Genomic DNA, 57671 nt, shown 5'->3' with positions numbered 1-57671 from the left:
TTGATCCTGTGGTGAATCTCTTTCTTGCGGATGCCTTCCATCTGCAGCAGGGCTTCTTCAGCTTTTTTGTGCTCGGTGATGTCCAGGATAATTCCCTGAAGGTGGATCTCGCCTTTTTCGTCCCTCTGGATAAAAGTCCTCTCATCCACCCAGCGGACATCTCCGGATTTGGTAAATATCCGGTATTCCGAATTATAGGCATCACAGCCTACGTCCACATTTCTAGAAAGTTCATTCTCCACTTTTTCGAGGTCATCCGGATAGACAATGTCTGCATAGAGAATACTTTTTGAGATAAAATCCTCTACTTCATATCCAAGCCTTGAAACATTTTCCGAGACAAATTCTATTGGCCAGCCTTCCTCATACTTCCACAAAAAGACAATCACAGGGCTGTTGTTAATTATTCGTTCCATTTCTTCTTTTAACCTGTTCGAGTGCTCAAGCTTTCTCGCATACTCAATTAAGGATTTTTCCGCCTCTCTGCGCTGGGTTGTAGCCCTGTAAAGGACCAGGCGGGTCTCTTCAATTCCATCGGTCAGGAGTTTGAAGTCTCCCTGTCCCTGTATCCGGATAGAGCGCTTGAAATTATTGTGCTGAAAAGCTGTTAGCACGGCGGTCGAGTCGTCAATAATCATATTAAGGGTCTCGGAAAACTTATCCAGCGTATCCTCAAGTTCCAGAAACTCCCCCTGCACATCCACATTGACCCTTTCCTTCAACTTTCCCTGTGCAAGAGCATTGGTTACCCTCATGGTTTCCCGGATAGGGATAACAACAGCATTGAGGATTTCATTCAGGCCTCTGGGAATTTCCCTAAAATCGATTTCCACATCTGTTTCAGCCCTTACCCCGAGTTCTCCTTTAACCGCGTCTTCAGCAATGCTCTTGAAGTTATCAACAATTCTGTTAATTGGTTTTGTTACGGACCTCGCAATCATATAAGCCAGAGCCGCCATGAACAGGATTGAGATTGCAGAAATAATAAGAAGCCTGTTTCTCAGATCGGTAACTCCGGCAAGCATTTCTTCTTTCGGGACGACCAGTACGAAAGCAGAGTCTCCGGTCTCAACAGGTTCGTAAAACATAATAACGGTTTTTCCGGTTGTCGGATCCGTTGTCTCAAAGTGTCCACTAACACCTTTTTTTATATTTAATGAGGCTTTTTTGAGTTCTTCCCCTTCAAAATCAGAAAGGTTCTTTTTTCCGATCCAGTCCTTATGGGTCGGATGGGACAGAAGAACTCCCGCGTTGCTAACCATAAAAGCGTATCCTGTATCAAAAGTCCGGACCTCACTTACCACTTCATCCACATATTCAAGGGGAACGTCCACTCCCCCAATCCCTGCAAATTCCCCATCTTTAATGATAGGAGAAACGTAACTCACCATGAAGACTCCTTCATAAAAATAGGGTTCAGTGAGCAAATCTTTTTTCGTATTTTTTGGAAGCTGGTAATAATCCGAATGGTCATAATGAAGGAGAGGTGCAACTGCAACAGTCCCATTAATTTTATTCCAGTAAGGGACAAACCTGCCAGTTTCATCATGGACAGGAGCATTTACGTATTCTGCATCTTTCCCATCAAAGGCATTGGGCTCAAAAGCTACATAGGTCCCGAGGAGAAGAGGATTATCAAGGAGCAGGTTTTCCAGAATCAGAAGAGCTTCGTCCCGGTCTCCAGTTTTGTAACTTGCCATGGTAGTGGAAATCGTCCTTGCAATGGCAAGGTTGGCTTTCATGTCCGCATCAAACTGGTTTGCATAATTGGAAGCCATTTCAACTGACTGCTGGTAAGCCAGCTTTTCTTCCTGCGTTGTAACCGTGGAAATAATCACAGCTGTGGAAGCCGTAAGGATTAGAAAAACCCCGAGCACGGTATAGAGGATCATCTTTGTTTTCAACGGGGTATCACTGAGCATTATTAACCCTCACTATTGGTATCTTTCGTTTTTAGCTGCCGAACAGGTGAAAAGGAAGCAACTTTCCACAATTTAGATTCGGATAAAAAACCAGTCCCCAATTCTATTATTTTGCAGGAGAATTCATTCAGGAAGGGAACTTTCAATTTCTGAATGTTTATCCTGAAACATTCTTTTTAGTCAGAAGAATTTATGAACCTGAGGAAAAAATCAGGCACAATCGGGTTTTTAACGATTTAATTTTATGGGCACTTAAAATATTTAAAAACTCCTAAAAAACACCTCTAAGAAACCCTAAAAATGGGAATCTCTATTAGAGTGGAGAAGTTCTATTTCATATTCATAAAACCTCAGCAGGAAACCTGATAAAAAGAATGGATACGGAAAAAAGAAGGAGTGCAGGATATGTTTCTGCATTCCCATTTAATATTTATGTCGTGGTTTCACCCAGTACATGGGTTTCTTTTTCCACCCTTATCGGGTTCTCGTTCTGGGAATAGAACCAGAGCGGGACATAAAGGGCAAGCACCACAAAACCGACTATGGTGGAAGTCCAGCCCACCTCAAGGCTATTGAGATAAATAACCCCTATCAGACAGAGAGGCAGGTTAAAGAGCCCGAAAATCATAGCAACGTACTTCCAGCCTCCCGGGGCTTTGAAAGGTCTCTCAAGACTTGAGAATCGGGGGTCGATTTTTGCCTTCACATACGCAAAGAGACTGATTCCGTTAGCACAGACGTATCCGATTGCAGATGCCGCCAGGATGGCTGCAGGAGTCCCAAGGCAAATGAAACCCATGTTGAAGAGAGCGATGACGATCATCGCATTAACAGGAGTTCCGTGAGTATTCATCTTTCCGAAGAACTTTGGAAGATTTCCTTCATCAGCCATGGAATACATTGCCCTTGAAGCTCCAAGGAAGGCAGTCTGGATGATCATTACCATTGCCGCTATCAGCATGAGGATGGTAAGAGATCCACCTACGGGCCCAAGAGTCATCTGAGCCATCGGGAGCATTGGCGAGAAAGGTTCTGCCAGAATTCCTGCTATTCCCAGGGTTCCGGTACAGGCTGCCTGAACAAGGATAAAGGTCACCAGACAGATTGCGCCGCAGATAAAGAGGGCTTTGGGAACGTCGGACTTCGGGTTTTTGTACTCAGGTCCGTAGATGGCTGCAGTTTCCCAGGCACAGGCGCTCCACTGAGCCATTGCAAAAAGCCCGAGCAAGATCAGGATGTGCGGTATATCCCAGCTCCAGTCTGTGGGAAGCCAGGCACCGGTGATGTTGCTCATTTCAAATTGCCCGGTTACGAAAGGTGCAAGGGAAATGATGATAAGCGGGGCAAGAGAAAGCACGGCAAGAATGTACCCGAGGGTTGCTCCGCCGGCAAGCCCGCGATAATTGACTATCATAAGGAATACATACACAACTGCCCCTGAGGCAAGGTAGAGGGCAAGGTCAGGAACGCCGGCAAAGGCAGGGACCAGGCCTTTAAGGTAGCTTCCGATAAGGATTGCAAAGATAGCAAGCACGGGGTTCCAGGCAAACCAGTAGCTCCAGGCACTGAACCCTCCCAGAAGTTTACCCTGGTCGTACTTCTTGTTTCCCTTATTCGTACCAAACACACTCTGGGCGTATCCCGGAAGCCCTGAAGCTTTAGGGAACATTGTTGCAAGTTCTCCGTAGGCAAAGTTCTGCATGAACCCCTGGAAAACGGAAAGAACCCAGATGACGATTGCAAAAGCCCAGACATAGCTTGCAAAGTAGCCGATAGACGGAAGGATCAGCACAGGAACCCCAAGGGCGATTGCAAGCCCTTGCTTCCAGTCTATTGTCCGCTGAAGCCCCCCTGATTCACTTTTTTCGTCACTCATTTTTCAACACACACTCCATTAATTATTTATTGGCATAACCTGAAGATTCGCACAGCTCTTGCAGCATAAATAAGCCTGCAGAACCTGCAAGCAGAAGAAGCGGGAAGATATTCAGGAACCAGGCCGGGTGGGTGCACCTGCGTTTTTCCGCCTGTAGCAGCAACCCGTAAAAAGTTTCGCCATGTTTCCTGAATTATTCCAGAGGAATATGGTTCCTGTCCAGAGGAATATGGTTCCTTAACCCCGCTATTCGTGTTTATTGCAATCTTTTGTACAAATTCGGTTACTATTCGGTATGTTTATCTGATCTGTCTTCTGAAGAGATCGCAGGAGTTGATCTTGACATCGAGCAGCTTCTCGATATTCATTTTTGCAGCAATTCCCTTTGCAGCACCTGGAACTGAGGTGATGACGCCAATATCGAGTTCTTCACGGAGTTCTCTCATGACATGTTCGTCTGAGAGGTCCATTGTTTCAACATTAAGCTTCTTTGCCACGTACTCTTTTGCTTCTTTTATCCTCATGTTCTTTGAGAACTGCATCCTTGCAACGAGGTCTCCGGCTGCTCTTATCCCGGTCATCCCCGATGCCATTATGTGGGAAATCGGCATACCCATTGGGTCGCCGACCCCGATCTATATGCCGTCGACGCCGGCAATCTCGACCATTGCCTTGCTTGCCCTTGTAACGGCATCGATTGGAGGAGTCTCAAGCATAGGGATTCCACCTACACCCATACCCATGTTCACGTGACATGGAATTGAGGTTGCGCCTACTGCAGCCTTTATAAATGTGACAGCCCGTGCCAGATTCCAGGCTGAGGTCTTGCTGGTGTTGGTGTTGCACACCGGACCGAAGACGTTTGCGCCTGCCTTTTCGATAAGAGGAGCCTGCTGGTGTGGCCAGAGCCCGGCAAGGGTTACGCCGTCATACTGCAGGTTACCGTGCATCCCTAGAACCATTTCTCCTGCCATCCCGGCTTCGATATACATGTTCGGGAATTCTTTTCTGAGAGCCTCGATGGCGTGGAGGGTTCCGTACATGTCTGCATCCCCGGCTGCAGCGGTTGTGTCAAAGTTGATCCCGTCTGCCCCGGAAGCAAAGAGTTTCTGCATAACCCATACGGTGTCTCTGGTGAGATGTTCTGCGGCATGTTCCATGGAGTCCCAGGCTTCCTGAATCTTGAAAGCCTTCATAAGGTCTCCCGGGTTTTCGAAGGGTCCGTCGGGGGTGTAGTACAGCCCCATGTTCGGCATTGCGCCATAAAAGAGCGGGATGATCATGTTCTGCTGGCAGGTTTCCATGGTCTGACACTCGTTTGAGATTACAGGCTTGACAGGCTTGTAACTGTAGTCGATGTGCCCGAGTTCCATGGTGTCAGCGCCAAATGCCCTCTCGTGCATCATGCAGCCAACAAGGCGGCTGGAAGGAATCCCAACACCACTGTTGCCCTGATCCCCATCAAGCCTGAGAGTCCCTATATCGTGTGTAACCGGGACTTCCATACCCTGCTCGACACTGACTGCCTTTCCGGGCATCATCAGGATTTCTGCAAGTTTCTCGATCTCGTTTCCGTCCAGGACAGGGATTTCACCAAGGTCTGCCGCATTTGCGGTTCCGGCTTCGATCTCGCTTAGAATCTTTTCTTTGGTAAGGAAGACACGTTTCCCGTCTCCCATCCTCAAAGCATATTCAGTTGCCATTTTTATACTCTCCATTGATAAATGATATTGACTGAACTTCGATGACTAAACTCAAAATGAGAACCGGAATTCAGAGCAGCAGTTCCTTTGCCTTTGAAACAGCTTCGCTTGCGTTTTCAGCGTAGCAGTCCGCCCCGATCTTTTCTGCCCAGGCCTGGGTTGCAGGGGCTCCTCCTACCATTACCTTAACACGGCTGCGCATCCCTTCCTCTTTCAGGAGTTCAATAACCCCCCTCTGTCCGGGAAGTGTTGTGGTCATCAGAGCAGAAAGCCCTATCATATTTGCATTGACTTCTTTTGCCTTCTCGACAAAGTTCTTGATTGGGACATCCCTGCCTATGTCGTGGACTTCAAAACCAGCGGATTGAAGCATGGTTGAAACGATCGACTTGCCAATGTCGTGAACATCGCCTTCAACGGTCCCGTTTACAATTACTCCAAGCTTTTTGCTCTCGCTCCCTGCAGGGAGATCAGCTTCAAGGAATTTGACTCCTGCTGTCATTGCATCAGCAGCCATCATTACATGGGGCAGGAAGAGTTTCCCTCTCTCAAAAAGAATTCCTACCTGATTCATGCCAGCAGAAAGCCCTTTATCAATGATTTCTGCGGGTTCCATGACCTGCTTTGCTTTTTCTACAGCAGCCAGTACTGCATCCCTTTTACAGGAGATTACCGCATCCGAAAGCTCCTGAATAAGTTCTTCTTTAGTTGCCATTTTTAAACCTCCGATTTTCGTCAGAAACTCTCTTCAGCATCCGAAGCATCGCGACTGAAGCTTGATTCCTGATTGTAGCTACAATTATATGTGTAAAATTATATAGCCCAGCCTATGGTGTTTTTTCTTAATGGTATGGAATTGGAACTTCCGGGAAGCGTTGTGAAGGACAGGAAGCAAAGGACAGGCCCTCCGGTTCAGGCTCAAGCAATGAGGCTTTTTAACGGCGTTGAAATTTTCACTCTAAATAAAAGCAGGGGCGAAAACAAGGGGGGTCCCGTATTAATCGGTTAATATTATCCGGATATACGAACTGGGATCTTTTGTTTTTTGTTCTGCTTCTTGCAGGCTTAACCTGTCCGTATGCAACGCAAAAAAGTAACAGGTAAACCAACCGTCTCTGAAATAAACTGAATTCAGCACCGTATTTCCTGTCCGAAGATTTTTATCCCTCCTGATGGATAAAAAATCTCCTGACCCCATGAGCCTTATTAAAATTCACGGATAAATATAAGCGCCTCCGTCAGCTTGTCTGGCGGCCCTGCAAAAAAGGCAAAAAAGGCAAAGTTAGTTCCTTGAAAGGTTACCAGTATTTGTTATTTGCTGGCTTTTTTCCCTTCTTTTTTCTTTTTTTTATCTGAAAGCCGCTCTCCTTCGTCGAGCGTGACAAAAACGACACGGTAAAGCGAATGACGTTGTACGGATCATAAATATTTAAGTAGTCCTCTTGAGCGCAGCGAAAAGGACCGCGTACTCCCGAGGCGCAATTCGGGTGGGACAGGAACGGCTTGATACAGTGAATAAGGTTGGGCCCAATCTAGAGGATATGGTTGTACGGATCAAAATCCAGAAGTTTGAGTTAGACGTTGTTTTATCAAAAATATCAACCATGTAAAAATGGACATCTAAAACAAGGATTGAGTTCCGAAATTCGAAAGTGAATTCGAGTTATCAGGAATCTATTCCTTAAAAATCTGTGCCTTATTCATAAAACCTCAGCATAAAACCCCTGAATCTTTAGTTCAGGAGTAGTTGACTTGTTACTTTGAATGCATATCCCGGTTATCCAGTACACAGACCCTGATTGTTCCGGCACTAGTCCGGAAATTCGTACAGATATTCAGAGGAGGCTGGGTGCTTTCAAAAACTTCAAACTTTTCTTTTGGCTGACAGAAGTACTCGCCCTCAAGCCGGAACTTTTTAAAAAGTTCACATGTTTCACAGAGACAGCCCTCTTTTTTTCCCTCGACCTCGCTATTGCCTCTGGCACAGAATATCCCTGCACCTCCCGGATAAGATGGACAGGTTTTACAGACACAGGCTTTCAGGTGGTGGTATGAACTGCAGATCCCGAAATACCTCCCGTATGTTTCCCTGGATTTCAGGGATATAGCAGGTATTTCCCGTGAGAACGCTTCTGCTTCTGCTGCTTCGGTATTCCCTCTGTTTTCTGTAAAGGCCTCAGAGTCCAGAACATTTCCCCCTATGTAAAAAAAGGACATTCATTTATAAGATGTCAAAATATATTATATATTGCTTGAGATTTTTATAAATACGTTTTTACCTGTGGTCATGTGGACCCTGGAATTAAAAAGGATTTGGAGGATAGGGATAATATGGGATTCAATCAGGTAAATGAAAACGACGAACTGATTCTTGATGAAGCACTCGAAAGGCAACGAATTTTGGAAAACGTGATTGATAACAGCCCTGTAATGGCTTTTCTCTGGACCTCGGAAAAGAACTGGCCTGCGAAATATGTCTCGGAAAACGTGAACCAGCTGGGGTACAGTGCAGAGGACTTCCTTACGGGCAGGATATTATATGCAAACATAGTTCATTCCGAGGATGTAGACAGGGTAAGAAAAGAACTCACCAGATGCTGTGAAATCGGAAAAGACGATTTTGTCACTAGATACAGGATCCTTACAGGCGAGGGGGAGATCCGATGGGTGGAAGAAAAGACCTTTATCCAGCGCGATGAAAGAGGAAATGTAGCCAATTTCCAGGGGATCGTAAGGGACGTTACCTCTGAAATAAAAAACGATAAGGCACTTCTGGAAGCCCTTGAGAGCCAGAAAGCCCTTATGGAAAAACAAAAAGCTCTGCTTGATCGACAGAAAGTGCTGGAGACGGTAATAAACAACAGCCCTGTGGTAGTTTTTCTCTGGAAAGCAGAAAAATACTGGCCTACGCTCTACGTATCAGAAAATGTCCGGCGTTTTGGGTACGCTCCTGAAGATTTCGTTTCAGGAAGAGTCCTCTACGGAAAGATCATCCATCCTGAAGACCTTCTCCTTGTGGAACTCGAACTTGAGGAAAACTGTGACGAAGGTGGAAAAGAGTTTAACCGGCAGTACCGCATCCTGACACAGACCGGAGAGGTACGCTGGGTAGAAGAAAAAACCTTTATCCAGCGCAACCAGGAAGGGAAAGTGACTCATTTTCAGGGGATAATCGAAGATATAACTGAAAAGGTTAAAAAACCCTGAAAATTCCAGGGAGATCAGGGATCCCGGAAGAGTAAAAATCAGAGGAAGGGAATGAGCCTGGGGATCTGCGAACAATAGTTCAAGGGAGAAAACAGGAAGTCCCTTTCTTGCCTTCATCAGAAAGCGGGTGGAAGCAGTTCACAGGAATATTAAAGATGAGGCAAATATTAAAGGCAAGGCAAATATTAAAGGCAAGGCAAATATTGAAGGCAAGGCAAATATTAAAGGCGAGGCAATCGCCTCAAAACTTATAGCTTTGCAAAACTGCAACCACTGATTAAAGAGGCACGGTTTCCCCCAGACCGGGGAAATAGTTCTGGACGAGGAAACGGAACTTTCCTATTTTTTAAGCTCTGCCCTTTTTGAAGTTCTGCCGGAAGAAACTTTTCCCTCTGGCTTAAAAAAATACAGGTATTTGCACCCTGAGGGTTTTTTCTGTCGCTTTCAATTTCACTTTTTCTTTTTCACTCCTTAAGAAAAAAGGCACTTATAAAGAACCATATCTATAATATACAAGAAAATATATATATTATTGATAATACAGATAATTTATTAATAATACAGATATTATAAAAATATATATGTGTGCTGTATAATAGGCAGAACAGAATTTGATATAGTACACCTAGACAGAGTGCTATAGACATATATAGATCTGGGTATAGGCCAGAGGTCTGATGATCATACTTTCAGTTGAAATACACTGTAAAAATACAGGCCAAAGACTGCATGTGTTCGGTTCAGGTGCATAATATGGAAAACTCTCTACTCGACCTGATTTTCCTCTCAGAAAAAAGAAAGCGTATACTTCTCTTCCTGCTTGAGGAGCCCAATGATATCGAAACGATTAAAAAAAAACTTAAAGCAAGTGCAACTTCAGTCCAGCCCCAGGTAAAAATGCTCAGGGAAAAACACCTTGTAGTCCAGGACAAAGATCTCTACAGGCTTAGCGAGATAGGGAAAATCATAGCCGAGAAGATGAAACCACTGCTGGATACTCTTTCTGTGCTGGAAGAAAATGCAGATTACTGGACTGAAAGGGATATTAGTAAAATTCCGCCTTTTCTCCTGAGTCGCGTAGGCGAACTTGGGCACTGCATTACAATTGAACCCCAGATCGAACATCTGTTTGAAATGATTCCCGAGTATGTAAAAAATGCTGAAGAGGCAAAGACGTTCAAGGCACTCTTTTCTTATTTCCAACCTATTTTTCCTTCCTTTTATCTTGAGCTTGCAAAAAAGGGTACATCGGTGTCACTGATACTTCCCGAATCAATCCTTAGAAGGTGGGTTGAGGACGATTACAGGGAACAAACCAGGCAGTTTCTTAAAATGAAGAATACTGAACTCCTGGTCTGCAAAGACTGTGAAAAGATTCCTAATATTGTGGCGGCAGACAATTTTATGGGAATATCTCTTTTCCCGAAGGATGCTTCCTTTGACCGAAAATACTTGATAAGCTTTGAGCCCGGAGCTCTTGCCTGGGGCAAAGAACTCTATGACTACTACGAACAAATCTCGAAACAAATCCAGAATATCGACAGCTACGCCAGCAATACGCCCTGAAAATAAATCAAAGTCAGCTAAAAAGCTCCAGGGTATGACCTCACAGGGTGAGCTCCTCACATGTGACATGCAGGAAGCCCTGTTGCTTTAGCGCAGGGAGGAATGCCGTCAACTTTCTGGCATTCCGTTCCACGTTTGGATTTCTCCACTCTGCTTTGGAAACGAGTTTCCTCCGCAGGTAACGTACTTTCGTATCTCCTCTCGCCAATGTTGGATATGCTTGTTATGTGTAACACACCGCCCCTACCTCTCAGGACTTTTAATGCTACACGATAGAGCTACAAACTGAGGAAGCATTCGCAGGTATCATGACATTTCCAACGTAGTCAATTAAGACTCAGGCTGGTCAACCAGGGCTCTTGCAAGCCACACTGCTTTAGCATGGGGTAGTTGACAACATATATGAGAGATATTCAGATATGTTCATCAAACATTTAGATATATTCCTCAAACCCTGTCTCGCCTTTTGCATATGCTTCATGCCACCCCCGGGATACAGGCAATTTTTCATAAAGAATTTTTCTTTGCGCCTCAAGCAGTTCAGGCTTCTTTCCCATGAACTCTGCGGCACACAGGACTGTGTTTTCAACCTTTCCTGCCAGTTTTTTTAACCACCTGTAGCCTTTAAGAGACCTCAGAAGGTGGTGATCCAGGATCAGAGTATCAACATTTTGGGCAAGAAGAAGAGCGTTTTCAAAAGCCTCTTTTGAAGCTTCAGGGATCTGGTGAGATAGATAGAGCGGGGGACCGGAGGCAAAAACGATTGTAGGTTTCCAGGCAAGTACCTCAAGCACAGCTTTCCTATCCAGAAGCTGGATATCCGAACTGTGGACAAAGACATCATTTCCTTCACAGATCCGGGTCATCATTACCGTGCCAAAACCCTTATGTCTGGTCCCATGCGGAACGGGAGAAGAAAAACTTATGCCATCGAAACTAATGCCTTCAGAAGCGGGAAGGGAAGAGCCCAGAAAATGAGATAGCTCTTTTCTCCTGCGTGCAGACAGCCCTGAAATATTTGTTGGACCTTTGCACCAGAACCTGACCCCTTCCAGAGGAGGAAGGGCTTCTACTGGCAGTTGATAAGGGTCTTCGGCTTTCATGGGCATATGGTCCCCATGGTAGTGGCTGATTACTATGTCCGTTACACCTTCAAGTGCAGCAAGGACTTTTTTCCTGATCCTGAGGGCAGCTGCAACCTCTACAGGATGGGGAGGCAAACCGTAACGCAGGCGCGCGAGGGCAACTCCCGGATCGATCAGAATTTTTTTCTCCCCGGTTTTGACAGCACAGGCGAGAGACCTTGCTCCGAAGGACTCACACCCGAGGATTTCAATCTGCATATTGTTTTATTTGTTTACATGAATAAAAATCTTTTTCAGGAGAAACATTTATAGAAGAATTTATAGAAAAATTTATAGAAGAGATCTTTCTCTTACATCAAAAAACAGATTACAAAAATTAAAATTTTTTATTTTCATGCCCTGTCCGAAAGATACTCCTCTGAAAACATTTCCACGGTCAGGATGAAATAGGACAGGAGCAGAGGCCCTATAACGATTCCTATAAGCCCGAAAAGGGATATTCCGATAATGATTCCCAGCAGGGACTGGAAAGGATGAATTGCTCCCACTTTATTCTGAATAGCGGGTCGGAGGAAGTTGTCCACCGTACTTATGACAAGCCCTGCGATAAAAATGCCAATCCCTGCAGTATAGTCCTGCTGAAGCAGCTGGATAATGAAGGCAGGCACCCAGACAAAAGGCGCCCCGACCACGGGCAGAAAAGACAGGATTGCTGCAATGGAGCCCCAGAGAAAAGCTCCTTGAATTCCGAAGAACAAAAAAACGATGGTAAGGATCCCACCCTGGACAAGGGCGATGGCTCCGGTGGCAATAAGGGTTGTGCGGACAATGGTTTTGAACTCCTGCAGGAGTCTGGCGGTGTTCTCTTCATTGAAAGGAATTGCTACAGAGATTTTCTGCATGAAGGAAGAGTTCTCCCCTGTAAAAAGATAGTAAAGCAGAAAGTACATGATCGTGAGGCCCACGAATTGCTGACTGAGGCTCTGGATTGAGCCCAGGATGAATCTGCTTGTGAAACTGACAGTATCCGAGACGAAACCCATCACTTTTTCCTCGATTTTCGTTTGCAGGGACTCCTGAGGAATGTTCAGGTGGGAGAGAAAACTTGTTAACAGCTGGCCTCCGGTTTTTATGGATGCGATTATGGACTCCTGGTCTGTTAAAAGCTGCTGGGTTTCACTGACAATGACGCTGAGGAGAAAGTAAAGGGGGATTAATACGACAAAGATGGAAATTACTATAACGAAGATTGAGGCAAGAGACCGGCCAATACGGGCTCTTTTCCGGAGGAAATGATAAAGAGGCCTGAAGATGACAAAAAGGATGAAGGCGCTGAAAAAGTAATTTTTGAACGGCAGCACGGCATAGGCTATGACTGCAGTAAGGATTAGGATGAGGATCAGGGCCAGCACCATTTTGGCAGATCTTTCCATCGGATCTAAATTAGAGTTTATGCTATAAAATGCTATACTGCACAGGATATGGAAATTTAGTAATAAAATCTAAGAATGAGAAGTTGAGAATGAGAAGTTGAGAATGAGAATTTAAGGATGAGAATCTAAGGATGAGAATTTAAGGATGAGAATCTAAGGATGAGAATCTAAGGATGAGAATCTAAGGATGAGAATCTAAGGATGAGAATCTAAGGATGAGAATCTAAGGATGAGAATCTAAGGATGAGAATTTAAGGATGAGAATCTAAGGATGAGAATCTATTGACCAAATATGACAAAAAGGCACATCGACCTGTTTAGCAAAATTTGAGAACCGTTTTTCTGCCCATGAATTCCAGTGAACTACCCATACGACCCAAAATTAAGGAAAATCCGTAATTAGAGTCTGCCTTTCATCCCTTTCCCTCAATTTTGTGACCCCTACACCTACAAGCCTGAATTTCCTCCTGCCCATGAATTCCGATAAAAGCTGAATGGCTGTCCTTTTGATAACGAAGATATCCGAAGTCCAGATAGAGAGAGTCCTTGAGCGTGTATAAGTGGAAAAGTCCTCAAAGCGCACTATAAGGGTTACGGTTTTGAAAAGAAAATGGTGTTTCAGGAGAGACCCGTGCACGCTCTCTGCAAGAATATCCAGGGATCCGGAGATTTTCACAGGGTCATTCGTATCCTCTGCAAAGGTCCCGTGCCTGCTGATTGACTTCACGCCTTCCTTTTCAATAACCTCTTCAAAGTCGAGTCCGTTTGCCAGCTGCTTCATCCTGAGCCCCATTTTCCCAAACTTCTCCGAAAGCAGCTGGACATCACAGTTTGCAAGCTCTTCTACCCTGCTTATTCCCATTCCTTTAAGGGTTTCCGTAGTCTTTTCCCCTATTCCGGGAATTTTAAAAACCGGCAGTGGAAAGAGAAAATCCCGAACATCTTCCGGCCTGACAACCGTAAGCCCGTCAGGCTTTTGAAAACCCGAAGCAACTTTTGAAATAAGCTTGTTAGGCCCAATCCCCACAGAACAGGTGATTCCTTGCTGCCTCTGCACCTCGTCTTTTATCCTGAGAGCATAGAGAGCAGCCTCTTCAAAATTCCTGACCTCAGGCCCCGGTATAATGTAGGCTTCATCCACACTGACCTGCTGGAACTTTTCTGAAAAACCCCTCAAAAGCTCCATTACCCCTGCCGAGACCCCTGCATAGAGCTTCATGTTCACAGGTAAAAATACGGCACCCGGGCAGAGCCTGTAAGCCTGTGAAATCGGCATTGCCGAGTGGATTCCATACTTTCTTGCCTCGTAAGAACATGTACTTACAACTCCCCTTCCAGATCCGCCTTTAGGGTCAGAACCTACAACTACGGGCAGCCCTTTTAGTTCTGGTCTTTCCCTGACCTCTACAGATGCATAGAAGCTGTCCATATCTACATGGAAGGTTATTCGCTTTTCGGAAATGTTCGTTTTAGGATTGGGGGTAGGCATCACATAGGATTAGAATAAAACATATAAAAAAGGCTTGAGGAAGTAGGGTGAAAGTATTAATCTGCTGTTCTAACCTGCTGTTCAAAAAATAACCGTACCGAAAGAATCTGTTCTGGGTTTCTTTTTCTATGCCTGGCTTCTTTTCCTGTTTAGGTTTCCTGTACATCATTGTTGTCCCTGTACATTGTCGCTTTCGATAAGAAGCAAATTCCTATAGCCGGCATGCAGATGTCCCAGTAAAAAATCAGGGGCAAAAGAACCTCATCAATGCTCGATACTTTTGAAAGTTCGTTGAGGGCGAGAAAAAGAAAAAACATAGAAAAAATACTAACTGCAAACGAAACTACAACGTAGACGTTTATTGAACCACCTTCTCCATTTGAGGATAAAAAAAGGAGTGTAGAGCAGGGGGACAGTAACGCCAGTATAATGAGCCAGAGCGTTTCCACTGTGTTTACCGGGGTACCAAGAAAGGATTTTTCACTGGAATATACCAGAAAATTCGTTATAACGAATAAAGACAGAGAAATACAAAGGGGGACTGCCAGATACCATCGAGATAGTGTTTTTTTGGCTTCCAGTAAGAAAAGTACAGAACCGAAAAGAGAGGTAATGATCAATAGTTCGATGATGGTGATGAAAAGCAAATCGGATGCTACAACCTCCGGTGTTGTAACAAACATGGAGTGGAATATTAGGGATACAAAGCCTGTAAACCACGTCATCATAAAGACAACTGATGTCAATGCCAGCGCAATGTTTATCCTCATAAACTCATCACCGCAAAATGTAAAGTCAGGTGAGTATGAAACGGGCTGTCATAATATAATAATGAGACACTAACAACCGATTCTTGCCGGCTCCAATGTGACTGACCCTTCATACAGGGTGCTGCAACTCCATCTCCATTGTATGAAATGGACACCCTAACCTTAGATACAAATATTAAATATATCTTACTATAAGAGTCCTTCCTGTGAATATATATACTGCAGGCTTACCTGATACATTAAAACCCATCTCTCTATGACAGATAAACTTCAATATTTGAACCCTGTAGCCTGAACTGCGGCTTGAAAAAACATATCTATAAAGCCGATAAATATATAATTGTAATATTTTTGATCTTTATTATTGATCTTTATTTTTGGTCTTTATTTTTTGATCTTTATTATTGATCTTTATTTAACTTAAATCCGGGGGGATTTCATTAAAGCAGAGCAGAACAGTTCAAAAATTGAATATGAGGTCATCGGACAACCTTTCCCAGAAATCATATCAAAATCACTTGCAGGCAAAGTTGTGACCCTTCCGGAATCGGTGAAGGGAAAGGTAGCACTCGTCTGTATTGCTTTTGTACGAAGCTCACAGAGTATGATCGATTCCTGGGCTCAACCTTTTGAACAGGAGTTTGGAAAAGACAGCATGTTTGCGGTCTACGAAGTCCCTATGATAAACAAAGGCTGGAAGGTCCTTTCCTGGATGATTGATTCCGGAATGAGGGGAGGGATACCGGTAGAGAAACATGATAACGTGATCACCTTTTATGGGGACTATTCCGGCTACCAGGAAACCCTTGGAATGGAAAATACAAACCTTGCCTACGTTTTTTTACTGGATCCCGAAGGCATTGTCCGCTGGAAAGGGCAGGGATACTCCAGCCCTGAAACCGAAAAAGAACTTCTCAAAACTGCAATGACTCTCAAATGATGGTGAATTTCAAGTGAAATAGTGGAGGAAATGGAGGGGAAATGAGAGGAATGAAGATAATACTTGGATTTTTTGCTCTTGTTGTCCTTATTTTTGCAGCTTATGCCATCCTGAGAACCGTGCCGATTGATAACTGTGGAGAAAACGGGTCAGGATTTGCCTGTATTGAGCTCCCACCCGGTTTTTCCATTGATTATTATGCCGAGAATGTTGAAGGGGCGAGGTCTATGACCCTCAGCCCGAACGGGACGCTTTTTTTCGGAAGCTGGGGTACGGGGAAGGTCTATGCAGTTCCTGACAGGAACGGGGACAATAAAGCTGATGATGTTATTGTGCTTGCTGAGGGTCTGGATATGCCAAATGGGGTGGCATTCATGAACGGTTCCCTGTATGTAGCCGAAGTTTCGAGGGTGGTCCGTTATGACGACATTGAAGCAAGGCTTGAAAACCCGCCCGAGCCGATCGTGGTCAATGCTAATTTTCCATCCGACCGCTCACATGGCTGGAAATACCTCAAATTCGGGCCTGATGGAAAACTGTACGTGCCTGTAGGGGCGCCGTGTAATATCTGCAACCTTGAAGAGGAAGATGAGCGTTATGGAACGATCATGCGAATGGAGCCTGACGGGAGCCAGCTCGAAATCTTTGCAAGAGGAATAAGGAATACGGTTGGTTTTGCCTGGGACCCTGAAACCGGAGAACTGTGGTTTACCGACAACGGCAGGGATTGGCTTGGGGATGATTTACCTCCGGATGAACTCAACAGAGCGCCCGAACCAGGGATGCACTTTGGCTTTCCCTATTGTCATGCAGGCGACATCCCTGACCCGGAATTTGGAGGACTCAGGAACTGCTCCGAGTTCACGCCGCCTGAGAAAAAACTGGGCCCTCATGTGGCTGCCCTTGGGATGACCTTTTACACAGGCACAATGTTCCCTGAAGAATACAGGAACCAGGTCTTTATTGCCGAGCACGGCTCCTGGAACAGGAAAATTCCCATTGGCTACCGGATTACCCTTGTCAGGCTGGAAAACGGAACCCCGGTAAGTTATGAGCCTTTTGCCGACGGCTGGCTCCAGGGATTTGCAGCCTGGGGAAGGCCTGTGGATGTCCTTGTAATGCCTGATGGAGCTTTGCTTGTGTCGGATGATAAAAATAATGCAATCTACAGGATCAGTTACAGTTGATTCGAATACCCTTGCAAACGCGTCAGAGGAACTAAACAATCATCATGCTAAAAAAATGTATAATGGTTGTAAAAATACTTATGATTATACATCATATACAGCAAATAGGGGTGAATAAATTGTTATCTAAAATTCCTGTAGATCTTAAGAATGTATCTGAAGACGATATCGACAAGGAAATCCTCAGAGCCGGAATTATTGCCGAGCTTGATGCCGTAAACCTTTACGAGCAGATGGCTGCACTTACCAAAAATGAGAATGTAAGAGAAGTCCTGCTGGATATAGCAAAGGAAGAAAAAACACACGTTGGGGAGTTTCAGGCGCTTTTACTCCGGTTCGATGCCCAGCAAAAAGAGGAACTCGAAGCCGGAGCCGAAGAAGTAGAGGAAGAGTTGTCCAAATAAACAGTCAGAGGAAGAGTTGTCCAAATAAGCAGTCGGATAAATTCCCTGATGTTTAAGCTTTGAACTTTCTCTGGATGATTAAAAGATTCCAGGGAAAGTCCTTATCTAACGATTTTAACTTTTATTGAGAATTGTTTTGCTTTTACTTCCGAATCAATTTCCTTTAATTCGGATATCTATTTTATGTTTTCTACGTTAAGTTTTTTTCAATATTGATTCTCTGCAATAAACTCCTCAATCATACGATATGCCTCATCATCCGGATACTGCTTTGGAGGGTGTTTCATGAAATATGCAGATGGTTGATAAAGAATTCCGCCTTTTCCCCTATCAAGTGCCAGTTTGCAGCATCTGATAGCGTCAATTACAACCCCGGCAGAATTCGGAGAGTCTTCTACCGAAAGCCGAAGTTCGAGATTCATGGGTACATCCCCAAAGATTTTTCCTTCCAGACGCAAGAAGCATATTTTGTTGTCTTTCTGCCAGGGAACATAGTCGCTAGGACCCACATGGATATTTCCGTTTTCAAGCCGCTCGGCAAGCACGGACTGAACGGCTTCGGTTTTCGAAGTCTTTTTGGATGCAAGCCGGTTCCGGTTTAGCATATTAAGGAAATCAGTATTTCCACCTGTGTTAAGCTGGTATGTCCTTTCCAGCTTTACTCCCCGTTTCCTGAATAGGTCAGCAAGAGTCCTGTGAACTATGGTCGCACCGAGCTGGGACTTGATGTCATCTCCTATGATAGGAAGCTTCTTTTCTTCAAAGCGTTTTGCCCATTCAGGGTCGCTAGCAATAAAAACAGGCATGTTATTGATAAAGGCGCAGCCGGCTTCAAGGGCACATTTGGCATAGAAACGGGCAGCAAGTTCGGAACCAACAGGCATGTAATTGAGGAGGATCTCGGCTCCTGAGGCCTGCAGGGTGTGCACAATGTCTTCTCTTGTTGCGCCTTCTCCCTCTACAAGCAGGAACCTGCACTCTTCAGGATAATCTGCAAGGTGCTCGGAAAAACCGTCCAAAACCCTTCCAACTTTCACTTTAACGCCTGTTTCCGGAACTTCTGGACAAAAAGCGGTGGTGCAGTTTGGAAGAGAAAAAATTGCTTCCGACACGTCCTTTCCCACCTTTCTCCTGTCTATATCAAAAGCTGCTGCCACCTCAATATCATAAGGAAAGTAACCTCCAAGATCCCGGTGCATAAGGCCGATAGCATCTGTGCTCCCCTGTTTTCTGTAATACTCAATCCCCTGCAGAAGAGAACTTGCACAGTTCCCAACCCCTGCAATGGCAATTTTGATTCTGTCTTTACCTGCCATTGAAACCCCCCCAAATAAGCTCAAAATAGTATCAGATATATTTATTCCCGGTTGTCTTTATTCACTGGCCCCAGGTCATCTTTATTCCCAGGTTGTCTTTATTCACTGGTTCCAGGTCATCATTATTCCCAGGTTGTCTTTATTTCCCGGTTATCTTAATTCCTCAGTCCCCCATTTATCTGCAGTTCCCAAAGCCAATTGCCAGAGTGTACCCCCATACAGGACAAGGAATGAAAACTGTGATACCTCTTATCTTATGAAGAAAATACTATAAAAAACATTTTACAAAAAAAAGAATTAATGTGACATTGTAGGTTATCATAAATGATCAAAATGTAATCAAGTATCTTCAAAAGATGTTATCAAACATCTCTTTGGGTGTAACCCTACACCCTCCACTCCGTCTGCGAATGCTTTTGGAGTTGCTTTCCTGATTATATTCAGAGCTCCGTTGACATCGGCATTGATAATTATCCCAGTTGCGGATTTGAATAGACCTCGTTTGATCCTTCTGCCTACGTATTTAGCTCTGTGTTCTACAGGTTCGTTATCAAGGAAACTACATTTTGATGTATGACTCTCTTCTTGAAGTATAACTTCTATGTTGACTTCCTGAGCTTTGTACTGGATCATTTCAATCAATTTAGCCAGTGGGAGCTGAACGAACTTCTGGTTGGTTTTTCGTCCCATGTTAACGTCTTGCTTCCAGTTTTCGTTTTTGCCAATTATGATTGATTTAACATTGTTTTTGATTGCGTAATTAACTATTCTACGGCTAAGTTTGTGGAAATAATCCTTTATCATGTTATTTCGTTTGAAGTCGAGTTTTGCAAGTTTATTTCCATATTTAATTTTAGCCAGATCGTATATGTGCTGAATCATGGCTTTTTTCATGTTATAGAACTGATTAATGTTGTTTGCAGTATTACCCTTAACAACAATTGGGTTTGCACCAAAGTTATTTGCGATAGTTGCAATGTTGCGAACACCAAGATCAATTCCTAAAACTCGGCTTGAGTTAATTTCATTCTCAGAAACTGTTTTGTCGTACACGATTTCACACGTATACTTATTTGCGTTTGGGATTACCCGTACTTCTCTGAGGTCCACATCAACTAATCTGGTTTTCAATTCCAGGTTTACCACTTTTGGGAAGTTGAGTATACCATTAACGATTTTACACTGCTGGTTTGTGAATACCAGGATGTGTTCCCCATCTTTATGTTTGTATTTGGGTGGTTTAGGTCGTCCCAGAAATAATTCAGGAGATTTTGCGTATACTTTTAATGCTTTGAAGAACGATTTCCAGCTTTTATCCAGTAGTTTAAGTACCTGTTGAGCTGTTTGTGCTGGCAATGCTCGGTACTGCTCTGTGTTTTTTAGCATTGAGTAAAGCTGTTTATACCAGATACCTTCACCCTTTTCACCAGTTTCCTGGTAAAGCTTATCATTTTCAAAGAATCTTTGTCGTATTATGTAGTTTGCACTATTAAACAGGTTTTTGGATGCGTGAGCTAGACCTGAGATTGTTTCAGATTTAAATTGGATTTGTTCAGTTCTAGTCACAAGTGCCATGTTATTCCACTTCTATTTCTAATGATTTGTTGTTTTTTCGTTTGCTGTAGTGTTTAATGCTGTAGCAATGCAGTAAGGAAATTATCTCCTCAAAAATTTCTTCTGAATCAAGTTTCTTGTTTCCTGCTTCTGAAACCACTATTATTTTTGTCCCGAATTTTGCAAACAAGTTTGAAAATAATTCAAATCCAATTCTGCTTAAACGGTCTTTGTATGCAACTATTACAGTTTCAACCCTGAAAGCAAGTATTTCATCAAGCATCTCAAAGAATTCTTTCCTTTTCTCAAATGAAATGCCCGAAGCAATATCTTTATACACTGCATCTATTTTTATTCCAGAATTGAAAGACCAGCTTTTAAGGAATTCAACCTGGTTGTTTAGATCAATTTTCTGCTTTGCAGTTGAAACCCTGCAATAAATTACATGTTTGCGTTTCACATCTTTGTTAAGAAATGCGTAAACGGATTCATCGTCATAATTGTATTTCCCACTCGGAAGTTTAAGTCTTTTTATGTAACCGTTGTCAGCATATCTGTATAATGTAGGTCTTGAGATGTGCAAGACTCTTAAGACATCTCCAGCTTTCACAATATATGATTGGTATTGATTTTATTTGTACTTCTCTGTTTGATAATATCATATGATTACTTTAGTTACTATTGTTACTGATTTTCATTCCCATATGCGGTTTCAGCTATTCCATGGTGTTTACAGCTCTTATACCTTTTATAATCAATTTGTGCTCTTCACAGGAGACTTTAACAAAATTCAGGTATAAGAAGCGTTACAGGCTGCTGTAGACTTACAGATTTATCCAGAGTACCAGAAGAAGGTGAATTCCAATAAAAGCCGGCACAGAGTACCTGAAAAGGGGCTTCTGGGTTTTATGCCTGAACTGCATCATTCCGAGCCATGCGCCGATCGGCCCGAAAAGGGAAATAGTCAGCAGGGTTTTTTCCGAGATTCGCCATATTTCCTTTCTTGCTTTATATTTGTCCAACCCATAAAGGGCAAATGAAGCTGCGTTAAGGGCAGCATAGACGATAGGGAAAAGAAGGTAAACAATCTCTGCCATGAGAAAGAATTCTCCTTTATAATAATTAAAGGCTGTGATGCCTTACAGGAAATAGCTTATCCTTTAGTTCGATCCTTAATTCAATCTCATTTTTGTGTAAAAGGATGTCAGAAAATACAAAATAAGATGAAGATGGATATCTAAGATCAGAGGATTATATATGGATATAAACAGACAGGAAGGTTTGCAGGCGCCAGAAAATAAAGATAATAACCATAAAAGCCTGAATACTCCTCCTCCTTTTGTCCTGAAGGTAGGCCATTATCTTCCAACTCTTATCTTGCTGGGACTGGCTGTTCATCTGATCCTTCCCCAGCTTGCCTCAGTTGAATCATCCTTTCAGGTTATCAAGACAATGGTACTGTGGGCTGTGCTGCTGGCTGCCCTTGCCCAGGTAATGAGTTACGCAGGAACAGGTTATCTCCTGTATTCGGTTGTGGCAATAGTAAACCAGCAACTCTCAGTGTTTAAGGGAGCTCTGATAAATCTCGCTGCGACAAGTATGGGAATGCTGGCAGGAGGCACTTTGGGGAATGCTGCAGCCACTTACCGCTGGGTACGGAAACAGGGCGTCAGCGCCGAAGGCTCCGGGCTTGCAGGCACTCTTCCCACTATTTTTAACAATGCAATTTTAATGGTACTTGCAGTAGCTGGAATAATCCATCTTCTACTGGTCCATGAACTGTCTTTGCTGCAGTTTTTCATGTTCCTCCTGATCCTGGCTTTACTGGGGTTGGGCTTTGCAGCAGTGAGCTGGGGAAAAAGTCACAGGGACAGTTTCACATCAACAGCTGTCAGGATTGCGGCTTATTTTGCCCGGCTCCGGCACAAACCCTATGTCTCTGATCCAACCGAAGCCTCGGTAAGCCGCATGTTTGCAGCCCTTGATACGCTTGGTAATGGGGGCTGGAAACGGCCGGTCCTGGGATCCGCGCTTTCTACGGGTTTTGATATGTTGACTCTGTACTTTTTTTTCATAGCCGCAGGACACCCTGTAGGACCTTCAGTCCTGCTTGTGGGATACGGACTTCCCCTGCTCTTTGGAAAAATGGCTTTTTTCATTCCCGGAGGGGTGGGGATTGTGGAGAGCACTATGGCTGCACTGTACACAGGGCTGGGGGTGCCGAGTCCGATTGCAGTTGTGGTCATACTTGGTTACAGGATGTTTTCTTTCTGGATCCCCACGTTAATCGGCTTTCCTGTAGCTTTTTATCTGCAGAAGAAATGAAGTCAAGAGAAATGTGAAGTAAAATAGAACGTAAAATTAATTTTCAGCATCGTAGCATCGTCATCGTAGCATCGTTATACTTCCAGGCTGCGAAGAATTTTAGATGAAACCGCCATTCCCATGCAGGTGTCCAGTGTTGTTGAGGACATCATCCCTATTACCTTCCCTCCCTGTACGACAGGAGAGCCGCTATCCTCCGGCTCCGGCATATCCTGGCACTGGAAGCCCAGGAAAAGCAGTGAAGCCCCGGAATTAACCACCCTGCAATAATGGATAGTACGGGTGTCATTGACGAGCTCAGCCAGCTCCAGTTCTGCCGGGCTGCCAAATTCGGTGATTTCAACCGCAGTGCCAGGAGGAAGCTCTATCAGGGCTAAATTATGGTCTTTCAAAGTTCTGGTAACAATAAGTTTCATTCCATTAACTGTTAGATGGTCATCTTCCCCCTGGAATATATGGGAAACCGTGACCATGTAAAGCACTCCTTTGAGCGAGATTACAGCGCCGATAGTACCGCGTTTTCCATCGTGAAAAAAAGAACTGCCTGCTTTTATCATAAGCTTTAGCCAACCTGCCGGTTTCGTCTGGACATAGTTTTTCTTCTGGGCATAGTTAATGGTATTTTTGGAGTTTACGTTAAACTGGGTTACAATTATATTTAGCGTTATATATTAACTGAGGATTGATCAGATTCTTTAACACTTCCTCCTCTTAATCCGGGAATTATCCTGTGAACCCTTTTTTGGTACTCCCGGTATTCATCACCGAACTGCGCCACCAGCCTTGTCTCCCAGTGCAGGGACCCCAGATACAGATAGATGGTAGTCAAAAGGTATATGACAAGCAGATTGACGGTCATAATAGGAGTGAGACAGATCGTGACAAGCCCCGAAAGCAGGAAGGGATCCCTTACCCACCGGTAAATGCCCCGGATCTTCAGGGAATCTGCTTCTGAAGCCTGCGGGCCAGATAGCTGCGAGCGTATTTTGAACCGGTGCCGAGCATCCCGAAAAGCCATGGGGGCAAGCATTCCGGCAATTAACTGTCCCCCAACCATGAACCAGCGCCAGGGAGAAGGTATTTTGTAGAGAACCCGCCCCGGATTTTTGTAGAGCTGATAGACAAGCGGCAATATCGTCAGCCCCGCAGTAAGGCTATATGCCGGCAGATAAAGCGTTTCTGCTCTGGGACCAGCAACTCTCATGACAAAGCGTTTGAACGGCAGGCTCGCAGTCAGGCTGTGAATAAATGCAAATACTACCAGAGAAATAACAGCAGTAATTTTGGAAGAAACCAATTCCAGAAGTCCCCCTTATTTTATTTATATAGCTTATATTTCCGCACCAGTATGAAAAGTTTACTTATAATGCCTTAGAAATATTAGAAGTACAGGGAATTGCAAGCAATTGATGTGGACGATAGATGTGAACGATAATTGATTTGGAAGATAATTGATGTGGACGATAATTGATGTGGAAGATAAATAAGATTCAAACCAACTAAATTTAATAACCTTCCCAACCCGAAAGGTTCGCTCAACAATATTTATATGTGGGAAGGGCTACAGTAAAGTTTGATTTTTCCTAACATATTATATTGCTCATAAGATTACTTAACATAGCATGACATGTAGAGACATGGCACCCATGCATTAAAGTTTACAACTGGAGAACGGTTTTACAAATCAAAGAAGGTTCTTTTAATGAAATACTGGCAGCCGAAATATGAAACAATGGATCCCGAAGAAATGAAGAGACTACAGCTGAAACGCCTGCAGCACAGTGCAAAGCTGGTCTATGACAACGTTCCCTTCTACAGGCAGAAATTCAAAGAGGCTGGAGTCGCTCCCGGGGACATCAAGACCCTTGAGGACGTCCGGAAGCTGCCTTTCACACGCAAAACAGACCTTCGGGACAACTATCCATTCGGGCTGTTTGCTGCAAAGAAAGAGGATATCGTGCGCATCCACGCCTCCTCAGGAACCAGCGGAAAGCCCACGGTTGTCGGATATACTGCAAAGGACATTGAGACCTGGTCGGACCTGATCGCCCGAAGCCTTACGATGATAGGGCTTACAAAAGGCGACGTGATCCAGAACTCCATGAACTATGGCCTCTTTACCGGAGGCATGGGCTTCCACTACGGTGTAGAGAGGATGGGAGCCCTGGTCGTGCCGGCAGCGACAGGCAACACCGCCCGGCAGCTTGAAATGATGATCGACTTCGGGGTAACCGCAGTCCACTGCACCCCTTCCTACGCTTTCTACCTCGCAGAGACCGCAGAAGAGCTCGGCTTAATAGACAAACTCTCCTTAAAAGCAGCCATTTTCGGTGGCGAGCCCTGGTCAGAAAACACGCGGAAGCAGCTTGAAAAACGCCTGAACCTCAAAGCCTATGACTGTTACGGCCTCTCCGAAATGCTCGGTCCCGGCGTCGGTTTTGAGTGTCAGGAACAGAATGGCCTGCACATCTGGAGCGACAACTTCCTCGTCGAAGTCCTGGATGAAAACGGAGAGCAGGTGTCCGAAGGTGAAAAAGGGGAACTCGTCTTAACCTCCCTCAACAAGGAAGGCTTATGTAACATAAGATACCGCACAGGTGACATAACCCGCCTCCTTGAGTCCGAATGCGACTGCGGCCGTACAACAACCAGGATCTCACGTCTTCTTGGCAGGGTAGACGACATGATGATCGTCCGTGGTATCAATGTTTTCCCCTCCCAGATCCAGGACGTAATCTCAAGAATCCCGCAGGTCGGTGAACAATTCCAGCTTATCCTTGACCGCAATAAACACATGCTTGACGAGCTCACAATCGAAGTCGAACTCGAAGATAACGCCTTTACCGGCGACCTCAAAGACCTCAAAGCCATCCAGAACCACGTCCAGCACGAACTCAAAGCCGTCCTGAACATCCGCACAAACGTCGAATTGCTGGAGAAAGGCAGCATCGAGAGGACCACAGGAAAGGCAAAGAGGGTTATTGACAGGCGGGCAGAACTCTGAGCCCCGCCCAATTTTAAATCACTATTTAGTAACTTAAACAATCAGGGAATTTTTCTTCTCTGATTTTCTTTTAACTTTTTTGCATCCGTTAAACAAAATTTCAATTTCTTTTTTTTACAGAAGCAGGGCTGGAAGTATTATTTCTTAAAACCGGGGTTCCACACGTTCGACGCAGGAGAGCGGCTTTTCCGTGAAGTCTGCAAAAAAGCTGAAATTCCTGCATTTTATCAAATGAAGCCCTGAAAAAAGTTAAAGCCTGAAAATTATTCTTGCCAACCGTTCTAAACAACAAAAGGGTATTATAAAATACAGCTCTGGCGTTGTAGATATAAAAAATGAATGAATGTGTTTACAGGTAACACATTCAGCCTACAGGTAACACATATCAGCCAGAGCTTGAATTGGCCTTAATATCCCGGTTCCTTTTACCTTAACTCTTCAGGTCGAACTTTATAGCCCGATCGTACACAATCTCCGAGTAGGATGGCCCGGTTTTAGTAGAGTTTTCCATGTAGGCCCTCCAGGCAACAAAAAGCGGTTGATCCGGCTCTATGCCATGGGGTCCCATACCAGAGGGAACCTCGTAGCAGTATTGATCACCTTCGCTGCAGTTCCTGGCGAGCTTGTAGACGTAAAGGTATTTCGCATTGGGATTGTCAGGGAGATATTCCTCAGCAGATCCATTGAAATCTTCGTCTGTGATTGCTCTAACACCATTCCACACATCAGCTCCGTATATTGCGAAGTTCGAGTACGTCGCCTTTCCTGTGGCTACATGGTTGACCCCATAGACAATTATGAATTCATTGGTATCGTTGCCCAGAGTAATTGCCGAGTCTCGCAGGAAAGGATAGTACAGCGAAGTGTTAAAGAAAGGAGGTGTAGGCGAAGAGACAGTCTGGTTTGCTGTCCATAGATAGCACGCATCGTTGTTAGGACCCACGGCGTTAATTCCTCTCTGGATAGCATCACTCCCTACAGGAACTGCCTGACTGGTCGGAAGCTCTGTGGCATTCGACTCATTATATTTGTTGAGAATCGCAATCCTTAGCTCTTCGAGATCATCTTTAAGCTCAAACTCTGTTTGCCCGGTTCCACGGACTCTTAGCTCCGGATAATCATACGGGTCCAGCTCCGTAGTGTTATTGGGAGTAATCCGGAAAACAGTTGCAGGTGTATTATTTATGTAATCATCACCAGCCTGCGTGTCATTGACTAAGGCCGGGCGGACAAATGCGGCAAATGTATCGGAGTTATTCTCCAGACCCATGTTTAATATGGCTGAGGGAAGCACCTGGGTGTTAGTTATGTTATCCGAATACCCCGCTGATTGGGCAGCAGCCCGGATGCGTTGATCAATGCCTCTGTCAGCTGTAATGATTATTACCGTGGTTTGATTGTAAGGATTCCCAGACGACCCATTTGGAGTTCCTTCGGTTTTGATAACCAGGCTGTTCAGCGTATCTGCTATGTTGGAAAAGAGCCATCTTTTCTCATTCCCATATGTCCTGTGCATTATGTAATGATCGTAACTGAAGTACCTGCATTCCGGTGGGGTTCTTCCCACGAAAACAACAGCTTCATCAGGACCAAGGTTCCAGAAAGGAGTTGTGTTCCCGCTCATCCCGAGCGTACTTGTTAGTTTAGAAATCCGTTCATCTACTTCATGGCCAGATGCCGCTGGAACAAAAAATGCCACATATTTTGTGGTGGGATTGTTTCCATACGCAGAAGGTAATACTCCTTCCTCCAATAACCTGATTAAATCAAAGTACCCCAGCTCACCGTCCTGTACGGTGAACCCATCCTGCTCTAAAGCTTGTCGAAAAGCCTCCGTATCATACGTTTCATTCTCTGCGAGGCCAGTTCCTGTTAACATTATGAACGAAACGCCAAGTAGTATAAGTAGCATATAAGTTTTCATATACTATTTCCCCCGTAAGCTGTAATTATTCTCGCAAAGAATTACACTAAAAAAGAGAGGATCCCTTCAACATCTTCTAAGACGGTATGCCTTCGATTCTTTCTAAAAGTAAGGTGTAAATCCTTGCTACCGATATTATAATTTAGCACAAATATATTAAAAACTTTGGTGGAACGTTAACTAAACTTGGAGAGTTGATCTGTTAACAGTCCACATGATTCCTTACAGCAGCAGCCAGTTCTTAGAGCCTATCCGAAAAGTGCTTACCTGCTGTAACTTTTACAATATGCAATATCAAAACCGGAACGGATACTCTGATATTATAGACCTATTATGACTTTTCAACATGCATTACTGATTTTTCGGATAGGCTCTTAGTACTGCTTTTTAGAACCCTGGGCAACTCCACGCTCGACGCAGGAGAGCGGCTTTTCCGTGAAGTCTGCAAAAAAGCAACACATCCTAAAACTTAAGAATGCAACATATACGAAAATATAAGAGTTATTCAAAGCTAAGTTATCTGCAAAACAAAAAGTGAAACCATCACAAAGATCATTACACTCAAAATGTTATATATCGTTCATAACATAGACTTCATGCTGAAATCATCTAAATTTCTGAAAAGGAAGTACAATAATGGCCGGAGACTTAAAGGAAATTTACCACTTATTTAACCCAAATAAAGCTCTTCAAAATGATGATTTGGAAAACTACTATGTAGAAATTGATCAGAACGAAACAAACATCGAAGAGCTTAAAACCCGCCTTGAGCTTAGCCTTGAAACTAATGAGCCAGTTAAACTTCTTTTCACAGGACATAGAGGCTCAGGCAAAACAACTGCATTAAACCGTCTTGTGTCATATCTGAACAGAGAGATGGGAGATAAATTTTTTATTGTACATTTTAGTGTTCTCGATCTTCTGGACAACAACGACATAAACTACACTGATGTCTTATTTTCAATACTTACAAAAATAATAGGAAAATGTCAAGATGAAGACTGTAATATAAGTCCCCCATTAATGGAAAGAACAAAAAAATGGGGGAAATCAATCACAAAAATGGAAGTTCATGAGGATAAGCTTGAGGGCGGTGCAGGCTTTAGCTTACCTGTCTACTTTGTTGAACTACTGGCAAGGATGAAGAGTGAAACAACCACCAGGCAAGAAATAAGAGAGGAAATCCAGCCGCGTGTATCTGAGCTAATTAACCTTATAAACGACATAATTGCTGAAATCGAAAGAAGTGGAAAACAGGTACTTGTTATAATAGACAACCTTGAAAAATGCGATTATGAAAAAGCATTAAACCTATTCTACTATCACAGCACCCAACTAACCCAGCCAATGTGCAAGATAATCTATACATTTCCCATATCACTTCGAAGTTCAGAAAAATTCACCCAGATAAAAATGAACTTTAGCGACGATATCATTTATCCGAACATCAAAGTTCGCGAAAAAGATGAAAGTATAGCCCAGGAACCAGCTGGGAGAACTTTCATGAAGCAAATTGTGACAAAAAGAGTTTCTCTTGACCTATTTACTCCCGAAGCCCTTGAATACATAATTGATATGAGTGGGGGCGTTATCAGGGAGTACATAAGGATTATCAGAGATTCGGCAGTACGTGCCATAACCAGAAAAAAGACCTTGATAGACAAAGATATTGTTGTCGAAGTGATTAATGGGCTTAAGAACTCATATCAGGCACAGTTAAGTGATGAAGACTACGAAGTACTTCTGAAGATTTATAAGACTAAAGAAATAAAAAGAGATGAGAAGCTTGTTGGTCTGCTTCATAACCTCAGTGTGCTTGAATACAAAAACGGAAGAAGCTGGTGTGACCTCAATCCTATAGTCAGGTCGATTCTCGAAGAGAAAAATCTTCTTCCGAAAAAGTAAAACAAACAGGAAACAGGGTATACCTCAAAACTTATTTTCAATATTTGGAACCACAACAGGTAGAACTATGGAACTGGACCCTTCTCATTTAATGAAAATTGAAGAAATAGTTACACTTCTTGATCTTTCCGAGGACTGCACAATTGCATTTGTGCGCTGTAACGAACCAGTTTTATGTGATACAATCTGCAAGGAAATTTTTGAGAGGGTACACAGTAGAATTCACATTTACAACCTTGAAATGAATGAGGAATCTACCAATCTTTTCCAGCTTTTAGAGGAAACCACTAAATCAGATTTATACAATTCAAAACTTGAGGAAAATAAAAAAGTTGCATTTTTTGTTTTTGGGATTGATAGCGCAGTAAAAACGAAAAACATTAGTGGAAAATCCGAGGTTCTCCTCTTACTAAATATGATGCGAGAGAAATTCCTGGAAATCAAACACCCAATACTTATCTGGATTAACAGTGCATCACTTAATTTAATTCTTGACGAGGCACAGGATTTTTTCTCCTGGAGAACCACTATTTTTGAGTTTGATGTAAAGCGAGAAATAACTTCCAGCCCAATGTTTGAATTTGAGGATTTCGATGGTCTGGACAAAAAGGGACTTGAAGACCTAATTGAGTATTATTTGAACTTAATAAAAGAGTTTAAGGACAGGGGAATAAAAGACCCCTATAAACTTGCTTACTGGAATTACAACCTCGGAACTATTACACTATTTTTTGGTCATTCAAAAGAAGCTGTAAAATACCTTGAAACTGCTGCATTGATATCATCCAAACTCGACAACAAGAATCTAAATGAATCGATATACAGCAAACTCGGGATAACATACTACCAGCTTGGAGATTTGAAAAAGGCTCTTGAATATTCAGAACAGGCTTTGGTAATAGCAAAAGAAATCGGGAACAAGAAAGAAGAAGGATATATTCTGAAAAACTTTGGCGTCATATATGAACAGCTTGGTTCTGTGAGAAAAGCGATTGAATATTATGGACAGGCGCTAAAAATCGCTAAAGAGACAGGAGACAGGCGCGGAGAAGGTGCAGACCTTGGAAATCTGGGGTTAGCATACAGTTATCTGGGCGAACCCAGAAAAGCAATTGAATATTATGAACAGGCACTGAAAATTGCAAGAGAAATAGGCGACAGGCGTGGAGAAGGAAATTGTCTTGGAAGTATGGGGTCAGTATACTATAGTCTGGGAGAGCCGAAAAAAGCAATTGAATATTACGAACAGGCACTGAAAATTTCCAAAGAAATAGGCGACAGGCGCGGAGAAGGAAATCGCCTTGGAAATCTGGGGGACGCATACAGTGATCTGGGCGAACCCAGAAAAGCAATTGAGTTTTTGAAGCAATCCCTGGAGATAGGAAAGGCAATTGAAGACCTGAGGATAATTGGCTTTTGCGAGCAGAAATTAAAGGAACTTGAAGGATCTGATGAATGATTTTATCTTCTTTTTTAATTTTATGGGAAAAGCCGTTTGCTTCGCAAACGGGGGTTGCCGGGGAAAGATTCGAGCTGGAAACCCGGTCATAAATTGAAAGTAAAGAAGCAATGAATTTTCGGCTCAGGTTGCAGTAATCAACGAATTTTACATTTCAAACCCAACAACCGAGAAAGTGATTTTCAAAACCACAAGCCAATAATCAGGAAATTTATTCTCTGATTTTCTTCAACTCTTTTTTTGTTTACTGTTTAATTAAATTCGGACACTTTTTATCAAAGCAGTAACACTGGAAGTATTGCTTCTTAGAACGTCTGGAGCTTCTACTACAGCTCTACGAGCGGTTTCTTTATAATTTTCCTTGGACTGTGAAAATGAATGGAAATTAAGAGTTTATATTGAAACTTCCGTTGTCTGATCTTTATCTTTGAAAAGAAAAAACTTATCTTGGTTTAAAACATTATTAAAAAATAATTAGTGTATTTTAGATGGTTTTTAAAAAAGTGATCATGAAGACTACAGGGAAAAAGAAAAGATAAATAAACGACATGCATAGAATATATAATTCCTGTAGGGGGGAACAAGTATGCGAGAAGCAAAAAACAGGTCCGTAAATTTTGGATTGACACACAATGATGTAAAAGAAAGCAAAAAAGCAATTGAAATTTGTGAGCTGGATCTTAAAAATTCCAGGGAAAGTGGAAATAGAAGGGAAGAGGGGAATAACCTTGGAAGATTGGGTTTAGCTTACAGCCATCTTGGAGAAATAAGAAAAGCTATTGAATATTACCAGCAGGCAGTAGAGATTTTTAAAGAAATAGGCGATAGGCAAGGAGAAGAACTAGCTTTCGAAAATATAGGATTAGTCTATAGCCGTTTAGGAGAGATAGAGAAAGCTATTGAATACTATGAACAGGCTCTGGAAATCTCCTGCGAAATAGGAAACATAGAAATTGAAGGAGCTGTTATAGGGAATTTAGGAATAGCATACGGTTTTTTGGGAGAAACAGGAAAAGCAATTGAATTCTATGAGCGTGCACTTAAAATCGCCAGAGAAACCGGGAATTTGACAGGAGAAAGAAATAACCTGGGAAACCTGGGTAACTTATGCTATCAGGTGGGGGAAATAAGGGCAGCAATTGGATACTTTGATCAAACCCTCAAAATGTCAAGGGAAATAGGGGATAAGCGGGGAGAAGGAGATATTCTCAAGAATCTGGTGATAGCATATAATCGCCTGGGAGAAATGAAAAAAGTAGCAGAATATAGTGAACAGGAACTTGAAATATTGAGGGAGATTGGGGAAAAATATAAAGAAGGACAAACTCTTGAAAGGTTAGGTTTGACATATAGTTTTCTGGGAGAAAAAGAAAAAGCAATTGAACGTTATGGGCAGGCACTCGTGATTTCCAGAGAATTAGGTAACAGGAGACAAGAGGAAATTCTAATCGAAAAATTAAGGGATCTGAAAAAAACAAAAAGAGCAGATCGCTATTACAAACAGAAAATAGGAGTTTCAAAAGACCTGAAAGAAAAAAAGGGCTTTAAGCTGTTTTGTATGGGTCGAAAATAATTTGTTATCTTGAAATTTGGGGAGACTACACTACCCTCATAACATTGTAAAGGCGATTACTACCAGCTTATCTGCTCAAAGAAAAAGTTCTTTTAAGCAATAAGATGAAGAGTTTTGTTTTTGGTGACCCTGTACTCACTTACTATCAACCTGGTTAAGTGAAAAAAGCAATTAAATATTACGAACAAGCACTGAAAATTTCCAGAGAAATAGGCGACAGGCGCGGGGAAGGAAATCACCTTGAAAATTTGGGGAGCATACTCATACTATATCTGAGAGAGCCGTCTTGGGTCTGAGAGAGCCGTCTGGAAGAGCCCAGAAAAGCAATTGAGTTTTTGAAGCAATCCTGGAGATAGGAAAGGCGATTTAAGACCCGAGGATAATTGGCTTTTGCGAGTATAAATTAAAGGAACTTGAAGGATCTGGGGAATGACTTGATTTCACTTTTTCAAAGAATTTCGCACTTTGAATCCAATGATTCATGAGTAATTTTCAAAACCACAATCCAGATCAATAAAAATTTCTTCAAAAACCCAGAAATCGAACCAAAACCCCAAAACCAATAAGCTATTAAATAAGCAACCACAAACTTTACCTGCAATTTTTACCGGATTTGAATTTCTTAACAATCATATTTTTGCTCAATTTTGAAAGGTGGAACTATGCCTCACATAATGGAATTACTTGGAAAAACAAGAGTTGTCGTAAAGGATGGCAAAGTAATCGAAGTAGGAGAGCCTGAAGTCGAATGGTGTCCCCTCTTTGCCAAAATGCGTGGGATCCAGAAGATCACCCCTGAAGAAGTCAAGAAGAATATGGAGTTCAGAATCAGCGATTTCGGGATGTTTACGGAAAAGCGCAAGCTGGAACTCGAGGACTTTGTAGGATTTGGAGCATCTGAAGTTATGATGACAGGCCTGAGCAGAGGCTTGCTTGACACAACCGTGACCGCCTGTGAAGGCGCAGGAACTGTCATTTCCAATAATCCTACCCTTGTTCAGGGCATAGGCGGCAGGATGTCGGGACTGGTCGAAACCGAGCCAATCGATGGCATCATAAACGGAATCACAGAACGCGGCGGAATTGTGCTTGACCCCTCAACTGCCGTAATGGACCCGGTTGCGGGAGTAAAAAAGGCAGCAGAACTCGGGTACAAAAAAATCGCAGTAACCGTGGCTTTCGGGGAAACCGCAAAAGAGTTACGGAAGCTTGAAGCCGAACTTGGGCTGGATTTGATAGTAATTGGGGTCCACGTAACAGGTTTAAGCGTGGAAGGAGCCCAGACTCTGGTAGAAAATTCAGATATCGTAACCAGCTGCGCCTCAAAGCACGTCAGGGACCTGGTAAAGCCCCTCGCTCAGGTCGGAACCGCAGTCCCACTTTTCGCCCTTACCCAGAAAGGAAAAGAACTTGTGATCGAAAGGGCAAAAGATATCAAAAGCCCACTTCTGATCAATACCATGGCTCTGCCTGTACTTCCTGAACAAAAGCAGCCCCGGGATTTAAAATAAACGGCTTTAAAGCCGTTATTACTTTTTTTACCTTCTTTCTTTTTCCTCTTCTTTTTCCTCTTCTTTACCTTCATATTATCAACAATGAATATATAAGCAACATTTTCTACGATAAGATTATATTTTTTAGAACTTATAGATATTATGTTTCTGAAAAAACATTACTTAAAGTTCCACGGACGATGAAATGACTGCCATATCAAATGACAAAGAGAACAAAAACAAAACTCTTGAAGAGAGAATTATAATCGAAAAAAACAAGTTTTTTCTTTTTATAAAAGAAAGAAACGATTACATCAGAAGTCTGCCTGAAACTGAAAAGAAAGCATTTATCGCGTCAATACAGAAAATAAAGGAAAGTAAAGGTAAAATCGAAAGGCTATTGGTGAAGAAAGAACTCAAAAGAGGCATTGACGACCTTCTTTTTTCTTTTGAGGACCTTCCGCTTTTCGGGAAAGAATACTGGTTCATGAAATTCACAACCGATGACGGGTCCAGGCGCCAGTTTTTTCTCACGTTCGGCAGGAGCGCGGGGGATACCGAGGTTAATGGCAGATACGTAGAGAATAGCAAGATAATAAATGATAAAACGGACGGGTATTTTGTCTCCTGGGCATATGATGAGATGAAGATAAAACTCACTGATGATCTGGGGGTCATCGAAGTGAAAGATGACAGAGTGACCTGCTCCAACAAAGACCTGAAAGCGGATTTCTATGGGTCGTTTCCGAAATATGTGCTTGATATTTCAAGCAATGGCAAGAAGGTCTGCTGTGTGGATATAAGAGAGCCGGAGGATAATAATTATAATTCAGAGGTGGCTGAAAATTTCAGAGGCTTATTCGGGTACAGGCTTGCTAGCCTGTACTTCGATTTCGAGGGCTTGCTGTTTGATAAGAATTTCTCCGGGAAATGCTATGCGCAGAAAGTAATTGTTATCGGGCCTTTCATCCCCTGGAAATGGTCGAGAATCATTTTCATGAACGGGTCTATCCTGACCTACTATATCCCGAATATAGAGATTGGGGGAGTAGAATACGAGATACGCAATTTCATGGAATTCTATGATGCAGAAAACAAAAAGATTCACAGATTCAAGAAGGCAAAAGTGCACGAGTACCCGTCAGAAAAAGGAGATAAAAGATGGGTCATTACCGCTGAAGAAGGCAAAGTGTTCATGGTCATGAAGAGCTATTGCAAGGAATCTTTTAGCTTTATGAATAACTTTAATTTCAGTTATATAGAGAACCTTGTCGATGTCGTTGATTTCCAGATCGAGATCGAGGGTAAGTTCATAACACTAAAGGAAACCGGCAGTGGATTGGGCATGGTTGAAGATACATCAGGATTCGGAATATGAATTAGGAGGATGGCCGTCCTTTTTCATGGATTTGAGTATCTTAAGAATAAGTATTGGGTCCTTGTGCGACCCATTTTTCTGTAGTCGGTTTTCCCGGCTATTTGTTCTCTTTTTAAGTTTCATTTTTAAGGTTTGTTTTTAAGTTTCGTTTTTAAGGTTCTCTTATTACCTACTTTAGAGAAATTTTATTTCAATGGGTTTTTAGCATTCGTGCAGCCGCTTGATAAGCAATCGTTGAGGGCATCCGGCACGATATTAATGATTGCAGCCAGAAAGGGCGTCTGGATAACTTTAGAGGTCTTTGTGATGTACTGTGATGCACCAACTACATTCCAATGCCGATTAAGTATATATCAATAACCCGCCAATAGGATATTGCAGGATGAATTCTCCAAAGGAAATCAAACTGCAAAGAAATAAAAAGTCCAGATAAAGAAAAAACCCGAAACCGGGGAAAAAACAAAATTTAAGTAAAAATACAATATCTGAGGGATAAGATATGACTGTAAGAGATGATATTCACGGACAGATTGTTGGCGGCCTTAAAGGCGCAAAGTTTCCCATAAACACACCTGAAGAATTACTCGCTGCATTCCCTGCCGGAGCAGACACCACATGCAGATCAGGCGACCTTGCAGTTACTGCAGGAGAAGCAGGCAAATTGCTCACAGCAGCAGATTTCCCATTCAAAGATGCAAAACACGTGGCAGACACAATAGTTGACAGAGCAGGGCTTTAAGTCCTGCCCTCCTTCTTAATTCTTTATTGCTCATTATTCACTTTTCTTTGTGCCTTTTCTTTGTGCCTTTTCATCAGTCACTTTCCGTTGCTTATTATTCATTATTAATTTTCATTTAAACTCAATTCGATGTGGGTATTGATTCATTTTAACCTGTAGATTAAGTAATTTATTAAGACAATAAGTAAAACCAGAAAAAGAAGCATTAAATTAAGAATAATCAAAATAAGAATAATCAAGATAAGAATAATCAAGATAAGAATAATCAAGATAAGAATAATCAAGATAAGAATCACTTATTTTTAACGAAAACAACTTTATCCAGTACTTAGAGGGTGGTCTATTATGCCTCATATAATGGAAATGATGGGAAAAGCCAGGGTAGTCGTAAAAGACGGGAAAGTCGTGGAAGTCGGGGCTCCGGAAGTAGAATGGTGCCCCCTCTTTGTCAAGCTGCGGGGAGTCCAGAAGATGACCCCGGAAGAAATCCGGAAAAACATGGAGGCCCGGATCAGCGAGTTAGGAATGTTTACAGAAAGACGCAAGCTCGAATTTGAAACAACTGTTGTTGCTTTCGGTGCCTCAGAAATAATGATGAGTGGCCTCAACAACGGCTTCCTTGAAACAACCGTAACAGCCTGTGACGGCGCAGGAACAGTAATCTCCAGCAACCCGGCACTGGTCCAGGGAATCGGAGGCAGGATGTCCGGTCTGGTCGAAACCGAACCTATAGATGCGGTCATCAAAGGGATAGAAGAGCGCGGAGGGACCGTGCTTGCTCCCTCAACTGCAGCCATCGACCCGGCAGGCGGGGTCAGGAAAGCTGCGGAACTTGGTTACAAAAAAATCGCAGTTACGGTTGCAGGTGCAGAAACCGCCACAAAAGTCAGGGAAATCGAATCCAAACTCGGGCTTGACCTGCTGGTCATCGCAGTACATGTAACAGGTGTCAGCCGGGAAGAAGCTAAGGGCCTGCTGGAAAATTCGGACATTGTAATCAGCTGTGCCTCAAAATATATCAGAGAACTTGCAAAGCCGCTTGTGCAAGTTGCAGCTGCGATCCCTCTCTTTGCCCTCACGCAGAAAGGAAAGGAACTTGTGATTGAAAGGGCAAAAGATATCGAAAGCCCCATTTTGATCAATACCATGAAGCTGCCGGTTTTGCCGGAACATAAACAGCCGAGGAAATTGATTTAAGAACAGTAGCATTCCAAAATTTCGCCCTTGACAGAAGAAAGAAAAAGAATCTTGATTGAAAGAGCAAAAAAGATAAAAAATCCATTTCTGATTAATCTTATCGGGTTCTCCGGACTGCTTATTTCTGGCAGTCCGGATCCTGAAAATTTGATTTAAGAGCAGCAACTTATTCTGTTTATTAATTATTATTCCGTTTTTCAGTAACGATTGAGCTCTTAATGTTACAGATTTAGTGTATTACCAGTTTTAAGAAGTCTTGAATCTTGATAAGCTACTGCTGCGATAATTGGCTTTAAGTGGTGATTGGTTTGTTTTTACTTCCTTGCACCTTTGGACGGTTTGCATTCATATTTTGCGTCCTTCTTTGCATATATTGCCGGTGCTGGAGTGTTTGCCTGGGGTTTTCCATATGCTGCCCCTGCTTTTTGAGAATCAACAATTGTCTTTGTCATAAATAAACACCTCTATATTTATATATTATACAAGTGCTTAGATAATCTGTTTCAATTATATCTGGTAGATTCCAACCAGAATGTTCACTAATTTAAGAGACTCCTAGGAAGTCTTGAATCTTGATAAGCTGCTGCTGAAAGGATTGGCTTTCAGATAGTTATTGGTCTGTTTTTACTTCTTTGCACCTTTGGACGTTTTGCGGTCAGCTTTTGCGTCCTTCTTTGCAGAATTTTCCGATGCTTGAGCTTTTGCCTGGGGTTTTCCACAAGAAGCTCCTGTTTTTTGACTACTTTCCGTTGAAGCATTTTTTACCATAAAACACCTCTATACTTATATTTTATATAAGTACTAATTACACTATCTTAAATTTATATATTAGTTTCCAGTCAAAATCTTCTCTTATTCAAGAAACTCATATAGAATCAATTTATCAAACGATGATTGAACTTCCCAATATCTGATCAATATACGATGGTTATACTATACCCTCAGAATATTTTATTCCAAAAAACAGGCTGTTGAAAAGAAAGGATGAAACACCAAACGGCACGGGAAACAAGGAAAAGATTCAACTGTATTAATCCATTATTCCGTAATATCGGTGGTCATAGAGTCTTGAGTAAATATTTACGTCCGGATATTTAGGTCGTCCCCGGCTGCATGGTTGATATTCTGGGTCAGACTTCCCAGCGTGGCTAATGATTTCATTTTTATCTACTGTACGCAGGCGGGTTAAAACGGAGTGTGGCGCGTGAAAATAAAGAACGAAATATGCATTTGCGGCCATTTCGAAATAATAACAACCAATTAACCAGGGTCCGCCAACGTTTACGTCTGAATATTTACGTCTGGAAATATAAGAACGGGTTTTATAATGAGCCCTATAACAGGTCTTAAATTCTGGCTCATCTGTACTTGATATCTGTACTTGATTTCTGCAAACCCGTTCTGAACTGTCGTTAATCCTGTTATTCAGTGATGATTTCTACAAGTTCCAGCCTTTCTGATCCGCCTTTTACCGCAATCTCCATAACCGGACCTGTTCCGGCAGCATAATATTTGTTTTCCTCAATGCCAGGTTCAAGCGGAGTCCATTCTTTTGTTTTCAGGCAATCCTCAAAAGAACCGTAAGCAACGGTAACCAATTCGTTCAGAGAGAGAACTTCAGCCATGTCTTCGGCCTCACCCGCATAGTATTCCTGCCGATAAGTATCGCCGACCTGAGGATCCCCTTTCATTAGAATTCCAGGCTGAGCTCCGTCAACCCCGGCTTCCCAGGAACCTGCAGTACTTACCACTTCTCCGTCTTCATAATCTCTGGAATCCTCCCCGAAGTACCAGACATTGCCGTCTTTGTCCTGAGCGTACCAATCAAAAGTCTCTTCAACCAATTCCTCATCTTCAAATACCCGATCCCGGACAACAATTGTATTTACTCCCATTACCGTCCTGGTTTTATTGGTTACAAAAACCTCATCTCTTATCGTTTCGTCTTCATCCTCACCTTCATAGACAAAAGTTGTGCCTGGAGTCAACGGAAAATAAGGATTGTCTATAACCTCAACAAAATCATCAGGATTTATGACAGGGTTGTATCCATTTTCCCCTTCTGTTTCCCCTAATCCTTCAGTTACTGCTTCATTTGCTTCTTCGGTTACTTCTTCAGTTACCACTTCTGTCACTTCACTTTCTGTTTCTTCAATTGTATCTTTTTCAGGTACATTTTGAGAACAGCCGGAAGCAAATAACATTGCTGCAATAAGCACTACCATTACAAAAAAACTGAATTTTTTAATGATCTTCACCCCACTCGTTTAATTTTAAAATTATTGTATATTATACTCAATACCCAATTATATAGATGCAATAATATATTTTATAAATGACATATTTAATTAATCTAATGTAAAAAGTTTGGAAGACAATAAACTTTATCTTTTTCCCTTCAACTTTCCAACTACGCCAGAAATGTCAAATTCATTTTCAGGTTTTTTTCTTCTTATCCCTTCTTTTGTACTTTTTCGAGTCTCTGATCCACTATAGACTTCGATCCACTATAGACTTCGATCCACTATAGACACACTATAAATTCTCCAATAGGAGTTACAAAACCGATCAGGGTTCCCAGCCCTCAACAGAATGGATGAAAAGAATACACATCTTAAAGGTTAACGTAAAAAAGCATCCATGAAGGCGATAAACCCGTAATTTATTCCATTTGTGAGAATAAATACAGGTCCTCAAAAACTGCTGATCCTTAAAAACACCGGCACTCATTGCGGTCCCATTTCCTGAAACCTTTCCCGAGTATGTACAGGGCAACAGGGATCAGCAGCAGGTCCATAAGCGCATAGTACGGACCAAACATGGACAAGATTATATTAAGCATCAGAAGTGGCATGACTGAAAGCATATAAAGGGCAAAGATTTTCCCGTTGTAGAGATTAATGGAGGGGGAAAGCCCGGTCAGGTAAACGAGTACCGAAACCATATAAAGTGAGATCGTAAGGAAGAGTGTCAGGGACGGAATCAGGAACATGGGGTCTTTTTTAAGGGCGAGCAGTGTGAGAATTACAAGTGGGACAAGGTTGAGAATAAGGTAGCTGTTCAATTTGCTCTTAATCATATCAGATGCCTTCAGGGGAAGAAAGGCATAGGACGAAAAAATATCGTACTCGGTAAGCCAGTTGTACATTGAAGATGAAAGCACGCCGAGTACCAGGGCAAAAAGCGTAAGTGTGCTCAAAGCCGGTATAACTTTTCCGAGAGCTGACAGCAGAGTCCAGACAAGCAGAAGAGGCAGCACGAAAGAGAAAATTAATTTCCCGAGTCCACCTTCACTTCTTTTAAGGTCAAGGGAATCTTTTGCAACAAAGGCTGCATACCTGTATGAACCCAGATATCTGCAGAGCTTTGAAAAAGAGTTGGAGAAGCTCTTCTGCGCCTGCGGGAAGTCGATTTTTAGGAAAATAAGCGATAGAGCTGAAGGAACAAGGATCAGAACCCCGGAAAGCAGGAGCTGGTTTTCGGACGGAACGAGGAAAAAGGAAAGGCTTGGCAGGCTATAAAGGGTACCCTGGTTAAAGTTTCCGGAGATATGGAGCAGGAGCAGAGAAGCAGCAAGAAGGCATAAAAGCAAGATCTTTCCTGAGTGTGCATAAACAGTAGACAGAAAGAATATTGCAGAAATCCCGATCATAAAAGAAATGGAAAGGGTCAGAAGAAGAGTCAGAAGAGTTGCAGAAGCACCGAAATTTCCCGCAGGAACAAATTTTGCAGCAAGGGCAAAGCCTGCAACAAAGGGCAGGATGTAGAGGATAAAATAATATACGACATCTTTTCCCAGGAAGTTGGCAAAGATAAACCTTTCAGAAACAGGGAGCACTCTTGAGGAATATGCAATCAGGCTTGCCTGCCCGAAGCGGCGGTTCATAAATTCGCGGCCCAGAAGCCCGAAAGCCCCTACCATCCCCCCCACAAGCAGGAAGATATAATGCATCCCGAGAGCTATCTGGGCATCGGTAACGATCTCCCTGAACACAGGCAGGACCAGGCTTACAAAAAATGTAAACAGAAAAATGAAGACTGGAAATAGGGCAAAACCGCTGTGTCCGAAGAGGCTTGAGTGCATCCGCCACTCTTCTTTAATCATACTTTTGAAGATGTCAAACATAAAATCCCTGCAATTTATTGTTTTTGGTACTCGCTATTTTCGTGCGTGCGATTTTTCACACTTACATTTATATACATATATTTTTATACGTATGTTTTTATATTTACTTTTTTATAATTACTATTCTCACACTTGTTAAGAAAAACCTCACAATAATTTACAAGGTGATATCAGGCCAGTGCCGAGATCCCTTTTTGAGATTCTTCCAAAATATCTTTTGAAATCCCTTTCCGCTTGCCAACAAGCTCCAGGAAGAACTCTTCTAAGTTTTTGTCTTGAAGCTCAGGGTCGTCAAGGCGGCCTGTATAGACCAGCTTTCCCCTGTAAATGATTCCGATACTTGTGCAGATCTCTTTTGCGATTTCAAGGATGTGCGTGGAAATAAAAACAGTTCCCCCATTTTTCACGTAACCCCGTAAGAAGTCCTTAACTTTTCTCTGCATCACAGGATCAAGATTAATAAGCGGCTCATCGATAATGGCAAGTTCAGGCTCATGCAGAAAAGCCTGGGCAAACATCAGTTTTTGCCTTGTGCCCCTTGAAAGGTCTTTACATAGTGAGGTTTTCTGATCCCCAAAATCGAAGAACTCAAACCACTTCTCACAGGCCTCTTCATAGTGCTCCATTTTTCTTACCTTTGCAACGAAGTATAGGTACTCTTCTGCAGTCAGGAAACTTGGGGGTGTCTCCTGTTCCGGAATTACGCCTATAAGTTCCCTGACCCGCAGGGGATCTTCCAGCACATTTATTCCGTGTACCTTAAGAGTGCCGGAGGTTGGCTTTATTTGCCCTGTAAGCATTTTGATCATAGTTGTTTTTCCGGAGCCGTTTGGGCCCAGAAGGCCAAAAAGCTCACCTTTCCTGATAGAAAGGTCTACACCGTCTACTGCTTTTGTCTGTCTGTAAAATTTAGAAAGACCCTTTACCTCAATCATATTTCAGGCTCCTTCAAAGCTGTCATTCTTCAAAAATCAATGCATCAACAGTCCAATAATTATGTACAGATACTATTAATATATTTTTAAACCTTTCTGTGTTCTAAAAAATATAAGAAATACATCTGTACTTTTTGACCCTGTAATCAGCAAACCCCCAATTTCACAAGGAGGGTTGACCTCAGGAGTCAGAAAAGCGCATTAGTTATCAGGATATAAGAGCATTAGTAGTGAGGATATAAGAGCATTAGTAGTGAGGATATAAGAGCATTAATCATCAGAATATAAGATCATTAATCTTCAGGATATATATTAACCAGTTCCCTATATGACTCTCTAATAATTATTTTATATATGATGTATATAGGGATTGCGAGTACCATGCCAAGAGGGCCTAACAGCTTGGAGGCGGCAAGAGTTAGAACCACACTTAAGAGCGGGTTAATATTCACTTTTTCCGAGATCATGAATGGAATTAGGTAAAGGTTGTCAATAAGCTGGGCAATAATAACCGTTATCACTGCAAAGAGAGCTGTCATCGGACTATCGATGTAACCCACAATAACTGGAGGTATTGCTCCAAGAAAAGGGCCGATATAGGGAATAATATTTAGGAAGCCTGCCAGAATGCCCAGGAAAAGCCACCCTTCAATGCCTGCCAGATAAAACCCTATACAGCAAATAAGACCTACAATAGCAGACTCAATCATTTTTGCACTGAAGAAATCCTCAAGTTCACTACCTATGCTTTTTAAAGCCCTGGAAATACCATCCGCATGTTTTGGAGGAGCGTAAGCTTGAATGTAATTTCCTATTTTATTATAGTGCTTGAAATATACACCAAACATGAGAGGGATTATCAATACACCGGTAAAAAAATAATATGATACCTTCGAAATCAGATCAGCAATTCCAGAAAAGATGGTGTTTCCTATTTTTTGCAGGTCCTGGGGTTTGACAACGCCGGAATCCGTAAGCCTTGAAAGCTCGGACTCGTGTTCGGTAAAAAGGGCTGAAGCTCCGCTTGCATAATCCTGCTGTATGTTACTGAAATCCCCTATAAGAACTCCAATACCCTGTACCTGGCTGCCCACAAGAAACAGGAACATAAGCCCTGCACCAGTAAGAAGGATTAAACCCACCACTTTTCTATTAAAGTTCGGAAACCTGTCCATGCACCTGTTGAATACCTTTATTACTTTTTCCACAATCAGGATCAGGATTGCACCTGCAATAAGGACTATGAAAATGTCCTCAAAATAGAAAAGTATCGCAAAAAACAATGTAAAAAGTATGGTTGTTAATGCCAAAAACTGCCATACGTTCCGGTTAGTACTGAGGGACATGCATTCCTACCTTTAAATTTTTATCTGGTTATTCTACAAAGTTATTAATCTACAAAGTTATTAATGTCCAGATAGTTCCCTAAAAATATAAATAATAGTTCCCTTCAGTCCGTTAGATCCAAAAATAAGAAATTGAGAAGTATTTTCTGCATTGAGCGAGAAAAAATGTTTTCTCTTATTCTTCAGACTCTGATCTTTTCCCCATTGAAATTTCTTGAAGTAAAGTTATTGCTTCCAGGAGTCAGAGACTCCAGTTCACTGGCGGTTTCGCTTAAAGAAAGCATAAAATCGGCCCTTATCCTTAAAATAAGCACTTCTGGTTGGACGCAGCAAAAAAAGGTTGGTTCGCCTTCAATAATCCTGACGTAGCCTTTTTTTTCCATTCCTCTGAGGGTTCCATAGATTTTAGGTCTCGGAACTCCCGCATTTTCTGCAATTTCGCTGGCTTTTGCCTGCTTCAGGCAGACAAGTGACGCATAAACCTTGGCTTCATTGCCTGTAAAACCCAGTTTCTGAAGGTTCTCGATAAGCTTAAGAGGCATTCCGGTTTCCTCCATCTTTCACGCGCTGAGATGTGATCCATCTGACAATCTTCATTATTTAATGGCTTCAATTGCTCAATAATTTCATATCGATAATAATTCTAATCTGTAATTCTAATCTGTAATTCTCTATAACCAGATTGCAGCCACCTTATTCAGGCAGTACGACTGGAATCTATTTTCCGCATGAGTTTTACCATGGTCTCAAGGCTGTGCAAATAATCCTCAACGTCCTTATCGTCAACAAACTGAAGGATTTCATCAGCCATTTCGGCGGTAATCCGGTTTAAACAGTTATAATAATCAAACCCCTTTTCAGTAAGGGAAACAAGCACCTTTCTCCTGTCATCGGGATCTGTTTTTCTGAACACAATCCCTTTTTTTTCCAGGTCATCAACCATCCTCGTCAGGCTGCTCTTCTCCATCCCGGTGTATTTTCCAAGCGTTGAAGGCATAATTTCTCTTTCTATTCCTATGATTTTAATTACCAATGGCTGGTTCTTGCTCAGTTCCCTGAACTTACCTGCAATTTTATTTTGAAAGGTCTGCTTAAAAATCAGGTTATTGAGAGCATCTCTTTCCATTGAAAGGAGAATTATCTTACTCAGTGTTGCCTCATCCATTTTTTATCATCCTTTTTTAACGGAGTCTACCAGACCCTAACCCTCAGGTCCTGACCCGAAAAACTTGCTTATAATTGTTAGGAGCATAATGAATTATCATGAAAACACATTGAATTTTCAATTATACAAAATCATATAATTAAAATATCAATGGTTGATAAATCAACTAATAACTAATTGTATTTAAATATTTCTATACTTCCATAAATAAAGCTTCAAAATGAGAATAAAACTAAAAGGATTAAGATAAATGCCAAAAAATTAACACGTTATAAGGTACCTCCACCAGCTTGTCTGGCGGCTCTTCAAAAAAAGAAGGACGACGAAAGAAGAAATCGAGAGGAAAAAGCAGGAAAAATCAATAAAATAAGACGTGACTTCAATTTTGCTTTATGACTTTTATTTTTGGGCTTTTGGCATGAAAGTGCTTTGGCATGAAAGTGCTTTCAAGCAATTTCATTTATTTGAGCCTGTTATTCAAGGAATCTCATGCACGTTTTCTTCTTTTTTTCTATTTTTTGGAAAGGCCGCTCTCCTGCGTCGAGCGTGACAAAAACGACTTGATACAGCGAATAAGGTTGTACGGGTCAGAGATATTTGTAATTCAGTCCTCTTAAATGAAGATAATTGCATAACCCATCGTTTAGTCCTCTTGAGCGCAGCGAAAAGGACCGCGTACTCCCGAGGCGCAATTCGGGTGGCGCAACTCAGGCGAGGCAACTCAGGCGAGGCAACTCGGGCGAGGCAAAACTAGGGTTATGCTTCTCGAAGTTTCTCATAAATACTGTCTATATTCCCCGAACGTGTGATTATGAGAAGCTCGTCCCCTTCTTCAAGCTTCGGGTCTTCACGCGCAAGGATAAAGTCATTTTTCCTGTAAAGCCCGATACAGTCGGTATTTTCTGGAAACTGGACTTCAGAAATCCTTTTGCCGGCATGCTGTTCCCCTGTAATGAAGCTAATTACACGGACATCAGCCCTGATAAGGTTGCTCAGCTCGATTGTATCAATTCCACGCAGGGTATCAGAAATAATGGTTGAGGAGATATGAGGCGGGTTAATCGCAGAGCTAATTCCCAGCTTTTTTGCAATTTCCATAAACTTTGTATCGTCGGTCTTGACAATGACCCTTTTCACTCCTGCTTCCTGGGCAATCAGACCTATCAGAATATTGTCCTGGTCATGGTTGGTGCAAGCCACAACTGCATCCGTTGAATCCATTCCTGCTTTTTCAAGGATGTCCGGGTGGGTGCCCTCGGCATTGATTACGGTGCAGTCAAGTTCTTCAGCAAGCTGCCTTGCAATTTCCTCTTCCTTTTCTATAAGGACAACCTCATTTCCCTGCTGAATCATCGTACGGGTCAGGTGCATCCCAAGGGAACTCGCTCCAATAATGATTACTCTCATTTTTTTCTTTCCTTTCCTTTCCTTTATTTTCCTTTATTAGAACCTTTTTCTTTTTTTCGTAGCCTTTGTGCTTTTTCTTTTTTTCGTAGCCTTTGTGCTTTTTCTTAATCTTTTAACTTTTCTACTCTCTTTTAACTTTTCTACTCTCTTTTAACTTTTATTACTCTACTGCTCTCTTCTAATCTATTCTACTCTCTTCTTCTAATAAATTTCTTTCAGGCTGTATCTTCCTGGACTCTTTTTTCTTCGGCTTTGACTATGTTTTCCCCAGTTTTACTCCTTCTTTCAAGCCACGTCCTGGGCAGGAGCAGGATGAAGAGCGGAATTATCTCTACTCTTCCAAGCAGCATATCAGCACAGAGCACAAACTTCAGGAGAGACGGCATGCCGGGAGCTGTCACGCCTGTTGACAGCCCTGCCGTAGCCAGAGCACTTGAAGTCTCAAAAATAGCATCTGCTGAGTTTATGCCGTAAAGCATGAAAATGAAAGCGGATAACACGAGCACAACTGAATAAAGCAGCACATAGGTCATGATGCGGTAGACTTCGTCGGAATCAACTACCTGCGACTTTACCTTGAGAGGGGTAATTGCTTCCCTGGGGAGAAAAAAGCGGTAGAAAACCAGTCTTATGAGCTGCACTATTACAATCAACCGGAAAAGCTTAATCCCGCCTGTGGTTGAGCCTATACTGCCTCCTATGCACATAATTGCACTGAGAAAACCTTTTGAAGCATCTGAAAGGGGAGCCATGTCTATAGTGGAAAAACCGGTTCCAGTAAGGGCTGAGATTACCTGGAAAGCAGCATCAGGCAGTGTGTGTAGCAGTTCAAGCCCGCCTGCTCCCCCTGAAAGGGTTAAAGCAAAAAGTGCTGTCCCGAGTACGGCAAGCCCGAACATGTACCTTACCTGCGGATCTCTCACAAGAGTCCAGGGATCCTTCAGGACTTCCGGATATAGCGAAAAGCTGATTGCACCCATTATGCAGGAAACTGTTATCAGGAATGGGATCAAAAAGCCCCCATATGCCCCGATGCTTGCCGTCTGCGTTGAAAATCCACCTGTAGAAATCGAACTCAGGGTATGGCAGACAGCTTCATAAAAAGGCATGCCGCTGAGGAGCAGGAGTGTCAGTGAAAGCAGAGTCAGGCCAAAATAAACCGTACCAAGTGCCCTGGTAGTTGTAATTACACTGGGGCGGATCCGGCTTTCCCCGAAGTTTACTCTGTAAAGCCTGAATGCCGTAGTCCCCGGGCGAATAAGGATTCCAAGCACAAGCACGATTATGCCTATTCCTCCTACCCACTGCAGCCAGGAGCGGGTGAAGAAAAAGAGCCTTGTAGGAGAAGGCGGGGCAAGGCTCAAGCCTGTTGTTGTCAGGCCCGAAACACACTCGAAAAAAGCATCCATAAAAGGCATTCCGGTAAAAAGCGCCATTGGCACTGCGCTAACTAAAGAGCAAAGTGGAAAAGTAATAGCTGCAAGGATCAGGGCTTCTTTTATTTCAAGTTCAAAATCCGGAAGCACTTTCTGGAGTATAACCCCCGTTCCTGCAGTTATAAGGGCACTGCTCCCATAAATTATGGCTGCAGCCGTTTCCCCGAGAACAAATGCTGCAAGCATAGGGACAAGCAGGACTGCTGAAAAGACCAGCAAAAGATGTCCCGTGTACCTCAGGACAGCAAGGGGGTTTACCGGGGAGACAAGCTCATACATAAGACCTAATTACATTTTTTTTATTTAAGCCTGTTTCACTCTGGAAAAAGGGAAAGGAAAAAGAACTTAATCGTAGTTTTTCCAGTACTCCAGATCTTCTTTGTAAATTTCCAGGGTCACATGGATGATATTTTTTAAAAATTCGAGTTCTGCTTCCCGAATTACGAGTTGGGAACCCGCAGTCCATTTCACTCGCTTCGTTTCACTCAAGCGGACTAATAAGAAATATTCTGATTCGTACAACCATGTTCGCTATATCGTGTCGTTTTTGTCACGCTCGACGCAGGAGAGCGGCTTTCAGATAAAAAAGAAGAGAAAATAAGATCCTGAAAGTGAAAACTACTGAAAACGCTGTAAGAAACTAATAGATAAAAATGACCGGGGAAGCCATAAGAGATCAACAAAAAAATCAACAAAACTAGACACAGGAAAGCAACAAAAAACCTGTAAGTATACCAAACGGAGCAGAATTAAGTTATATCTGAAAAAGACTCTTTTACATGTCGTTTTTTAATCTATTTTTCTTCTGTTTTCTTTCTTTTTGGGAAGAGCCGCCAGACAAGCTGGCGGAGGCGCTTATATTTACCTGTGAATTAAATACAGGTTTTCGATGTAAAGGATAGATTATCTCAGCCCTGGAATATTTCTCCAATGTATTGTTTCTCTTAATTTCGGTGTCGTTTTGTCGGGCGCTTTTTATCTGGCTGACGGGCGGGCTCAGACCCGGTGTGGCGCAGGGAGAGTAAAAAGATAGATTCCCTTCCGGATTCCGGAAGAGATAAAATAACTAATCAGAGATATCAATGCGAAAAAAAAACTTGATGAATTAATTTTTTCCTTTCGCACAGCCTTTGAACTTGTGAAACTGCATCGGGTAAGCTTTGTGAAGACCGGGACAAAACATAATTGCAAGAATTAAAATAGAATCAGGCTAAAGACTTAAAAAACAGACCGAAAACACCCTTCAAAAAACTCTTTTATCCCGGACCGATCTCATAACTGAAACAATTTCATTGCCGAATTATTTCATAACTATTACAAAACCGGGAGGTATGAACCTGAAAGAAATTCTTCATGAGGTAAAATCAGAATTTACAGACTACTTTAAAGAACGCGAAGCTGAGATCAACGGCTCTCTCCTTGCTGTCCTTTCAGGCGAAAACCTGCTCTTTCTGGGACCTCCCGGTACAGCCAAGACCCAGCTTGCCAGAAGCATCTGCCAGATAATTGAAGGCGGGAACTTCTATAATTACCTTTTAACAAGCTTTTCAACCCCCGAAGAGCTTTTCGGACCTCTTTCCTTAAAAGCTCTCGAAGAAGACGAGTTCCGGAGAAATATCGAAGGCTGCCTCCCAACTGCTCATATTGCTTTACTGGACGAAATTTTTAAGGCAAGCAGCGCTATCCTCAACAGCCTCCTGACCATACTGAATGAAAGAAAATACCATAACGGAAGGGAGATCGTCGATGTCCCCCTGCTGTCGGTCTTCGGGGCTTCGAACGAGCTTCCGGAAGAGGATGAAAGCCTGGAAGCTCTTTATGACCGTTTCCTGTTCCGGTACAGGCTCTCATATATTCAGGATGATGAAAACTTCAAAAGCCTTCTTTTCAGAGAATCTGAGGATTTCAGACCCGCTGTAACCATTCAGGTTTCAGAAATCGAGAAGCTCCGCAAAAGCGCAAACTCACTGCCTGTTGACCCTGATGTTGAAATAATAATCACGGAACTTAGGAGGAACCTCCAGCTTCAGGAGATCGAGATTTCAGACAGGCGCTGGAAAAGGATTGTCCAGGTCCTGAAGGTTGCAGCCTACAGCAGCGGGTGTCCGGCTGTTGACAGGACAATGGCACTTTTGCTCCAGCACATGCTCTGGAACCTGCCCGAAGAGCGGGAAACCATCAGGAAGACGGTCTTTAAACTCGTTGTTTCCGGCGGAACAAATACCGAAAAACTTCGTCTGGACGCTGAGGACCTGAAAACCGCCCTTAATATTGCCCTGAAAAACGAACTTCCCGTTGGAGTTATCTGCGACAGCTGCGGGGAAGAATTCCAGCTTAGAGAGAACCTGGAAGTTCACCATACTGCTTGCCCGAACCACAGCTATACTCTAAGGAAGGAAGGAAATAAGCAGGAAGGAAATAAGCAGGAAGGAAATTCGAGGATCTATCCTTATGATAACCTGGTAAGGGAAATTGAATCTCTCCATGAGCGGTCGGGAAAGAAAAATACCCTGTCTCAAAGCCAGAGAGAGGTTTTTAAAAAGGAATTCAAAACCCTGGCTGGCAAAGTAAACGGAGTAAAACAACGGCTTGAGGAAGAAAAGGAGCTGTTAAGAAACCTGATGGATGCAAATATCTGGCTTTCAATTTCGGACAGAAACGAAGCCCTGCTCCTGCATGACACCGGCAGTGCACAGCTTTCCGGAACTGAAGCCCTGCTAGGTGAAATCGAAGCCCTGCTGGGTCTACAGAATAAAGAGTTCAGGTCCGGAGAATTCAGGTCCGGAGAATCCATTTCCGGAGATTTCAAGTCTGGAGATTTCAGGTCCGGAGATTTCAGGTCTGCAAAATCAGGATATTCAGACTCCGATGCCGCAAAACTGGAAGCAAAAGGCCAGGTACCTGATTCGGGCAGCAATGCCGGCAGTTTTATTAAAGGGCTCGGGTCCAGATTCAAGCTCAGATGAGCATATGAGGTGTTGGTACGGAAGATTCAGCCGGTTTTCTGAGCAATCTGGATAAAGCCTCCCCCGAATCATATTCTTTTTTTTCCAGAAACAGGCTCTGGCACGAGGCTCTTTCTGTCCAGAAACAGGCAGCTTCCCTGCTGGAAGGGGAGTTGAGAAGCACTATTGCTTACCCCCGCACGATTCCCCGCTCTCTGCGTGAGAAAATAGCCGAAGTGATAGCCCTTGAAATTCTCTTTGAGCAGCCGTACGAAATAAAAGATGCTGAAAGGTTCATAGGGCTTTTCGGGGCATTTTACCCGATTTTTCTTACCTTGAGAAACTCAAGGCCCTGGCCCGGGCTTCAGAAGATTGCAAAAAGGAGCAGAGGAGCAGGAATTGCCTGCCTGAAGCTTCTTCTTCCTCTAATCTACGACCTTATGGAACGCTTTTCAGCCTCCGGGGACGGCGGTTCGAAAACAGATTTATTCAAAGGGCTTGACGCCGAAACCGAAGCCATTCTCAGGGAGTTTGAAAAAATCCTTAAACAAACCCTCCTTCTCTGGGAAAGCAGGAATTCAGAGGACTTATCAACCCGGAATGCTCAGCTCCCTTCCCCGATTTCCGGTAAATCCGACATTTATGAAGCTGTCCTCAGTTTCATGCAAAAGGACGGTTGCCAGAGTTTTCTTGATGGGATGCTGGAAGGGCTGTACTGCAGGATGCAGGAATTCGTTTCTGAAATGGAAGAAAACCTGGACCTTTTCGATACCCTTGCCCTTCTTTTCCCTGGCAGGAACTGGAGTTATTCCGTAAAAGAGCTTAAAAAAGAGCCGTTTTATGTCCAGCTTAAGATGCTGAAAAATTACTCAGCTTTTTTTGAAAAAAATCCTGACCTCAGAAGAATCGTGAATTTTATAGGCAGGCGGGAATTTGATCCCCCTGCTGACCGCATACGCTACTCTCCTTTTGGAAAAAACAGGATCCAGACTGTGCGGTTTTCAGACTCGATAAATAACCTCCTGCCAATGGAAGCCGCAAAGCTCCTTAACCCGGCTCTGAAGCGGAAGTTCTATGCTGATATGCTTGAAGGAAAACTCCTGAGCTACCAGCTGCTTGGCAAACACTATACCGGTCCTCCCCGAATAAAGCCGAGAGGCCCTATGATTGTGCTCGTCGATACCTCCGGTTCCATGCACGGGACACCACAGACCCTTGCCAAATCTGCAGTGCTTGCCATGGCAAAGCTGATGCTCTCCCAGCAGCGGGACATGAAGGTTATCCTTTTTGCATCCACCAGCCAGCACCTGGAAATCGAGCTCAGCAGCAGGAAAAAGATGTCCGAGAAATTTCTGAATTTCCTCCTCTACACCTTTGGCGGCGGGACGGATTTCAATACCGCACTTGCTTCAGGCCTTAAGTCCCTTAAGGAAAAGGACTTTCAGGGTGCAGACCTGCTTTTTATCACGGATGGAAAGTCAGAGATTTCTGACGAGCTGGTTCTGGCTCGCTGGGAAGAGGCAAAAAAGAAGTATAACGCAAAGGTCTATTCGCTGATCGTTGGAGGCAGCGGAGCAGGAGGGCTTTCGGAGATTTCAGATTATACGTATATTGTTGAGATGGAGCCGGATTTAGAGGGCACGGGCGGAAGAGTAAGGTTAATAGAATCTACATAAAGGGTAATAGAATATACGTAAAGAATCTGGGCAAAGATACTGGACAAAAGGGGTATTGGATCAGAATACATAAAAGAGTGCAGAAGGGAACCTGTTTCTTTTACATGAACGTATTTGGCGGGTACATAAAAAGCAGGATCAAAATCAATAACGAAATAAGAAGAGATATGGTTACACTGATCATTTTTTTTATGTTCATTATTATTTCTCCATTGCAATTGTAAGGACTGTAATCTATAAAAGACATCTCATTTTATATGAGAACGTTTCGCATATGATATTTTATGAAATGAAGAACTATCAATTTGAGTTATTGTTTTTATCATTTTACAGTAATTTATCATTTTACAGTAATTTATCATTTTACAGTAATTTATCATTTTACAGTAATTTATCATTTTACAGTAATTTATCATTTTACAGGCATTTATCATTTTACAGGCATTTTCAGCAAAAACCCCTTTTCAGGTGAAACAATGGGAAGCCAGAAACTCATCCGAGACCAGCAGCAAATCGAAGAAATCCTTTCAACTGCAAAATTCCTCCGCCTTGCCCTTTCCGATTCCGAAACCCCATACATAGTCTCCATGTCCTTCGGCTACAAGGAAAATGCTATCTACCTGCACAGCTCTCGGGAGGGCAGGAAAATCGATATCCTTAAAAAGAACCCCAGGATCTGTTTCGAAGCTGACATCGAAACCGAAGTGATCACTGCTGACGACCCCTGCAAGTACAATGTCCGCTACAGGAGCGTTATCGGGCACGGACAAGCAAAGTTTCTGGAAGATTACAATGAAAAAGTTGAGGGGCTTACTGTGCTTTCCAAGCATTACGGGAAGAAGGGGCCGTTTGAGTTTGAAGCATGGAAAGTTAACAGGCTGTGTGTGATTAAGATCGAAATTGAGAAGATAACGGGGAAAGAAAGTGGATTTTAATATCCATCTGTAACTGTAAGTTGCTAATAAACAGGAACGAGCTGCTTACTGTAAAGTACTGTAAAGGCTAAAATTTAACAGTAAACCTTTTGTTGTCTTTTTTGTTGCCTTTTTTGTTGCCTTTTTTGTTGCCTTTTTTGTTGCCTTATCTGATTATTGGCATATCTCTCCGGGATCTAGATCGAGAATATCTCAGTTTTCTCTCCCTGCACCGCACCGGACCCGAGCCGGCCTTCCACTCAGATAAAAAACAACCGACAAAACGACCCCACAACAAAAAGAGACAATAAGCTGAAAAAATGTCCACGGGATGAGAGAATACTTTCCTTAAGTTCGGAAGCCACTTTTTAATTTATAAATAAATATAAGCGCCTTCGCCAGCTTGTCTGGCGGCTCTTCTCAAAATGAAAGAAAATTGAGACTAAAGAAGAAAATTGAAAAGAAGTGTTTTTCAGAGAGTTTTAATTCTATTTGCATCCTGACAGAGTATCTGGCTTTTTCACTTTTTGGCTTTGCTTTTTCACTTTTTGGCCTTGCTTCTTTCTTTTCTTTTTCCTTTGAAAGCCGCTCTCCTGCGTCGAGCGTGACAAGAACGACCCAAGATAGTGAATATGGTTATACCCTTAGTTCCCAAATATTAAGCGCATAGGTGTAGTAATGAATATATGCGAGGTCATTTGACCACGATTTTGAAATTCTGCTCCTAATATTATGTGCTTAAATTTAAGCGCACACTCCGATATCAAGAGACGTTTATGCGCCTAAAAATGCGGAACTAAGGTTACTAAGCTGATCCCGGTTTCGGGTTCCGGGGTTTGAAATCGTGGATTACACGTTCAAATTCACACTGGATGGCAAGTTTACGGAAACATACAGTGTGAACGTCCAGCCCTGGCCTACTGTTGAAGTCGAACTCTACGCTGATTATGCGGAAGGTCAGTCCCTTTCCATAGGAGAGATAACTGTTTAAGATATCTTTCAGGCTCCTTTGACCAAAGCAGCTTGTGGTGGTTTGGAATCTCTACCTGCATAGCAAGCAGTACGTGGTAAGGGTTTCGGAATGATGAAAGGGGGCTTGTGGTGGTTTGGAATCTCTACCTGCATAGCAGGTCCGAGTGGTCCACCCTCATCTTCTCTGCAACATAGCTACACTTCATGAGACAGAACTGCCGCATGGGTGTGCTTTAGAATTCAGACAAAAATTACAATTTATACATTTAACGGTTTAATTCTACCGCTTTTTGGTTCAAATGCTTAAGTCCTATCTCAAGCGTATTATCAAATTTAATTTTAAGACATGCTCTAAGTCACTACTGCGAGTGGTTGTGGCTCTGTTTTCTCTGTTAAGGTATTTATATACTTTTCAATAAGGAGTTTATATACAGGATTTATTCTGTAAATTATTTTTGTTCCTTCTTTTGTTTCTATTATCAGGCCAGTTTCTCTGAGGTTTTTAACATACCAGCTAACTGTTGGCCTGGAAACTCCAATTTCACGAGCAAGAGCTACATTTGTATTACACTTTTCATTCATTATTTCCGAAATTATTCTTTTATTCGTCAGGTTTTGAAGAGCAGAAATAACTTTTTTTTCGTTCTCGTTATAAACTAAAATATTTTCGAAATACCTTGTCTTCCCGCCGTCTTTATAGGCTTCAATTTTTTTCTTAGCTGTAAGGATTTTAATGTGATATTTTACTATTTCTCTGTCTAAACCAATCTGTTTTACAATTTCACTAATGTATGCTCCAGGTTTGGTTTTGATATAGCCATAAACTCTAAAACGACTGGAATTTTCAAGTACATTTCCAGGGTTTACAATTCGATATCCGAGTATTGAGAAAAATAGCTTTTGAGGGTAGAAAAGATCAATTGTAGCTAAGATATACATCGTACCCAGCCATAACAGAAACTGCCAGTAGGATATTTCAGTGATCTCAAGCTTTGTTACTTCTTCTCCGTTAATTGGGACTCCTACTTGATCACTTGGAACGAGTTGTACTATATATTCATGAGCCTCAGATGTTGATATTAAAAGAACAAATGAAAAAAATAGTAAACAGAGGATAAGCTTTTTTTGAAGCTTAATGATGCGCAAAGGCATCAAACTTGTAATCCTCTTTTTCAAGTACAGACACTCCTTTTACCTTGAACTTCCAGACTCCCGATTCCAAACCGTTTTTAGAGGATATTCTGACGCTTATTTTACCGTTTATACCTTTGGAATCGTCCTCATCATAGTATGTACCAATCTTGGTTCCGTCAGGGTCGTAGGGAGTAAGGGATAGTTTACTTTGTGTGTTCCCCCAGTTCAACTCCAGGGTGAGGATAGTTGTTCCAGGTGGCACAGTTGCTTCGTGAACTTTGTTATTCCCCTGCTTTATGTAGTAGGTTGTCATTAGGGCACCTCTTCGGCTTCCTCTATCAAAATATGGGAAAGTAAGGTTCCAGTACCAGGAGAATTATCTTTCAAGCGTTCAACAATGTATTCTTTTCCGGTAGAAGTCAAAATAACTTCCCTACGTGAGTTTACTGAATTAGAGCCTGTCAACAGATCACCCAAAAAAGTGAGATAAGACTACATATAAATCTTATGATTTGAAATCCAATGAGTGGCGCTACTGGAGTTTTTATAAATAATAAATTATATAGGTTTGATACTGCCCAATATTTGAAATTTAACCACAATGTTTATCCGACTTGGTTTTGTTTTTGAAACACACATGTTCCATTTTTCATAAACCAGGCAGTCCGATAAATTTATAAAGTATTATAACGTAGGACATCTCTTTTTTGTAGTTCTCATAATATACAAATCTGCGGGAGAATAACCTCTCAAAACTTTTCGTTTTGTTCCGGCCTGTAATAAAAGTGTTTTCTAAGAGCGTGTCTTAAAATTCAAACTATTCATACAATTGGATAATGGCAATGTTAACTTTAAAATTCATACCGTAAATTTGTTCAGCAATTCAGGACAAATTAGCAGGATCTCCCTCACTTCAGTGGGGGAAGGAATGCGTCATCTGTACCATCTGAACTAATGTTGTACTAGCCGCTCTCAGTTTCCTGCAATTTCTCTTAATATTAACACTTGTAATTATCATGTTGCCAAAAATATCACACAAAGTAAAGAAACCGGATGACCGTTTGCCACGAATGAACCCGATCCCTTTTTCCGTTTTTACATGATCGAATTTCCTGAGCCCAAAAAGCTTTCCGATAGGTATTTTCTTCTCTGATCTCTTCCCTCTCCGATCTCTTCCCTCTCCGCTGCTGATAATCTCCCGCAGGAACGTTTCGTTTTAGAAAAACCGAATCTTCTACCTCTACTTTCTGATCGTCCCTGCAACAGATAGCAACAGCATCAAAGTAATGTGTTTTTAACAACTTCAAGACCTGCTCTCTCCTGTACTTAGTTTCATACCCGAAAGTCTCTGCAAAATTCCAGCCGGATTTCCGGATTTGGGATTTGATAATGCCTACTTCTGTTGCATGTTTTGCAATTCAAGTGTGTAAGTCCTATCCCGATTATAGAACCAAATTTAATTTTAAGACATGCTCTTAGGTTTTTTTCTTATTATTAAACTCTTTTTTCAGCTTTCTTAGGCTTTTTAACGATTTCAAGTTTTAAGTTATTTTAGAAACTTCTATTAAAGAGCTTATCCGAAACCTGATTTCGTTTCTATATGCTGCTGACATTAAAACTTCAAGAAATGACGTTTTCAGCATACTCCTTAATTTCAATCACGGATCCAATCACGGATCCAATCACGGATCCAATCACAGATCCAATCACGGAGCTTTATAAAGTTGATTAAAATGTTGATTGTTAGAGACTCTGGTAATACAGATTATATAGATGTTAAGAAGTTGTAATGTTTGGAATTCAATCAGGCGTGAAATATGAGATTGGAATCCAGAATCCAGAGACTCGACCAGTTACTTACAAAATAAGATATAGAGAAGTAATTTTGAGTTCTGGGATAAGTTCATGATTAAATGAAAGGAGCCAGAAATATGCGTAAAAGTACAGCGTTAAAATCAGCATTTCAGTTACTAAGTTTATTTCTTTGCCTGGTATTTATACCAGCTGCATGCGCTCAGCCTGATGAACTCACCGGAAGCCTAGTGTCGCGTCAATCCTCAAGTGTCGGATAAAGGCGCGACAATTTTATTCTTGCATCCTCGGTTGTGAATTGCCAATTAACCTTCGAGTTTTTGTTATTTCTGAATTTTTGCCAAGCCAATACCT

General features: G+C 42.4%; 48 protein-coding genes and 2 pseudogenes (1 of these 50 running past the window's edge). 19 read left to right on the top strand and 31 right to left on the bottom strand.

The window, feature by feature from the left end; translation table 11 throughout:
* From PHF18_RS09920 to PHF18_RS09900, 5 genes and pseudogenes are all read right to left on the bottom strand, one after another.
* A protein-coding gene (locus PHF18_RS09920) for a histidine kinase dimerization/phosphoacceptor domain -containing protein (RefSeq protein ID WP_300101936.1) crosses the window boundary here: on the bottom strand, positions 1 to 1922 show its 5' portion. It extends 649 nt beyond the left edge of the window; 1922 of the gene's 2571 nt are visible here — the first part of the coding sequence; the start codon lies at positions 1920 to 1922; its stop codon lies off the left edge, out of view.
* A 430-nt stretch (positions 1923 to 2352) separates the two neighbouring features.
* Complete coding sequence (locus tag PHF18_RS09915; RefSeq protein ID WP_300101934.1) at positions 2353 to 3798, bottom strand: APC family permease; 1446 nt, start codon at positions 3796 to 3798, stop codon at positions 2353 to 2355.
* Between the two features lie 299 nt (positions 3799 to 4097).
* Positions 4098 to 5501: pseudogene (gene mtbB, locus PHF18_RS09910) on the bottom strand ([dimethylamine--corrinoid protein] Co-methyltransferase).
* A 70-nt stretch (positions 5502 to 5571) separates the two neighbouring features.
* On the bottom strand, positions 5572 to 6216 hold the full coding sequence (mtbC, locus tag PHF18_RS09905) for a dimethylamine corrinoid protein MtbC (protein WP_300101932.1): 645 nt from the start codon (positions 6214 to 6216) through the stop codon (positions 5572 to 5574).
* Between the two features lie 1040 nt (positions 6217 to 7256).
* Positions 7257 to 7718 (bottom strand): DUF2769 domain-containing protein, encoded by a 462-nt coding sequence (locus PHF18_RS09900; RefSeq protein ID WP_300101930.1) that lies wholly within the window; start codon positions 7716 to 7718, stop codon positions 7257 to 7259.
* Positions 7719 to 7832: 114 nt separating this feature from the next.
* Here PHF18_RS09900 and PHF18_RS09895 point away from each other — a divergent pair, with 114 nt between their 5' ends.
* From PHF18_RS09895 to PHF18_RS09885, 3 genes are all read left to right on the top strand, one after another.
* Positions 7833 to 8708 (top strand): PAS domain-containing protein, encoded by an 876-nt coding sequence (locus tag PHF18_RS09895; RefSeq protein ID WP_300101927.1) that lies wholly within the window; start codon positions 7833 to 7835, stop codon positions 8706 to 8708.
* 127 nt (positions 8709 to 8835) lie between these two features.
* Positions 8836 to 8985, top strand: a complete 150-nt coding sequence (locus PHF18_RS09890; RefSeq protein ID WP_300101925.1) for a hypothetical protein — start codon at positions 8836 to 8838, stop codon at positions 8983 to 8985.
* A gap of 476 nt (positions 8986 to 9461) precedes the next feature.
* Entirely contained in the window at positions 9462 to 10274 is an 813-nt protein-coding gene (locus PHF18_RS09885) for a winged helix-turn-helix domain-containing protein (RefSeq protein WP_300101922.1), read from the top strand.
* Between the two features lie 434 nt (positions 10275 to 10708).
* Here PHF18_RS09885 and PHF18_RS09880 read toward each other — a convergent pair whose 3' ends face one another.
* The 4 genes from PHF18_RS09880 to PHF18_RS09865 form a co-directional block, all read right to left on the bottom strand.
* Positions 10709 to 11617 (bottom strand): MBL fold metallo-hydrolase, encoded by a 909-nt coding sequence (locus PHF18_RS09880; RefSeq protein WP_300101920.1) that lies wholly within the window; start codon positions 11615 to 11617, stop codon positions 10709 to 10711.
* Between the two features lie 134 nt (positions 11618 to 11751).
* Positions 11752 to 12792 (bottom strand): AI-2E family transporter, encoded by a 1041-nt coding sequence (locus PHF18_RS09875; RefSeq protein WP_300101917.1) that lies wholly within the window; start codon positions 12790 to 12792, stop codon positions 11752 to 11754.
* Positions 12793 to 13174: 382 nt separating this feature from the next.
* Positions 13175 to 14284 carry a DNA polymerase IV gene (gene dinB / locus PHF18_RS09870; protein ID WP_300101914.1) on the bottom strand — a complete coding sequence of 370 codons (1110 nt, stop codon included), beginning with the start codon at positions 14282 to 14284 and terminating at the stop codon, positions 13175 to 13177.
* Between the two features lie 146 nt (positions 14285 to 14430).
* Positions 14431 to 15051: a hypothetical protein gene (locus PHF18_RS09865; protein WP_300101911.1), complete on the bottom strand. Its 621-nt coding sequence runs from the start codon at positions 15049 to 15051 to the stop codon at positions 14431 to 14433.
* Positions 15052 to 15475: 424 nt separating this feature from the next.
* Here PHF18_RS09865 and PHF18_RS09860 point away from each other — a divergent pair, with 424 nt between their 5' ends.
* From PHF18_RS09860 to PHF18_RS09850, 3 genes are all read left to right on the top strand, one after another.
* Positions 15476 to 15991 (top strand): hypothetical protein, encoded by a 516-nt coding sequence (locus tag PHF18_RS09860; protein ID WP_367279180.1) that lies wholly within the window; start codon positions 15476 to 15478, stop codon positions 15989 to 15991.
* Positions 15992 to 16032: 41 nt separating this feature from the next.
* Positions 16033 to 17178, top strand: a complete 1146-nt coding sequence (locus tag PHF18_RS09855) for a sorbosone dehydrogenase family protein (RefSeq protein ID WP_300101908.1) — start codon at positions 16033 to 16035, stop codon at positions 17176 to 17178.
* Between the two features lie 119 nt (positions 17179 to 17297).
* The gene (locus PHF18_RS09850; protein WP_300101905.1) at positions 17298 to 17582 is read left to right on the top strand and encodes a ferritin family protein; all 285 of its coding nucleotides are present in this window, start codon (positions 17298 to 17300) and stop codon (positions 17580 to 17582) included.
* 206 nt (positions 17583 to 17788) lie between these two features.
* Here the strand turns inward: PHF18_RS09850 and PHF18_RS09845 are convergent, their stop codons facing one another.
* From PHF18_RS09845 to PHF18_RS09830, 4 genes are all read right to left on the bottom strand, one after another.
* Complete coding sequence (locus PHF18_RS09845; RefSeq protein ID WP_300101902.1) at positions 17789 to 18898, bottom strand: inositol-3-phosphate synthase; 1110 nt, start codon at positions 18896 to 18898, stop codon at positions 17789 to 17791.
* Positions 18899 to 19237: 339 nt separating this feature from the next.
* Positions 19238 to 20473 carry a transposase gene (locus tag PHF18_RS09840; RefSeq protein ID WP_300101899.1) on the bottom strand — a complete coding sequence of 412 codons (1236 nt, stop codon included), beginning with the start codon at positions 20471 to 20473 and terminating at the stop codon, positions 19238 to 19240.
* Between the two features lies 1 nt (position 20474).
* Positions 20475 to 21062, bottom strand: a complete 588-nt coding sequence (locus PHF18_RS09835; RefSeq protein WP_300101896.1) for an IS607 family transposase — start codon at positions 21060 to 21062, stop codon at positions 20475 to 20477.
* A gap of 214 nt (positions 21063 to 21276) precedes the next feature.
* On the bottom strand, positions 21277 to 21549 hold the full coding sequence (locus PHF18_RS09830; RefSeq protein WP_300101893.1) for a DUF1294 domain-containing protein: 273 nt from the start codon (positions 21547 to 21549) through the stop codon (positions 21277 to 21279).
* A 160-nt stretch (positions 21550 to 21709) separates the two neighbouring features.
* Between PHF18_RS09830 and PHF18_RS09825 the strand changes: the two genes are divergently transcribed.
* Positions 21710 to 22777: a YbhN family protein gene (locus PHF18_RS09825; protein ID WP_300101891.1), complete on the top strand. Its 1068-nt coding sequence runs from the start codon at positions 21710 to 21712 to the stop codon at positions 22775 to 22777.
* A 74-nt stretch (positions 22778 to 22851) separates the two neighbouring features.
* On the opposite strand, the gene PHF18_RS09820 is transcribed toward PHF18_RS09825, so the two are convergent.
* Positions 22852 to 23334, bottom strand: a complete 483-nt coding sequence (locus tag PHF18_RS09820) for a serine protease (protein ID WP_300101889.1) — start codon at positions 23332 to 23334, stop codon at positions 22852 to 22854.
* A gap of 107 nt (positions 23335 to 23441) precedes the next feature.
* Positions 23442 to 24074, bottom strand: coding sequence for an isoprenylcysteine carboxylmethyltransferase family protein (locus PHF18_RS09815; RefSeq protein WP_300101887.1), 633 nt, complete (start codon positions 24072 to 24074; stop codon positions 23442 to 23444).
* A gap of 405 nt (positions 24075 to 24479) precedes the next feature.
* Between PHF18_RS09815 and PHF18_RS09810 the strand changes: the two genes are divergently transcribed.
* A complete protein-coding gene (locus PHF18_RS09810; RefSeq protein WP_300101885.1) occupies positions 24480 to 25781 on the top strand; it encodes a phenylacetate--CoA ligase family protein in 1302 nt (433 codons plus the stop codon).
* 430 nt (positions 25782 to 26211) lie between these two features.
* Here the strand turns inward: PHF18_RS09810 and PHF18_RS09805 are convergent, their stop codons facing one another.
* Complete coding sequence (locus PHF18_RS09805; protein ID WP_300101883.1) at positions 26212 to 27534, bottom strand: hypothetical protein; 1323 nt, start codon at positions 27532 to 27534, stop codon at positions 26212 to 26214.
* 807 nt (positions 27535 to 28341) lie between these two features.
* On the opposite strand from PHF18_RS09805, the gene PHF18_RS09800 reads away from it, so the two are divergent.
* The 7 genes from PHF18_RS09800 (at position 28342) to PHF18_RS09770 (ending at position 37449) form a co-directional block, all read left to right on the top strand.
* Positions 28342 to 29610 (top strand): P-loop NTPase fold protein, encoded by a 1269-nt coding sequence (locus PHF18_RS09800; protein WP_300101881.1) that lies wholly within the window; start codon positions 28342 to 28344, stop codon positions 29608 to 29610.
* 91 nt (positions 29611 to 29701) lie between these two features.
* Positions 29702 to 31069 carry a tetratricopeptide repeat protein gene (locus PHF18_RS09795; RefSeq protein WP_300101877.1) on the top strand — a complete coding sequence of 456 codons (1368 nt, stop codon included), beginning with the start codon at positions 29702 to 29704 and terminating at the stop codon, positions 31067 to 31069.
* Between the two features lie 586 nt (positions 31070 to 31655).
* Positions 31656 to 32642: a tetratricopeptide repeat protein gene (locus PHF18_RS09790; RefSeq protein WP_300101874.1), complete on the top strand. Its 987-nt coding sequence runs from the start codon at positions 31656 to 31658 to the stop codon at positions 32640 to 32642.
* Between the two features lie 662 nt (positions 32643 to 33304).
* Positions 33305 to 34153, top strand: a complete 849-nt coding sequence (locus PHF18_RS09785) for a methanogenesis marker 8 protein (RefSeq protein WP_300101871.1) — start codon at positions 33305 to 33307, stop codon at positions 34151 to 34153.
* A 187-nt stretch (positions 34154 to 34340) separates the two neighbouring features.
* On the top strand, positions 34341 to 35513 hold the full coding sequence (locus tag PHF18_RS09780) for a hypothetical protein (RefSeq protein ID WP_300101867.1): 1173 nt from the start codon (positions 34341 to 34343) through the stop codon (positions 35511 to 35513).
* 499 nt (positions 35514 to 36012) lie between these two features.
* Positions 36013 to 36252: an MTH865 family protein gene (locus PHF18_RS09775; protein WP_300101864.1), complete on the top strand. Its 240-nt coding sequence runs from the start codon at positions 36013 to 36015 to the stop codon at positions 36250 to 36252.
* 345 nt (positions 36253 to 36597) lie between these two features.
* Positions 36598 to 37449 (top strand): methanogenesis marker 8 protein, encoded by an 852-nt coding sequence (locus PHF18_RS09770; RefSeq protein ID WP_300101861.1) that lies wholly within the window; start codon positions 36598 to 36600, stop codon positions 37447 to 37449.
* 314 nt (positions 37450 to 37763) lie between these two features.
* Here the strand turns inward: PHF18_RS09770 and PHF18_RS09765 are convergent, their stop codons facing one another.
* The 11 genes from PHF18_RS09765 to PHF18_RS09715 all read right to left on the bottom strand — a co-directional run bounded on the left by PHF18_RS09765 (position 37764) and on the right by PHF18_RS09715 (position 48353).
* Positions 37764 to 37901, bottom strand: a complete 138-nt coding sequence (locus PHF18_RS09765) for a hypothetical protein (RefSeq protein ID WP_300101858.1) — start codon at positions 37899 to 37901, stop codon at positions 37764 to 37766.
* 172 nt (positions 37902 to 38073) lie between these two features.
* A complete protein-coding gene (locus PHF18_RS09760; RefSeq protein ID WP_157197092.1) occupies positions 38074 to 38217 on the bottom strand; it encodes a hypothetical protein in 144 nt (47 codons plus the stop codon).
* Positions 38218 to 38870: 653 nt separating this feature from the next.
* Complete coding sequence (locus tag PHF18_RS09755) at positions 38871 to 39707, bottom strand: hypothetical protein (protein ID WP_300101852.1); 837 nt, start codon at positions 39705 to 39707, stop codon at positions 38871 to 38873.
* A 452-nt stretch (positions 39708 to 40159) separates the two neighbouring features.
* On the bottom strand, positions 40160 to 41575 hold the full coding sequence (locus PHF18_RS09750) for a hypothetical protein (RefSeq protein ID WP_300101849.1): 1416 nt from the start codon (positions 41573 to 41575) through the stop codon (positions 40160 to 40162).
* 170 nt (positions 41576 to 41745) lie between these two features.
* Complete coding sequence (locus PHF18_RS09745) at positions 41746 to 42510, bottom strand: ABC transporter ATP-binding protein (RefSeq protein WP_300101846.1); 765 nt, start codon at positions 42508 to 42510, stop codon at positions 41746 to 41748.
* Between the two features lie 293 nt (positions 42511 to 42803).
* Positions 42804 to 43856, bottom strand: coding sequence for an AI-2E family transporter (locus tag PHF18_RS09740; protein WP_300101842.1), 1053 nt, complete (start codon positions 43854 to 43856; stop codon positions 42804 to 42806).
* 182 nt (positions 43857 to 44038) lie between these two features.
* Positions 44039 to 44398 (bottom strand): TrmB family transcriptional regulator, encoded by a 360-nt coding sequence (locus tag PHF18_RS09735; RefSeq protein WP_300101839.1) that lies wholly within the window; start codon positions 44396 to 44398, stop codon positions 44039 to 44041.
* A 155-nt stretch (positions 44399 to 44553) separates the two neighbouring features.
* Positions 44554 to 45021 carry a MarR family winged helix-turn-helix transcriptional regulator gene (locus PHF18_RS09730; protein WP_300101836.1) on the bottom strand — a complete coding sequence of 156 codons (468 nt, stop codon included), beginning with the start codon at positions 45019 to 45021 and terminating at the stop codon, positions 44554 to 44556.
* Positions 45022 to 45777: 756 nt separating this feature from the next.
* Positions 45778 to 46428: a TrkA family potassium uptake protein gene (locus PHF18_RS09725; RefSeq protein WP_300101833.1), complete on the bottom strand. Its 651-nt coding sequence runs from the start codon at positions 46426 to 46428 to the stop codon at positions 45778 to 45780.
* Between the two features lie 215 nt (positions 46429 to 46643).
* Positions 46644 to 48143: a TrkH family potassium uptake protein gene (locus PHF18_RS09720; RefSeq protein ID WP_300101830.1), complete on the bottom strand. Its 1500-nt coding sequence runs from the start codon at positions 48141 to 48143 to the stop codon at positions 46644 to 46646.
* A 66-nt stretch (positions 48144 to 48209) separates the two neighbouring features.
* On the bottom strand, positions 48210 to 48353 hold the full coding sequence (locus PHF18_RS09715) for a hypothetical protein (RefSeq protein WP_300101827.1): 144 nt from the start codon (positions 48351 to 48353) through the stop codon (positions 48210 to 48212).
* 842 nt (positions 48354 to 49195) lie between these two features.
* Between PHF18_RS09715 and PHF18_RS09710 the strand changes: the two genes are divergently transcribed.
* Positions 49196 to 50830 carry an AAA family ATPase gene (locus PHF18_RS09710; RefSeq protein WP_300101825.1) on the top strand — a complete coding sequence of 545 codons (1635 nt, stop codon included), beginning with the start codon at positions 49196 to 49198 and terminating at the stop codon, positions 50828 to 50830.
* Here the strand turns inward: PHF18_RS09710 and PHF18_RS09705 are convergent.
* Entirely contained in the window at positions 50823 to 50993 is a 171-nt protein-coding gene (locus PHF18_RS09705; protein ID WP_300101822.1) for a hypothetical protein, read from the bottom strand. The genes PHF18_RS09710 and PHF18_RS09705 overlap by 8 nt on opposite strands.
* Between PHF18_RS09705 and PHF18_RS09700 the strand changes: the two genes are divergently transcribed.
* The 3 genes from PHF18_RS09700 to PHF18_RS09690 all read left to right on the top strand — a co-directional run bounded on the left by PHF18_RS09700 (position 50983) and on the right by PHF18_RS09690 (position 54390).
* The gene (locus PHF18_RS09700) at positions 50983 to 52485 is read left to right on the top strand and encodes a VWA domain-containing protein (RefSeq protein ID WP_300101819.1); all 1503 of its coding nucleotides are present in this window, start codon (positions 50983 to 50985) and stop codon (positions 52483 to 52485) included. The two genes, PHF18_RS09705 and PHF18_RS09700, sit on opposite strands and share 11 nt — an antisense overlap.
* A gap of 476 nt (positions 52486 to 52961) precedes the next feature.
* Positions 52962 to 53420 (top strand): pyridoxamine 5'-phosphate oxidase family protein, encoded by a 459-nt coding sequence (locus PHF18_RS09695; RefSeq protein WP_300101817.1) that lies wholly within the window; start codon positions 52962 to 52964, stop codon positions 53418 to 53420.
* A gap of 823 nt (positions 53421 to 54243) precedes the next feature.
* Entirely contained in the window at positions 54244 to 54390 is a 147-nt protein-coding gene (locus PHF18_RS09690; RefSeq protein WP_300101814.1) for a hypothetical protein, read from the top strand.
* Between the two features lie 332 nt (positions 54391 to 54722).
* Here PHF18_RS09690 and PHF18_RS09685 read toward each other — a convergent pair whose 3' ends face one another.
* From PHF18_RS09685 to PHF18_RS09675, 3 genes and pseudogenes are all read right to left on the bottom strand, one after another.
* Complete coding sequence (locus tag PHF18_RS09685) at positions 54723 to 55547, bottom strand: winged helix-turn-helix transcriptional regulator (RefSeq protein ID WP_300101811.1); 825 nt, start codon at positions 55545 to 55547, stop codon at positions 54723 to 54725.
* Positions 55504 to 55818, bottom strand: a complete 315-nt coding sequence (locus PHF18_RS09680; protein ID WP_300101808.1) for a hypothetical protein — start codon at positions 55816 to 55818, stop codon at positions 55504 to 55506. The genes PHF18_RS09685 and PHF18_RS09680 overlap by 44 nt, the downstream gene beginning before the upstream one ends.
* 1737 nt (positions 55819 to 57555) lie before the next feature.
* A pseudogene (locus PHF18_RS09675) lies at positions 57556 to 57671 on the bottom strand (IS630 family transposase); the annotation flags it as partial.

Source organism: Methanosarcina sp. (genome assembly GCF_028693135.1).
Lineage (GTDB): Archaea > Halobacteriota > Methanosarcinia > Methanosarcinales > Methanosarcinaceae > Methanosarcina.
Note: the sequence above shows the minus strand (reverse complement) of the source record. Positions and strands in the feature narration are given on the sequence as shown.

Excerpts from the sequence above, each read along its gene's own strand:
- PHF18_RS09885 (WP_300101922.1), top strand. The coding sequence starts at position 9,462 with ATGGAAAACTCTCTACTCGACCTGATTTTCCTCTCAGAAAAAAGAAAG.
- PHF18_RS09710 (WP_300101825.1), top strand. The coding sequence starts at position 49,196 with ATGAACCTGAAAGAAATTCTTCATGAGGTAAAATCAGAATTTACAGAC.
- PHF18_RS09720 (WP_300101830.1), bottom strand. The coding sequence starts at position 48,143 with ATGTATGAGCTTGTCTCCCCGGTAAACCCCCTTGCTGTCCTGAGGTAC.
- PHF18_RS09845 (WP_300101902.1), bottom strand. The coding sequence starts at position 18,898 with ATGGCAGGTAAAGACAGAATCAAAATTGCCATTGCAGGGGTTGGGAAC.
- PHF18_RS09765 (WP_300101858.1), bottom strand. The coding sequence starts at position 37,901 with ATGACAAAGACAATTGTTGATTCTCAAAAAGCAGGGGCAGCATATGGA.
- PHF18_RS09680 (WP_300101808.1), bottom strand. The coding sequence starts at position 55,818 with ATGACAACCTACTACATAAAGCAGGGGAATAACAAAGTTCACGAAGCA.
- PHF18_RS09825 (WP_300101891.1), top strand. The coding sequence starts at position 21,710 with ATGGATATAAACAGACAGGAAGGTTTGCAGGCGCCAGAAAATAAAGAT.
- PHF18_RS09865 (WP_300101911.1), bottom strand. The coding sequence starts at position 15,051 with ATGAGGATAAACATTGCGCTGGCATTGACATCAGTTGTCTTTATGATG.
- PHF18_RS09895 (WP_300101927.1), top strand. The coding sequence starts at position 7,833 with ATGGGATTCAATCAGGTAAATGAAAACGACGAACTGATTCTTGATGAA.
- PHF18_RS09830 (WP_300101893.1), bottom strand. The coding sequence starts at position 21,549 with ATGGCAGAGATTGTTTACCTTCTTTTCCCTATCGTCTATGCTGCCCTT.
- PHF18_RS09775 (WP_300101864.1), top strand. The coding sequence starts at position 36,013 with ATGACTGTAAGAGATGATATTCACGGACAGATTGTTGGCGGCCTTAAA.
- PHF18_RS09880 (WP_300101920.1), bottom strand. The coding sequence starts at position 11,617 with ATGCAGATTGAAATCCTCGGGTGTGAGTCCTTCGGAGCAAGGTCTCTC.
- PHF18_RS09840 (WP_300101899.1), bottom strand. The coding sequence starts at position 20,473 with ATGGCACTTGTGACTAGAACTGAACAAATCCAATTTAAATCTGAAACA.
- PHF18_RS09745 (WP_300101846.1), bottom strand. The coding sequence starts at position 42,510 with ATGATTGAGGTAAAGGGTCTTTCTAAATTTTACAGACAGACAAAAGCA.
- PHF18_RS09915 (WP_300101934.1), bottom strand. The coding sequence starts at position 3,798 with ATGAGTGACGAAAAAAGTGAATCAGGGGGGCTTCAGCGGACAATAGAC.
- PHF18_RS09760 (WP_157197092.1), bottom strand. The coding sequence starts at position 38,217 with ATGGTAAAAAATGCTTCAACGGAAAGTAGTCAAAAAACAGGAGCTTCT.
- PHF18_RS09725 (WP_300101833.1), bottom strand. The coding sequence starts at position 46,428 with ATGAGAGTAATCATTATTGGAGCGAGTTCCCTTGGGATGCACCTGACC.
- PHF18_RS09750 (WP_300101849.1), bottom strand. The coding sequence starts at position 41,575 with ATGTTTGACATCTTCAAAAGTATGATTAAAGAAGAGTGGCGGATGCAC.
- PHF18_RS09695 (WP_300101817.1), top strand. The coding sequence starts at position 52,962 with ATGGGAAGCCAGAAACTCATCCGAGACCAGCAGCAAATCGAAGAAATC.
- PHF18_RS09730 (WP_300101836.1), bottom strand. The coding sequence starts at position 45,021 with ATGGATGAGGCAACACTGAGTAAGATAATTCTCCTTTCAATGGAAAGA.
- PHF18_RS09855 (WP_300101908.1), top strand. The coding sequence starts at position 16,033 with ATGAGAGGAATGAAGATAATACTTGGATTTTTTGCTCTTGTTGTCCTT.
- PHF18_RS09800 (WP_300101881.1), top strand. The coding sequence starts at position 28,342 with ATGGCCGGAGACTTAAAGGAAATTTACCACTTATTTAACCCAAATAAA.
- PHF18_RS09810 (WP_300101885.1), top strand. The coding sequence starts at position 24,480 with ATGAAATACTGGCAGCCGAAATATGAAACAATGGATCCCGAAGAAATG.
- PHF18_RS09795 (WP_300101877.1), top strand. The coding sequence starts at position 29,702 with ATGAAAATTGAAGAAATAGTTACACTTCTTGATCTTTCCGAGGACTGC.
- mtbC (WP_300101932.1), bottom strand. The coding sequence starts at position 6,216 with ATGGCAACTAAAGAAGAACTTATTCAGGAGCTTTCGGATGCGGTAATC.
- PHF18_RS09785 (WP_300101871.1), top strand. The coding sequence starts at position 33,305 with ATGCCTCACATAATGGAATTACTTGGAAAAACAAGAGTTGTCGTAAAG.
- PHF18_RS09790 (WP_300101874.1), top strand. The coding sequence starts at position 31,656 with ATGCGAGAAGCAAAAAACAGGTCCGTAAATTTTGGATTGACACACAAT.
- PHF18_RS09875 (WP_300101917.1), bottom strand. The coding sequence starts at position 12,792 with ATGGAAAGATCTGCCAAAATGGTGCTGGCCCTGATCCTCATCCTAATC.
- PHF18_RS09900 (WP_300101930.1), bottom strand. The coding sequence starts at position 7,718 with ATGTCCTTTTTTTACATAGGGGGAAATGTTCTGGACTCTGAGGCCTTT.
- PHF18_RS09820 (WP_300101889.1), bottom strand. The coding sequence starts at position 23,334 with ATGATAAAAGCAGGCAGTTCTTTTTTTCACGATGGAAAACGCGGTACT.
- PHF18_RS09735 (WP_300101839.1), bottom strand. The coding sequence starts at position 44,398 with ATGCCTCTTAAGCTTATCGAGAACCTTCAGAAACTGGGTTTTACAGGC.
- PHF18_RS09780 (WP_300101867.1), top strand. The coding sequence starts at position 34,341 with ATGACTGCCATATCAAATGACAAAGAGAACAAAAACAAAACTCTTGAA.
- PHF18_RS09740 (WP_300101842.1), bottom strand. The coding sequence starts at position 43,856 with ATGTCCCTCAGTACTAACCGGAACGTATGGCAGTTTTTGGCATTAACA.
- PHF18_RS09770 (WP_300101861.1), top strand. The coding sequence starts at position 36,598 with ATGCCTCATATAATGGAAATGATGGGAAAAGCCAGGGTAGTCGTAAAA.